The sequence below is a fragment of the Gordonia sp. NPDC003504 genome (assembly GCF_053587995.1).
The window spans coordinates 1-57,395 of sequence record NZ_JBSFPC010000008.1 but is presented as its reverse complement, the minus strand read 5'-3'; the positions used below and the strand labels follow the sequence as shown (position 1 = coordinate 57,395).

Genomic DNA, 57,395 nt, shown 5'->3' with positions numbered 1-57,395 from the left:
CGGATCGGTGCGCCGATCCGGTCATCACTCACTGCGGGGCCCATCGAGGGGCGGATGGACGCTCAGGCGCCCCGACGGCGCGCGGTGCGCTGCATGCTGCGCACCTTGGCGTTGCCCGGGATCGGACCCTTGGGCATACCCGGGCCCGGCTGGCGGCTGCCGAGCGCCGACAGGCGGCCCTCGAGGGTTTCCATCCGCTTGCGATCGATGTTGCCGGGCAGCTTGTTCAGGTGACGTTCGAGCTTGGACAGCGGCACCTGGCCGTCGTCGTTGCCGACCATGATCTCGTAGATCGGGGTATCACCGACGACGCGGGCCACCTTCTTCTTCTCTTGTCCGAGAAGGGTCTTCACGCGGGCGGAGGAGCCCTCGCCGACGAGGATCACACCCGGCTTGCCGATCACCCGGTGCACGGCGTCGAGATGTGAGGTGCCGGTGACGGCCTGCTGGACTCGCCACTGACCGCGCATATTGGACAGCGCCCATCCGGCCGCACCGGGCTGGCCCTCGGCCTTGGTGTACACGGTCTTCTGGACGCGTCGCCCGAAGAGCAGGAAGGCGGCGAGGATGCCGAGCACGACGCCGAGCGGGATCAACAACCACGGAGAGCCGATCAGCAGGCCGATGACCACGAAGATCGCCACGATCAGCACGAAGAGGCCGACCATGTACGGGATCAGCCGTTTGTCTTCCTTGCGCTGCATCTGGAAGGCCTGCCAGAGCTGCGTGATGCGCTCCTTGCTTGCCTGCCTACGGGCCTTCCTCGCGGCCTTCTTGTCCTCTTTGCTCGCCGCCTGCGCCTTTGCCATGCCCTCCAGGATACGTCCGAACCGGACGCGATCGACACGTGGTCACGACTCGGGGTGAACAGTCGTCAGCGGGCCAGTCGGGTCATCAGCGACGAGGCCTCCTGGCTGGCCGAACCCTCGGCGGCGAGGTGCGCGAGGGAATCGGAAAGTGTGCGGCCGTGGTGGGCCATCGCCTGCGCGTAGAGCCGTCCGGCGCGATAGGACGAGCGGACCAGCGGACCGGCCATCACCCCGGCGAACCCGATCTCCTCGGCGAACTCCGAGTGATCGACGAACTCCTCCGGCTTGACCCACCGCTCGACCGGATGATGCCGCGGCGAGGGACGCAGGTACTGGGTGATCGTCAGGATGTCGCAGCCTGCCTCGTGCAGGTCGACGATCGCCGACTGCACCTCCTCGGGGGTCTCGCCCATGCCGAGGATCAGGTTGGACTTGGTGACCAGACCGAAGTCACGCGCCTGGGTGAGGACGTCGAGTGACCGCTCGTAGCGGAACGCCGGCCGGATCCGCTTGAAGATTCGCGGCACGGTCTCCAGGTTGTGTGCGAGCACCTCGGGACGGGCGTCGAAGACTTCGTCGAGCAGATCGGGCTTCGCATGGAAATCGGGGATCAGGTTCTCCACGCCGGTACCCGGGTTCAGCCGATGGATCGCCCGGACCGTCTCGGCGTAGAGCCACGCACCCTCGTCCGGCAGGTCGTCGCGCGCGACACCGGTGATCGTCGAATACCGCAGACCCATCGCCTGCACGCTCTCGGCGATGCGGCGCGGTTCGTCACGATCGAGTTCGGCAGGTTTACCCGTGTCGATCTGGCAGAAGTCGCAACGTCGGGTGCACTGCTCGCCGCCGATGAGGAAGGTGGCCTCGCGGTCCTCCCAGCATTCGAAGATGTTGGGGCAGCCTGCTTCCTCGCAGACCGTGTGCAGCCCTTCGCGTTTCACCAGCCCCTTGAGCTCGGTGTACTCCGGGCCCATCGTGGCCCGCGTCTTGATCCAGCTCGGCTTGCGTTCGATCGGGGTCTGCGCGTTGCGGACCTCGAGGCGCAACAGTTTGCGGCCTTCGGGCGGTACGCCGGGGGAGGCGGACTGGGGGGTATCGGGTGCCACGGTCACTGCTCCGATCCTACGCGCGGCGTACGAGCGTCACCGTCTGCAGCCGACGATGTGGGCCGGTCGATCGCGTCGAGGACCGCGGTGATCACCTCGTCGGTGATCGCGGCGACGGTGACCGGGTGAGAAGACTCACGCGACAGCGAGGTGACCCCGGCGTCGGCGATGCCGCACGGGACGATCGCGTCGAAGGCGCTCAGATCGGGGTCGACGTTGAGTGCGAACCCGTGCAGCGCGACACCGCGCGCGACCCGGATGCCGATCTGACCGAGTTTGCGTTCGGGGCTTCGGCCCGGCGCCGGCGTGACGTCGGGACCGTCGATCACCCAAACCCCGGAACGTCCCTCGACCCGAGTGGTGGCGACGCCGCGACCGGCGCACACCGCCATCAACGCGGCCTCCAACCGGCGCACGTACTCGACGACGTCAAGGGGTTCGGCGAGCTTGACGATCGGGTAGCCGACGAGCTGTCCCGGACCGTGCCAGGTAATCCGGCCGCCGCGGTCGACGTCGATCACCTCGGCGCCGTTGGTCGGGCGATCGGAGTCCTCCGTGCGCTTACCCGCGGTGTAGATCGAGGGGTGCTCCAGGACCAGCAGCAGATCGTGATCGAGGGTGCCCTCGGCGCGCTCGGCGGCCAGCCGGTGCTGCAGGTCGTAGGCCTCGCGGTAGCCGAGCACACCCAGGTGGCGGACCTCGACCGGCGTCGACGCCGACCGCACCGATATCCGGCGGTCGCCGGGTGCGGGGGAGGTGGACTTCTCGTCGAGATCAGTGGCCATGTGCGTGGTCCGGTGTGGCGGTGTTAATCGGTGGGTGAGATCAGTGGCCATTGGCGTAGTCCAAGGCCGCGGCGATTGTCGGGTGGGTGAATTCGAAGTCGTGATCGGTCAGCACAGCGGGTGCAACGCGTTGGGAGGCCAGAACCATTTCCTCGATCATCTCACCGCCGACCGCCCGCGCCGCGAACGCCGGGACCGCGAACAGGGTGGGACGGTGCACGGACGAACCCAGTGCGTCGACGAAGGTGGCGAAATGCACGGCCGACGGCGCGCACAGGTTGACCGGGCCGCTGATCTGCGACTCGAGCACGAAAGTGATCGCACGCACCTCGTCGAGCAGTGAGATCCACGAAAAGTACTGTCGCCCATTGCCTATCGTGCCACCGAGCCCCAGCTTGAACAGCGGTCGCAACCGCGACAGGATGCCACCGTTGCGGGCGAGGACGGGCGCCGTGCGTAACAGCGCCAGACGGGTGTCGGTGCCGACGTTGTCGGTGGCGGCCTTCTCCCAGTCGGTGGTCAGCTCGGCGAGGAATCCGGAGCCGGCGTCGTCGGCCTCGGTGACCACCCGATCGCCGGTGTCACCGTAGAAACCGGTGGCGCTGGCGGAGATCAGGGTCGGCACGCCGGCGTCGCGGACGGCTTCGGCGATCACCTGGGTCGGGGTGATCCGGGAGTCGCGGAGCTCCTGTTTGAACCGTCCGCTCCACCGGCCGTTGCCGATCCCGACACCGCCGAGACTGATCACCGCGTCGACGCCGTCGAGGGCCTCGTCCGGCACCCCGAACGATTCCGGGTCCCAGCTGAACTCGCCGGGTTCGGACGCCTCGCGCCGGACCAGTCGCCGGACGGTGTGGCCGGCGGATTCCAGCGCCGGAGCCAGGGCCGAACCGATCAGGCCCGAGGCTCCGGCGAGGGCAATCCGCATCGTGGCCTTAGAGCCCGAGGTCGGCGGCGAACTCGCCGGCCTCGAGTCGCTTCTTGATGGTCGTCAGGAAGCGACCGGCGTCGGCACCGTCGATGAGGCGGTGATCGTAGGTCAGCGGCAGATACGACATCGACCGCACGGCGATCGACTCCGAGCCGTCGGTGGTGATGACGACCGGACGCTTGACGATCGCACCGGTGCCGAGCATCGCCGCCTGCGGCGGGACCAGGATCGGGGTGTCGAACAAGGCGCCCTGGCTACCGATGTTGGTGATGGTGAACGTGCCACCGGCCAACTCGTCGGGCTTGAGGCCATTGCTGCGGGCGCGTGAGGCGATGTCGGCGATAGCGCGGGCCAGCCCGGCGATCGAGAGATCGTCGGCGTTGTGGATCACCGGTGACAGGAGTCCCTGTGGAGTGTCCACGGCGATACCGAGATGCACCTTGTCGTAGTAGGTGATCTCCTTCTTGTCCTCGTCGATGGAGGCGTTGACGTTCGGATGCAGCTTGAGCGACTCGACGACGGCCTTCGCGATGAACGGCAGGAAGGTGAGGTTGACCCCCTCGGACGCCTTGAACGAATCCTTGGCGGCCTTGCGCAGCGTCACGATCTTGGTCATGTCGACCTCGAAGACCTGGGTGAGCTGCGCGCTCGTCTGCAGCGACTCGCGGGTCTTCTTCGCGGTGATCTGCCGAATCCGGTTGATCTTCTGGGTGGTGCCGCGCAGCGCCGCCAGGTCGGGGTTGACCTCCGGGGACGCCTTCGGCGCGGCGGCGGGAGCGGCTGCCGGTGCGGGGGCGGCCGGTGCCTGCGGCTCGGGTGCCGGCGCCTTCTTGGCCTCGGCCGCGGCGAGCACATCCTGCTTGCGTATGCGACCGCCGACGCCGGTGCCCTTGAGGCTCGACAGGTCGATGTCGTTCTCGGCGGCCAGCTTGCGCACCAGAGGCGTCACATACGGCGTCGACTGCAGATCGTTGGAATCATCTGCGGGAGGAGCGGATTCGACCTTGACCGGTTGGGCCTCCGTCTTGGCCGGGGTCGGCGCGGCCTCTTCCTTCACGGGTTCCGGCTCGGGCTCGGGCTCGGGTTCCGGCTCCGGCTCGGGAGCGGAGGTGGCCGCGGAGGCATCGCCGATCACCGCGAGCTTGCCGCCGACCTCGACGACGTCATCCTCCTGCGCGAAGATCTCCAGCAGCGTGCCGGCGACCGGTGACGGGATCTCGGTGTCGACCTTATCGGTCGAGACCTCCAGCAGCGGTTCGTCTTCGGCGACCTCGTCGCCGACGGCCTTGAGCCAGTTGGTCACGGTGCCCTCGGTGACCGACTCGCCCAGCGCGGGCATCACCACATCGGTTCCGGAGGCGCCGCTGCCGCCGTTGGCGGCGGGCTTCTCGGCGGGGGCGTCGGCCTCGGTCGACGGTGCTTCGGCAGCCTCGTCGGGTTCACCGGCGGCGGTGGGCTCGTCGCCCCCCGCCGAATCGTCGGAGCCCGAATCGTCGGAGCCCGAATCGTCCGAGCCCGAATCGCCGGAATCGCCCGCGGACTCGCCGGCCTCACCGATCAGCGCCAGTTCGCCGCCGATCTCGACGACGTCGTCCTCCTGGGCGATGATCTTGGTCAGCACGCCCGATGCCGGGGCGGGGATCTCCGTGTCGACCTTGTCGGTGGAGACCTCCAGCAAGGGCTCGTCGGCCTCGACCGTGTCGCCTTCCTCCTTCAGCCACCGGGTGACTGTCCCCTCGGTGACACTCTCACCAAGGGCGGGCATTTGGACGGAGAAGGCCATTGCTGTTGACTCCTGAACTCGACGCGGTGGGTCCGATGATCCGGTGGGCCGACGGTGTGTGCGCCATCGGTCCCGGGCGGCGTCTGGGTGGTCGGCCGCCCTCCGGTTAAACCCTACCCGGCGAGGGTCGGCCAGTCCTGACGTGTCCGAACATTCGGTGCCCGTGTGTTGACCGCCGCCACGGCCGGGATGTTGTTGCCGCGCCCCGCGGCGACCGGGCCTCAGCCGTTCTCGGCGATGTCCTCGAGGACCCGTGCGATCGTCCGAACCGGTACGCCCGTACCACCCTTGGGGGTGTATCCCCAGGGGCCGCCGGTGTTGAAAGCCGGTCCGGCGATGTCGATGTGGGCCCACTGGACTCCTTCGGGCACGAACTCCTTGAGGAAGAGTCCGGCCGCGAGCATGCCGCCCCAGCGGGCCGGGGTGACGTTGGCGATGTCGGCGACACGGGACTTGAGGTCGGCGCGCAGCTCCGCCGGCAGTGGCATCGGCCAGGCGTTCTCGCCGACCTCCTGGGACAGGGTCGCCACGCGATCGCGGAACTCGTCGGTACCCATCACACCGGGGGTGCGGGTGCCCAGGGCCACCATCTGCGCCCCGGTGAGGGTGGCGGTATCGATCAGGTAGTCGGGGTCATCCTCGCCGGCGCGCACCATCGCGTCGGCCAGCACCAGACGGCCCTCGGCGTCGGTGTTGAGGACTTCCACTGTCATCCCGCCGTACTGGGTGAGCACGTCACCGGGACGCTGCGCGGTTCCCGACGGCATGTTCTCGGCCATCGGCACCGTCGCGGTCACCGACACCGGCAACTCCAGGCGCGCGGCCAGGATCGTCGTGGCGATCACCGCGGCCGCGCCTCCCATGTCCGAGGTCATCTGATCCATGTTGGCGGCCGGTTTGATGGAGATGCCACCGGTGTCGAAGGTGATGCCCTTGCCGACGAGGGCGACCTTCTTGGCCGACTTCTTGCCGGTGTAGCTGAGCCGGACCAGTCGTGGCAGCCGCGACGAGCCCTTGCCGACACCCACGATGCCGCCGTAGCCGCCCTTCTCCAGGGAGTCGAAGTCGAGGATCTCCACCTTGAGGCCGGCCTTCGATCCGAGGGCGCGGGCACGTTCGGCGAACTCCTCCGGATATAGATGACTCGGCGGGGTGTTGACGAAGTCGCGGGCGATCGCGACCGAATCGGCCACCGCGAGCGCGTGCGCGAGATCGGACTTGGTTGTCTTGGACGCGGAATCGACGAGCAGGTCGATGGTGGCGGGCGGGAGTTTCTTCGGCGCCGACTTCTCCGAGCGGAATTCGTCGAAGCTGTACGCGCCGAGGAACAAGCCCTCGGCCGCGGCCTGCAGGTCGGCGGCGGCCAACGTGGTGGCGACCTGATCGAAGCCGTCGAGGGCGCGGGCCACCACGCCGGCGGCCTGACGCACCTTCTCGCGATCGTCGGCCGACGCCTCGTCGCCGAGGCCGACGGCCACGACGACGGAGACCCCGAGTGATTCCGGCGCGGCGATCCGGGTGACCTCACCGTGCGATCCGGTCGCGCCGAGCGCCGCGAGCCCGGCGCTGATCTGGGCGGCCTGCGCGTCGTCGAGGACGTCGGCGGCCAGCAGCAGCGTGGGGGACTCCTCGGTATCGCCGGCGGCCGACAACAGGCCCACGACGAGTGCCTCGTCCTTCTTGTCCAGCGACGTGGTCAGGGTGATCTGGGGGCCGCGCGTGCGGTCGACGTTCTCGTTCTTGCTCACCCGGTCCACATTGCCACAGCGACGTCGCCCGGGTGGCCCGTCATTCGCGCGTCGGAGGGTTACGGCCGGGGTCACTGCGTGCACGTCGCCGTCCTTCTATTCTCGGCACGGTGAGATCTGCGGTGAACTCGCCACGGTCGCGGACGCGATGGGCCCTCGGTATCGGCGTGCTGCTCGTCGTCGCCTGCGTGGCCGCGGTGATCGGGGTGCGGGCGGTGGGCGGTGACGGCGATCCGTTGTCGCGGGCGGTCGGTGCGCTGGTGCCGTCGGCCCGGCCCGCCTTCCCCGCCGTCGACACCGCCACGCTCGACCCTCAGCGGCGCGCGATCATCGAGGCCGTTCACCGCGAATACGACGCGAACGCGCCCGCGACCACCTTCTCCGAGGGCGTCAACGAACCGTGGTGCGCCGACTTCGTCAGCACCGTGATGCGCGAATCCGGTGTGCCGCTGCGCAATCCGAATTCGGGTTCCTGGCGCATCCCGGGTGTGGCGACGCTGACGGACTACCTGCGCGATTCCGGCCGCTGGCGCGGGGCACAGTACCGTCCGCAACCTGGCGACATCGTCGTCTACGACCACCCGAGCCCCTGGGGGCAGCACACCAACATCGTCGTCGCGGTCGACGGCGATCGGGTGAGCACCGTCGGCGGCAATCAGCCGCCGGACGGCATCACCCTGCACACCACCGATCTGGGTGCCGACGCGGGGGTGCAGGGTTTCGGTGTGCCGGCCGCCGGATAGCGGACCGGTGGCATACGGGCTGTGGCATACGGGCTGTGGCATACGGACGGTGGCATACGGACGGTGACACACGGACAGTGACACACGGACTGGGCGGCGGACCCGGCGGGACGCGGTAGGTTCTAGGCCATGACTGAGCTTCTGGCCGGACCGATCGCAGACCGTCATCAGGCCCTCGGCGCCTCCTTCGCCGAGTTCGGTGGGTGGGACATGCCGGTGTCGTACTCGGGCACCGTCGCCGAGCACACCGCGGTGCGCGAGGCGGTCGGCATCTTCGATGTCAGCCACCTCGGCAAGGCGCTCGTGGCCGGGCCCGGAGCCGCCGACTTCGTCAACGCCACGCTCACCAACGACCTCGGCAAGATCGGCGTCGGCAAGGCTCAATACACGTTGTGTTGCAACGATTCCGGTGGCGTCGTCGACGACCTGATCGCCTATCTCGTCGGGCCCGACGAGGTTTTCCTGGTGCCGAATGCCGCCAACACCGCGTCGGTGGTGGCGGCGCTGACGGCGGTCGCCCCCGATGGGGTGACGGTAACCGACCAGCACCGCGACTTCGCGGTGTTTGCGGTGCAGGGACCGAAGAGTCCCGAGGTGCTCGCCGCCGTCGGTCTGCCCACCGACATGGAGTACATGGCCTTCGCCGATGCCGACCTGTCCGTCGGCGACGCCGCCTACCCCGTGCGGGTGTGCCGGACCGGGTACACCGGCGAACGCGGCTACGAGATCCTGCCGCGGTGGGACGACGCCGGCGCGGTGTTCGACGCCCTGCTGACCCAGGTCAGTGCGGCCGGTGGCCTGCCCGCCGGCCTCGGCGCCCGGGACACGTTACGCACCGAGATGGGGTATGCGCTGCACGGTCACGAACTGTCCGTGGACATCACGCCCATCCAGGCCCGGTGTAGCTGGGCGGTGGGCTGGGGCAAACCCGAATTCTTTGGTCGCGCAGCACTATTGGCGGAGAAGGAAGCCGGACCGAAGCGCCGGCTCTACGGTCTGCGCGCCACCGGTCGCGGCGTGCCCCGGGCCGGATGTGCGGTGCTCGGCGGACCCGGCGGCGAGGTGATCGGAGAATGCACATCCGGCACCTTCTCCCCGACCCTGAAGCAGGGCATCGCGCTCGCGCTGATCGACACCGCGTCCGGTGTCGGCAAGGGTGCGCAGGTCGTCGTCGACGTGCGCGGGCGAGAGCTTCCCGTCGAGGTCCTCATCCCGCCGTTCGTGCCGTCGCACGTGTAGCGTCCGCTCACCGCACGCGACGGGCGGGGGAGAAACACGTTGCGCGGCGGCGGTACCATTGGCCAATGACCTTGCAGTTCACCCGTACCGAGCATCCCCATCCGGTGTCGGAGTCGCAGCGCGCGGACATTCTCGCCGCGCCCGGTTTCGGCAAGTACTTCACCGACAACATGGTGATGGTGGATTACGACGTAGACCGCGGGTGGCACAACGCGAAGGTGACGCCCTACGGTCCGATCGCGCTCGACCCGTCGGCGATGGTGCTGCACTACGGCCAGGAGGTCTTCGAAGGACTCAAGGCCTACCGGCAGCCCGACGGCTCGATCGCCGCGTTCCGCCCGGAGGCCAACGGCCTGCGTCTGCAGCGGTCGGGAGAACGGCTGGCGATGCCGCCGCTGTCGGTCGAGGACTTCCTCGGCTCACTGCGTGCACTTCTCGACGCCGACAATGAGTGGGTGCCCGCCGCCGGCGGCGAAGAGGCGCTCTACCTCCGCCCGTTCATGTTCGCCTCGCAGGCCGGACTCGGCGTCAACGCGCCGTCGTCGGAATACCGGTACTGCGTCATCGCCTCACCGGCAGGCGCCTACTTCTCCGGCGGCATCCGGCCCGTCAGCGTGTGGCTGTCCACCGAGTACGTCCGCGCGGTGCCCGGCGGCACCGGCTTCGCCAAGTGCGGCGGAAACTATGCCGCGAGCTTTCTCGCCCAGCAGCAGGCCACCGCCAAGGGATGCGATCAGGTCGTGTGGCTCGACGCCGTCGAGCGCCGCTTCATCGAGGAGATGGGCGGCATGAACCTGTTCTTCGTGTTCGGTTCCGGAGCCGATGCCCGCCTGGTCACCCCGGAGCTCACGGGATCGCTGCTGCCCGGTATCACCCGGGAATCGCTGCTGACCCTCGCCATCGATGCCGGATTCGCCGTCGAGGAACGCAAGATCTCAACCGAGGAACTGCGCAAGGGCGTGGCCTCCGGAGACATCACCGAGGTGTTCGCCTGCGGCACCGCCGCCGTGATCACCCCCGTCGGCCACGTCAAGAGCGAGACAGACGACTACGCCATCGGCGACGGTCAACCGGGTGAGGTGACCCTCGCACTGCGTGACACCCTTACAGGCATCCAGCGCGGAAAGTTCGCCGACACCCACGGCTGGATGACGGAGCTCTACCGGCGCTGAGCGCGGGGCCGCACCGGCGCTGAGCCGGACGTTTCTCCCGGACTTCTCGCTCGCGCGCATTGCGGACACGGATTGTCCGCAATACGCGCGATGCTGGTGGCAGTATCGCCCGATCAGAGGAGAACATCATGGGTTTTCTCGCCCCGCCCGTCACCGACGAGCACGACGCCATCACCCGGTTCCTGGTTCAGCAGATGGGTCAACTGCGGACCAGCGTTCACGGACTCACCGACGAGCAGTCGCGGCGGACGCCGGTGCCCAGCGCTCTGTCGATCCTCGGGTTGCTGACCCACATCGCCCAGGGCGTCGAACAATGGATCAACGCCGTCGAGATCGCACCGGAACAACGGACCCGGGACACGATCGTCTCGGTGTCCGAGCGGATGGGATTGGGCGACGGGTTTTTTGGCGGGGCCGAGCTTCCCGAAGTGAACCTGGACGAGGTCCTGACGATTTATGACCGGGTTCTCGACTCGGTGCCCGCGCGGGTCGCCGCGATCGACCTGGACACGCGGGTTCCGGTACCCGACGCGCCGTGGTTCCCCGACGATCTCGACACATGGAATGCCCGTTGGGTTTTCGACCACCTGATGACCGAGGTCGCGCGGCACGCCGGGCATGCCGACATCATCCGTGAGGCACTCGACGGTGCGAACTCGTACGAACTGAATGCCCGCGTCGACGCCTGAGGTCGCCGACGGCCAAGAGTGGGGTGTGGTCAGAGGAGCATGCCGAGGAGCGTGATCGCGGTGCCGATCTCGATGACCGCACCGAGCACGTCGCCGGTGATGCCACCCATCCGCCGCGCACAGTGGGCGGAGAACACCCAGGTCACGGCGAGTGCGACGAGCGTGGTGACGCCGAGTCGGGTGGCCGAAGCGGCGGAGAACCCGGCCGATTCCGTCGCCAGACCGCCGATCACCACAGCGGCGCCGAGAGCGATGATCGACCACATGGCGACGGAAAGTCGCCCGGTGCCCGCCACCATCGATCCGAAACCGTTCGCGTGGGCCGGCGGCAACGACCGACGGGTGGCGATCACCGCGGCGACCCGCCCCAGGGTGATCGCGAAAGCCAGCTCCCACCAACGTCTTTCGGTGGTGAGTGTGGCGTATCCGATGATCTCGGTGGCGATCACCACGATGAGCGTGACCACCCCGAACGGTCCCACCGAGCCCGAGCGCATGACCTCGGCGACCCGCTCCGGCGGTCCGTAACAGCCGAGGCCGTCGGCGGTGTCGGCCAGACCGTCGACGTGCATCCCGCGGGTCAGCAGGGCCAGGGCGGCCGCCACGAGGATTCCGATGAGTGCGGGGGGTGCGTCGGTGTGCGACAGCCCCCACGCGAGTGCGGTGACGAGTGCGCCGAGGGCCACGCCGACCACAGGCACGGCGGCCATCACCGCTCGCCCGGTCGCGCGGTCCGGGTCGGAGGGTGTCCAACGATGCGGCACCGGCAGCACGGTCAGCCACGAGAAGGCGACGACGACGCCGCGCGCGGTGAGCATCGTCGAATCGCTCAGCTGGTCGGTATCGGCTGCGGCGCAGGCGAATCCGGATTGTCGTCGCCGGCGTCGGTATCCCGATCCGCGGCGTCGGATACCCCGGCCTCGCCGAACGTCGACATCGACCGCATCACGTCGACCGCCGAGATCACCGTCGGCAGTGCGGTCAACGCACCGGTACCCTCGCCGAGTCGCATCGACAGCTCCAGCAGAGGCTCGAGGTCGAGGTACTCCAACGCGAACGCATGCGCAGGTTCGGCCGACCGGTGTCCGGCGAGCCACCACCGGGTGGCACCCGGCGCCATCTCGATCGCGATCAGCGCTGCGGCGGTGACCACCACGCCGTCGAGGATCACCGGGGTGCGCCGTTTGGCGGCCTGCGCGAGGAAACCGGCCATCGCGGCGATGTCGGCACCGCCGACCGCCGCGACCAGAGCCAGGGGATCGCTGCGGTGCCTGCGCCCGCGGCGCATCCCGTCGCGGATTGCGGCCGTCTTGCGCATCCAGCCCAGATCGTCGATGCCGGTGCCGCGGCCGACCACCTCGACCGGCTCGTGCCGGGTCAGTGTGCCGATGATGACCGCCGACGGCGTCGTGTTGCCGATACCCATGTCGCCTGCGATGAGCAGATCCACGCCGGAGTCGACGAGGTCGTCGGCGATGGCGCGTCCGGCGGCGATCGCGGTCCGCGCCTCGGTGACCGTCAGTGCATCGGTGGTGCGGAGATCGTTGCTCGAACGGCGCACCTTGTAGGTCGAGACCTCCGGTGCGGTATCGGCGTCCACCGCCATGTCGACCACCCGCACGTGGGCGCCGCATCGGCGGGCGAGGACATTGACTGCGGCGCCGCCGCCGGCGATGTTGGCGACCATCTGTGCGGTGACCTCGGGCGGGTAGGCCGACACGCCACCGGCCTGGGCGACGCCGTGGTCGCCGGCGAACACGACCACCGACGGTGCCTCGATCGCCCGCGGCGGGCACACCCCCTGGCACGCCGAGATCCACACCCCGAGTTCCTCCATGCGGCCCAGGGAGCCGACCGGTTTGGTGAGGTCCCGCTGACGGGCGCGGGCCGCCTCGGCGACATCCTCGTCGGGAGGGGCGATCGCGGAGAAGACCTCGGCGTCGGTCGGATCGAGCGCTGTCAGTGGACGCGCGGGCGCTGTCGACGAAGATTCGGGCGCTGTCGACGAGGTTTCGGGCGCTGTCGACGAGGTTTCGGGCGCTGTCGGTGGGGTGGCGGTCGCCGGTACCGGGGCGGGAGCGGACACCGTCGGCGGAACGACGAGCTCGACGACGCGGCCCGCGACCACCAGCACCACGCGGTCGCAGACCCGGGCCACCGCCTCGTTGAGAGCACCCAACTCATCCTGGAACAGGCGCCCGGCCGGCGTCGGGGCCACCGGAGACATGCCGACCTCGGAGCTGATGAGCACCAGATCGCCACGATGTGCGGCGATCCCGGCGCACAGGTAGGCGGTCTCGGCCGCCCGGTCCGGGGCAACCGGGGCCGACCAGGCCTGCGTCGCATCCAGCCGAGCGGCGAGCCAGTTGCCGAGGTCGTCGACGAGGGTGGCGCCGTCGGGATTCGCGTGCAGGTGCTCGGCGAGCGAAGTGGTCTCGACGGTGGTGTAGCGCGCGTCGCGGCGGGCTCGGTGCCGTTCGACCCGAGCCGTCCACTCGGCGTCCGAAGTCAGGGTCGGACCCGTGGCGATGTAGCTGACCCGGTCGGCTCCGCGGAGCAGTGACTCGCCGAAACCCGACTTGCCCGACCGCACGCCGCCCAGGACGAGGGTGCGTGTCCCCGATGTGGCCATCTGAAACCGTCAGACTTCGTCGCCGACGGACACCTGCGGCTTGGGTGCCCGCATCTGACGTAGCTGCATGGCGCGGGTGAACGCATACCAGCCGAGCTTGAGGCCGCCGTCGGTGCTGTCGGGGTAGCGTTCGCGCACCCGCTTGCTGACCAGCCGGCCCAGGATCACGCCGTCGATCGCCATCAGCACGACGAAGGCGAGCAGCAGGAAGGTGGAGTACACCGCGATCGACGGTACGAACATGACGACGATCAGCACGATCGCGAAGGGCATGAACAACCCGGCGAAATTGCGCCGGGAATCGACGATGTTGCGGGTGTAGCGGCGCACATCACCCTTGTCGCGCGGCATCAGATACCGCTCGTCGCCGGCCATCATCTTCTCGCGCTGCTCAAGGCGCTGCGCCCGACGGTCGGCGGCCACCGCCTTCTTCTCTTCCTTGCTCATCGAGCTCTTGAGCTCTTTCTTGCGGGCGCGGGCCTCGGCGCGGGTCGTCGGCGGGGGCGCCACCGGTCCGCGTCGACGTCCCTGAGCCTGCTTGCGTGAGGGCGTCGGCCGCCCCTTACCCGGTGTGTACGCGCTGCCCCGCTCTGACTTGGAGAGATCCACCGAACCCGTCGAATCATCGACATCCGACGCCTCGTCGGCACCGGACGCCGGCGCGGAATCGTCCTTCTTCCATGGCAGCTTCACACCTCGAGCGTAGGTGATCCGCGCTGCCGCGATGCGCAGACCTCCCTATACTTGCCGCGCATGGCGGCATGGGCATTCCACATCGGCGGGCGGGGGGCGCGATGCGCATCTTGATCGCACCGGACTCCTTCGGAAACACCCTCACCGCGGTTGCCGCGGCCGACGCCATCGCCCGGGGATGGTCGGCGTCGCGCCCCGACGACGACCTCGTCCACGCACCCCAATCCGACGGTGGCCCCGGCTTCGTCGCGGTGCTCGCCGATCGCTTCGGAACCGTGCACACCGAGACGGTTCCCGGCCCGCTGGGTGCCGCGGTGAGCGCACAGTGGCTGCTCGATGATCGTGACCCGCATCGGCCGGTCGCCTACATCGAATGCGCTCAGGCATGCGGCCTGCATCAACTCGGTGGTGCGCCGACCCCACGTACCGCGTTGGCCGCCGACACCGTCGGGGTCGGACAACTCGTCGATGCCGCATTGACCGCGGGTGCCACGTCGATCGTCGTCGGACTCGGCGGCAGCGCGAGCAGCGACGGTGGACGCGGACTCATCGACGCCCTCGGCGGTCCGGCGCAGGCGAAGGCCCGATGCGCCGGCGTCGACATCGTCGCGGCCTCCGACGTGGAGAATCCGTTGCTTGGTCCGAGCGGTGCGGTCGCGGTGTTCGGTCCCCAGAAGGGCGCCGACGCGGACGCCCTGTCGCGACTCGAGGAACGGATGACCCAGTGGAACCGGGTGCTTGCGACCATGGCGGGTCGCGACATCAGTGCGCAGGATGGTGCCGGCGCGGCCGGTGGATTGGGTGCCGCGCTCCTGGCGCTGGGCGGTCGGCGGATCTCGGGTGCATCGGTGGTCGCCGAGGCCACCGACCGTGACGGGGACATGGCCCGGGCCGATCTCCTGATCACCGGGGAAGGAAAGTTCGATTCGCAGACGCTGAAGGGCAAGGTCGTCTCGGCGCTGACCTCCTCGGCACAGGCCGCGGGGGTCCCGACCGTCGTCGTCGCGGGACAGGTGGCGCTGAGCGCCGAGGAGATCGCGGGTGCCGGGATCGCTGCCGCCTACGCCATCGTCGATCATGCCGGTTCGGTGCAGCTCGCGATGGACGATGCCGACCATCAACTCGAGTCGATGGTCTCCACGATCGCCGCGGCATGGGATTGAGGTCAGCGTCCGCGGCGTTGCCGGTGAACCACTCGCCTCCGGCGGGAATACCGGGCGACGAGGTACCGTTGATGGCGTAAGCGTGTAAACGTGCGTCCCGCGTACGTGCGCGGGGGTGTTCGGACGGACCAGCCCCGAAGGTACCGGCGACCGTGGTGGCCGGCCTCGAGAAATACATGAGAGCAAGTACTTCAGACGGGTACTGACAAGCACTGAGGAGCATCGATGACCGTGCAGAACGAATCCGGCGCCGTGACCGACACCGGGGTCATCCTGACCGACGCCGCCGCCTCGAAGGCCAAGGCACTGCTCGATCAGGAGGGTCGCGACGATCTGTCGCTGCGGATCGCCGTCCAGCCCGGCGGTTGCGCCGGCCTGCGGTACCAACTGTTCTTCGACGACCGCAGCCTCGACGGTGACCTCACCGCCGACTTCGCCGGCGTCACCCTCGCCGTCGACCGGATGAGCGCCCCGTATGTCCAGGGAGCGACCATCGACTTCGTCGACACCATCGAGAAGCAGGGTTTCACCATCGATAACCCGAACGCGACCGGCAGCTGCGCCTGCGGCGACTCCTTCAACTGAGCGCCGCCGACTCGAGCGATCACGACCGCATCCCCACCCGAATGGATCGGGTGGGGATGCGGTCGTTTGCGTCGACGGTCCGGTCGGTAGCGTGAAGGGTCGTTGAACGTGGACCGAATGAAGGGCTGATCTGACCCGTGAGCATCTTTGTGTGTGGCTCGATCGCGACCGACCATCTGATGAAGTTCCCCGGCAAGTTCTCCGAGCAACTGCTCGGTGATCACCTCGATCACATTTCGTTGAGCTTCCTCGCCGAGGATCTCGTCGTTCGTCGAGGCGGGGTCGCGGGCAACATCTGCTATGCGATGGGAGAACTCGGTGGCGCACCGGTCCTCATCGGTGCGGTCGGCGCCGACTTCGCCGACTACCGCGAATGGCTCGAGAACCGCGGGGTCGACTGCCAGGCCGTGCGCGTGTCCGATCGGCATCAGACGGCCCGATTCACCTGCACCACCGATGAGGCCATGGCGCAGCTCGCCTTCTTCTATGCGGGGGCGATGAGTGAGGCCCGTGAGATCGCGCTGGCCGACGTGATCGCGCGGACCGCGACACCCGACCTCGTCCTGATCGGTGCCGACGACCCGGAGGCGATGGTCGCCCATACCGCCGAATGCCGCGATCTGGGCATCCCGTTCGCCGCCGATCCGTCGCAGCAGCTTGCCCGTCTCGACGGCGAGGCCGCCCGCACCCTCATCGACGGCGCGACGTACCTGTTCACCAACGAGTACGAGTGGGGTCTGCTGCGCGAGAAGACCGGACTCACCGAGGATCGGGTCGCGGAGATGGTCGGCACCCGCATCACCACCCTCGGGGCTGGCGGCGTCGAGATCATCGAGCGCGACGGCAGTCGCATTCACGTCCCCGTGGTCCCGGAGACCGCCAAGGTCGATCCGACCGGCGTCGGCGACGGCTTCCGCGCAGGCTTTCTCACTGCGGTGAGCAAGGGACTCGGCTTCGAACGAGCCGCGCAACTCGGTTCGATGGTCGCGGTCCTCGTCCTGGAGACGGTGTCCACGCAGGACTGGAACTGGGATCACGACGCGGCCATCGCCCGCATCGAAGGCGCCTACGGAGCCGAGGCGGCCAAAGAAATCGCTGCTGTTTTTTAGGGCCCGCGCCGCCAACATGCCAGGCGCGGACTCGCGAGGTGGGCCGATTGTGGTTGTCGCTCAAAGGTTTTCGTCGTGGTGAGTCCTCGCAAACCCGGTCACCACGCCCGCGGCGGGTGCCGAACCAGCCGGCGCCCACCCAGCACTTCGGACGACCACGCCCGGCGGGCGCGCCACGTCTGCACGACGAAGAGCGAGGAGCGAAGCGACGATGCGATGAGGAGGAAGTCGTGGTGCTTTGGCCCGCCGGGCACGCGCCGGCGGAGCCGGCGCCAAATTACAATCTCACCGGGTACGTCCGATCGGTGATGTCGGGGACGAGGGTCTTTTCGACGAAGATCGCGTGCCACACCATGAACATCAGCAGGGTCCAGAGGCGTCGGCTGTTGTCGACGACGCCGTCTCGGTGCTCGTCGAGCATCGCCAGGATGGCGGGCTTGTTGAGCAGGTGCTCGGTCTGTGAGGTGGTGATGGTGTCGCGGGCCCAGTCGTACATCTGGCCACCGGCCAGCCAGTGGCGGATGGGCACGGGGAAGCCGAGTTTCTTGCGGTGCAGCACATGCGGCGGGACGATCTGTTCGAGCGCCTTGCGCAGTGCGTATTTGGTGGTGCCGTGGGAGATCTTCTCGTCGAAGGGTAGTGCTTCGGCGATCTTGAACACCTCGGGGTCGAGGAAGGGCACGCGCAGTTCGAGTGAGTTGGCCATGGTCATCTTGTCGGCCTTGACCAGGATGTCGCCGCGCAGCCAGGTGAACAGGTCGATGTGCTGCATCCGCGCGACGGGGTCCCATCCCTGGCTGCGGGCGTAGATCGGTGCCGTGACGTCGGTGTGGGTCCATTCGGGACGGTAATCCTTGAGGACGGCACGCAGGCGCGCGTCGTCGAAGCTGCGGGCGTTGCCGTAGTAGCGGTCCTCGAGGGGCAGTGAACCGCGGTGCAGCAGACTCTTGCCGCGGGTGCCCTCGGGGATCCGGTCGGAGACCTTTCCGGCGAGTCGGCGCAGCGAGCCCGGCAGTTTGTCGAATGTCGCCAGCGACAGTGGTTCCTTGTAGATGGTGTAGCCGCCGAAGAGTTCGTCGGCGCCTTCGCCGGAGAGCACCACCTTGACGTGTTTGCGCGCCTCGGCGGCGACGAAGTACAGCGGTACCAGGGCGGGGTCGGCGACAGGATCGTCGAGGTACCAGACGATCTTGGGGAGGGCGGCGATGAATTCGTTCTCGTCGACGACCTTGACGATGTGGCGTGCGCCGATCGCCTCGGCCGATTCGACGGCGACGTCGACCTCGGAGTAGCCGTCGCGCTCGAATCCGGTGGTGAAGGTGATCAGGTCGGGATTGTGGCGGATCGCTAGGGCCGCGATGGCGGTGGAGTCGATGCCGCCGGACAGGAACGAGCCGACGGTGACGTCGGCGCGCATGTGCTTGGCCACCGAGTCGGCGAGGACGTCGGCGATCTCGTCGTAGCGCTTCTGGCGGTCGGCGTCGGTGAACGGGCGCACGGTGAACTGCGGTGCGAAGTAGCGGGTGACCGAGGGTGGCTGCCCTGGCCGGAGGGTCGCATGACAGCCGGACTCGAGCCGGCGGATGCCGGCGTGCAGGGTTTCCGGTTCGGGAACGTATTGCAGCACGGTGTAGTGCTCGAGCGCGCGGGGGTCGAGATCGTGGGGGAGGGCGAGCCGGTCGAGGAGTTCGAGGACGCTCTTCTTCTCGCTGCCGAAGGCGGTGCCGCCGGGCCCCGTCGCGAGGAACATCGGTTTGATGCCGAACGGGTCGCGCGCGAGAAACAGGGTGCGGGTCTCGGTGTCCCAGATCGCGAATGCGAACATGCCGCGCAGCCGTCGGACGGCGTCGGGTCCCCAGTAGTGGAATGCGGCGACGATGGCCTCGCCGTCACCTTCGGTGTGGAAGACGGCCTGCTCGTCGGCGGCCAGTTCGGCGCGGATCTCGAGGTAGTTGTAGATCTCGCCGTTGAACACGAGGGCGTAGCGCTCGGGATTCTCCGGCGGCCCCCACCGCAGCGGTTGATGGGAGTGCTCGATGTCGATGATCGACAGTCGATTGAACCCGAGGACAAGATCGTCGTCGTGCCAGGTGCCCGGCTCGTCGGGTCCCCGGTGGCGCATGCAGTGCGAGGCCGTTGCGATGAGGTCGACGGCGGTGGCCGCCGAACCGTCGGAGGTCAGCAGACCAAGCAAGCCACACACCAGATACGTCACCCTTTGTCACTCGATGGAACGGTTCCGGGCGCACGGCGTCCCGGCCGCGTCCGAGTATGCCGTATCGGTGCCGGAGGGGCCGGATCGCATGGCCCGGCCGGTGCGCAGAATCCCACGCGAACAGGCCTTCTGGGGTCGGGGTTGCGGAATTCGACGCGCTGATCCACCCCAACCGAAAAAGTTCCCGGGAGTTGGTCTACGCTGCGTAGTACATGGGCGCGGCCACGGTGGGAATCGTGGTGTCCGTGGGCGTTCGGCCGATCGGGCCGGGAGTCGGCGGATGTGGCGCGTCTAGGCAGGTCATGTGGCATGCGACTCGTCCGACGTCCCGTCGCGACGAGCGAGCAGGAAGGCGTGAAATTGGCACACGGTGGACGGCCCCCGGCCCGACGTGTTTCGTCCGCGTCGCGGACGGTGAAGCGGCTCGGGATCGTCGCGATCCTCGCCGTCGGCGCGCTGTTGATGACGGGATGCAGCGGCGAGGAGATCGTGCGGTTCGGCTGGCCGGTCGGTGTGACCCCCGAGGCCGAGGTGATGCGCAAGCTGTGGACGTGGTCGGTCATCGCCGCGTTGCTGATGGGCATCCTGGTGTGGGCCTTGATCTTCTGGACCATCACCTTCCATCGCCACAAGGAAGGTAAGGACGAGTTCCCCCGGCAGACGGCTTACAACGTGCCGCTGGAACTGACCTATACCGCCATCCCCTTCATCATCATCGCGGTCCTGTTCTACTTCACCGTGATCGTGCAGAACCAGGTGGAGAAGAAGACCGACGATCCGAAGGTTGTCGTCGATGTGACCGCCTTCCAGTGGAATTGGAAGTTCGGTTACCGCGAGGCCGAGTTGGGTGGCCAGCGCACCGAGTTCCCCAGCGCGCTGGGCAGTCCGTTCGATCTGCAGCTGCAGGAGAACACCCATCACGGCGAGCCGCTTCCGGGGCCGGCCGGCGGGCGTGACGACGACATCCGTAACTACCTGCGGTTCGACAAGATCGAGACGCTGGGTACGTCGACCACGATCCCGGTTCTGGTGCTGCCGACCGATCAGCGTATCCAGTTCGAACTGGCTGCCGCGGACGTCGTCCACTCGTTCTGGGTCCCCGAGTTCCTGTTCAAGCGCGACGTGCTGCCCTTCCCCGAGCAGAACCACACCGACAACGTCTTCCAGATCGAGAAGATCGAACGTGAGGGGGCCTTCGTCGGGCGTTGTGCGGAAATGTGCGGCACCTATCACTCGATGATGAACTTCGAGGTCCGCGCGGTCTCGCCGGCCGACTTCGAGCGGTATCTGCGCTATCGCGACACGAATCCGGAGGCCACCAACGGTGAAGCGCTGCAGGCGATCTGCCAGCAGCCCGAGTCCGTGGTGACCGTCCCGTTCGACACCCGCCGCAAGAGCAATGGCACCGCCACCGCCACCGGCGACCCGAACAACACCCGTATCCCCGGCTGCACCCCTCAAGGAGCGTGACGTCCAATGAAGGTTGAAGCGAGGCTCTTCGAGCTCCTCACCGCGTTCTTCTTCCTCGCCGGTGTCATCTACACGCTGTGCACGGTGTTCACCTCGCGTGGCGTCGAGTGGGTCGGTGTGGTCGGCATGTTCTTCAGTGCCGGATTGACCCTCATCGCCGGCACGTACTTCCGGTTCGTCGCCCGTCGCGTCGAGATCCGTCCGGAAGACTACGAGGATGCCGAGATCGAGGACGGCGCAGGTGAACTCGGATTCTTCAGCCCGCACTCGTGGTGGCCGATCCTCATCGCCGGTTCGGCCGCGATGTTCGCGATCGCCTTCGCCACCGGCAACATCTGGCTGGCCATCTTCGCGGCCGCCTGCATCATCGGCAGCGCGTGTGGCCTGGTGTTCGAGTACCACGTCGGCCCGGAAAAGCACTGACCGACAGTCACTGACAGCTGGTCCATCACACAGCCGCATCCTCCTCGTGAGGGTGCGGCTGTTGTGTCATGTGGGACAGCACCTTCCACGCTGACAGCGCTTGGTAGGACGTTGACAGCGCCCTCCCGAACGTTGACAGCGCTCGGTAGGACGTTGACAGCGCCCTCCCGATCGTTGTCAGCGCTCTGGTCAGCGTCAGGTAAGCGCTGTCAACGAACTCGAGAGCGCTGTCAGTGTCGGACAGGGCGCTGTCAGTGTCGGGGAGGGCGCTGTCAGTGTCGGACAGAGCGCTGTCAGTGTCGGACAGGGGGCGCTGTCAGCGTGGGGTGATGCTCGACCCGTAGATCTGCAGTGCGCGGTAGAAGACGGTGATCGTGGCCTCGTCGTACGACTCGCCGATCTCGCCGTCGTGCGCGATCACCACGGGCTCATCGGCGGTGAAGGTGAACTCGGGTACCTGCATCTCACGGTAGGCCTGTGATCGCTGCAGACGTCCGGTCAGCAGACCGTAGACGACGCGCAGGAAGGCGAAGCGGGGCCCGGCGACGAGGAACCGGATATCGAGGAGACCGTCGTCGAGGCGTTCACGGCGGGCCGGTGCGAATCCCGACGACCCGTACATCGAGCTGCCCAGCAGGAAAAGGGTGACGTCGAGGTCCTCGTTGTTGACGCGGATACGTTGTGGGCGCGAATGCCGGAGCACGTGCACGGCGGCGACGACCGATCCCATCGCCTTGCCGGTGCGGCTCTCGACGCGCTGGCGGGTGCGGACGAAGTGCGGATAGGCCCCGATCGACGCGGTGTTGAGAATGACCCGGTCGTCGTTGAGGCGGGCGGCGTCCACGCGGGTGATGCGTCCGTCGCGCATCGCGGCGAGGGTGTCGTCGGCGGTGGGAGTGCCGATGTCGCGGGCGAAGTGGTTGAAGGTTCCCGCGGCGAACACCGCAAGCGGGATGTCGGCTGTCAGCGCCGCGGACGCGGCGGTGGCGACGGTACCGTCGCCACCCACGACAGCCAGGACCTGCGCGGACTCCGCCGCGCGATGGGCGGCCGCGGCGTAATCGTCGACTGTGGAGAGATCGACGATGGTGGCCCCCGGGAGTTCGTCGAGGATGCGGCGGCAGATCTGTTCGCCGGAACCCTGCCCGGAAGATGGGTTCACCAGCACGGTGACGCCGGTGCCGTCGCCGATCGAAGGTCCGTCGACGGTGGTCGGCGCCGGAATCGAGATGCGCCGGCGCACGATCGGTGGGGCGACCTGCGCTCCGGCGGTCGCCACCGCCGCGCCGATGCCGAGTCCGATCGCGACATCACCGGGGTAGTGCGCGCCGGTGGCCACCCGCGACAGTCCGACGAGCCCGGCCAACGCAGACAGGGCCAGACCCGCAACGGGGCTCTCGATGGCGACCCCGGTGGCGAAGGCCGCGGCACTCGCCGAGTGTCCCGAGGGCAGCGAATTCGACCGGGGTATCGACCGTCCTCGTCGTGGGACCGGAACCAGCGACGACGAGGGACGTGGGCGTCGCCGAAGACGTTTGGCGAATTGGTTGGTCAACACGCTGGTCACCGCCAGCGAACCCACTCCGCGGACCGCGCCGCGTTGCAGGTTCGGTCGGCCGCTGAGACCCATGGCCACCGCGATCGCGAACCAGAGCTTGCTGTGGTCGGCGGCGTGGGTCAGCGGTGGCATCGTCGCATCGAGCAGCGGACTCGGCGATCCGGCGATCGAGTCGTAGATCGCGGAGTCGAGTGAACCCATGCCGCGGGTGACCTTGCGGATCTGGCGGCTCACCGCGCGGCTCTGCCGGCGACCGAGTGGAATGCGGGGCATGGGTTCACCGTATCGGCAGGTGTGCCGTCGTGGAGGTAGTGGGTGGGGGAGGGGAGGGGCGTGGCGAACGCCGACGAGAAGTCCCCGCTCAGACGCCCGGATGTACCTGTAGCAGGTGGGCGTCCCAGCGGGGACCTCGGTATTCGATTGTGCGGGCGCGATTCTCGCCCTGGACTAGTCCTCGAGCGGATTGCCGCCCTTGGCCTGGAGTTCGCGCAGGGCCTTGGTCTCGGCGATTTCCTGCTCGTGCTCGTGGGCGATGTTGCGGCTCTGCTGCTCCGGCGGATCGGCCGTCAGGATCGAACCCGTGCCCGGTGCACCGGCGGAACCGAGCTTGTTCATCCGCTTCGGGACCGCGGCGCCCTCGTACGGCAACGGGATCGGGTGACCATGGCTGTCGACCGGGCCGAGCGGCTGATGCAGTTCGATGTACTCGCCCTGCGGCAGGCGCTTGATGATGCCGGTCTCGATGCCGTGGGCCAGCACCGCACGGTCGCTGCGTTGCAACGCCAGTGCCCACCGGTAGGCGATGAAGTAGGCGAGTGGCGGAATGACGATCATGCCGATACGCCCGAACCAGGTGACCGCGTTGACGGAGACATGGAACTTCAACGCGATGATGTCGTTCATACACATCAGCGTGAGCAGGATGTAGAAGGAGAACGCCATCGCTCCGATACCGGTGCGGACCGGGGTGTCACGCGGACGCTGCAACAGATTGTGGTGCGCATCGTCGCCGGTCAGGCGCTTCTCGATCCACGGGTAGGCGAACATCCCGACGAACATGAGCGTGATGACCACGACCGTCCAGAACACCGACGGAATTGTGTAGTGGCCCAGATAGAGTTCCCACGCGGGTATCAGACGTACCAGACCGTCGGTCCACATCATGTAGATGTCGGGCTGTGAACCTGCCGAGACCTGCGCCGGGTTGTACGGGCCGAGAACCCACACCGGGTTGATCTGGAAGATACCGGCCATGATCGCCAGGATGCCGGTGACCATCGCGAACATCGCGCCACCCTTGGCGGCGAACACCGGCATGATGCGCACGCCGACGACGTTCTTCTCGGTGCGGCCGGGGCCGGGGAACTGGGTGTGCTTCTGGTACCAGACCAGGGCCAGGTGAGCACCGATCAGCGCCAGGATGATGCCCGGGAACAGCAGGATATGCAGCACGTACAGGCGCGGGATGATGATCTCGCCGGGGAACTGGCCACCGAACAACGCCCAGTGAATCCAGGTGCCCACCAACGGAAGACCGAGCACGATGCCACTCATGGCGGCGCGGACGCCGGTGCCGGAGAGCAGGTCGTCGGGCAGTGAGTAGCCGAAGAATCCCTCGAACATCGCCAGGATCAGCAGCAGGCAGCCGATGATCCAGTTGGCCTCACGGGGCCGGCGGAACGCACCGGTGAAGAAGATGCGCGCCATGTGGATGATGATCGACGCGGCGAACAGCAGGGCCGCCCAGTGATGGATCTGCCGGACGAACAAGCCGCCACGCACCTCGAACGAGATGTTCAGCGTCGTCTCGTAGGCGCGCGTCATCATCACGCCCTTGAGGGGTTCGTAGTCGCCCTGGTAGATGACCTCACTCATCGACGGGTCGAAGAACAGGGTCAGGTACACACCCGACAGCAGCAGGATGATGAAGCTGTAGAGCGCGACCTCACCGAGCAGGAACGACCAGTGCGTCGGGAAGACCTTGTTGATCTGGCGACGCATGCCCGCGGCGAGGTGATACCGCGAGTCGACCTCTTCGGCCTGCGTTGCCATGCGGTCGGCGATGGTCATGAGTCACGCTCCCAGAATGCCGGTCCGACGGGTTCGATGTAGTTGCCGCGGTTGATGGCGGCGTTGGCGACCATATAGCCCTGATCATTCACCGTGATCGGCAGCTGCGCCAGCGCCCGGGCCGCGGGACCGAAGACCGGCTTGGCGGAGTCGAGAGCATTGAACTGCGACTGGTGGCACGGGCAGAGGATGCGGTTGGTGCGCTGCTCGTAGAGCGACGTCGGGCATCCGAGGTGGCTGCAGACCTTCGTGTAGGCGAAGTAATCGCCGTAGTTGAAGCTCTCCTGCCCCTTGCGCTTGATCACGCTGACGGCGTCGGCGGGACGCAGACGGATCAACATCACCGGGTTGCTGACGTAACGCAGACCCCAGATCAGCTTGTGGCGGGACTCTTCGGTCTCACCGAGACCGTCGGACACGCGCCACGGGAAGACGGTCTCCATCGCGCCCGAGTCCAGATCCTCGGGACGCACCAGGGCCACCCGCAGCGGATCACCGACGTCGCGGCGCAGGAACACCGTCTCGTTCGGGTCGGTCTTGGAGTTGTAGATCGGCGACCAACCGGAGTTCCACAGCGGTGCGTCGTCACGCTTGGCCCACGGATTCTTGATGAACCCGCCGAGCGCGGCGACGGTGCCGGTGAGTGCCAGAGCACCGAAGGCGAAGATGCCGCTGCCGATGATCATCTTGCGACGACCCAGTGTGGAGGTGGTCCCGGTGTCCTTGAGCTCGGCGACGATGGTCGCCTTGTCGACGTCACTGGAACCCGGACCGTCGTGACGGTCCTGCACCGAGATCTCCGACGGCAGGAACTTCTTGGTGATCAGCACCAGGGCGACGCCGATTGCGAGGATCGACAGGCCGAAGGTGATGCCCAGCAACGGCGTGTTGAGGGTGTACCACCAGTAATTCGGCTCGTTGGGCATGACGAACTGCCAGTGGTTGAAGCAGAAGATCACGAAGCAGGCCACGGCCGAGATCCCGGCGATGGTCAGCCAGATGGCGACCTGCCGCTCGGCGCGCTTCTCGACGCCGGTGCCCGGCTCGGGATAGCGCTCGCCGCGGTGGATGATCTCCACCCCGTCAAGGTTGGTGCCGAGCTTGACGAGATCGTCATTGCTCATCTGATCGAGTTCGTCCTTGGTGGGGACGTCCTTGCCGCTGGCGCTCATGCTCGAGATCCCATCCACATCGCGGCGGCAACAATTGCCACGACACCGACAAACCACATCACCATGCCCTCGCTGACCGGGCCGAATCCGCCGATGCCGAAGCCACCCTGCGGCTTGGACTCGGTGACGTACTTGATGAAGCCGATGATGTTCTCCTTCTCCTCCGTCGAGAGTTGGCGGTTGGAGAACTTCGGCATGTTCTGCGGGCCGGTCAGCATGGCCGTGTAGATCTGCTGTTCCTTCACGCCGTCGAGCGGGGGAGCGAACTTACCGCCGGACAACGCACCACCACGACCGGTGAAGTTGTGGCAGGAGGCGCAGTTGAGGCGGAACAATTCGCCACCCTGGCCGAGGTTGTCACCGCGCAGCGATTCCTGTGCGATGACGCGCACGCCGTTCTCGGTTTTGATCGAACCGTCCGGGTTGTGCTCGTACATCACGGTCGGGCCACCGCCCTGCGACTGCACGAATGCACCGAGCTGGTCGATCTGCGCCGTGGTGAACTTCGGCGGCTTGCGCAGCGCCTGGGCCTCACCGCGAGCGGCGGGCATACGACCGGAGGACACCTGGAAGTACACGGCGGCGTCACCGACACCGAGCAGCGACGGACCGCGGTCGGGCACACCCTGGAGGTTGGCGCCGTGGCAGGTCACACACGAGGTCTCGTACAGCTGCTTGCCGGCCGAGATCAGCGCGGCGTTGTCGACGTCGGCGGTGGCGACCTGCGGCTTCGGTGTCAGCAGCGACGCAATCATGCCGGCCATGAACAGGCCGGCGAGCAGCAGGAGCGTGCCGCTGGCACGCCGACGCAGCTTGCGTCGCGATTTCGCCTTGCGTGCCGCGGTCGGCGACGGAGTCGACGACGCGACCGTGTCGACGGCGTCTGCTGCGTCGCTATCCGACGATCGCGGTGGAGATGAACTCATCTTGGTCTCTCTACTAGCGGACGGACTCTGGGCTGTGCGGGGTCATCCCGCGTGAAGATCGGAGTCTTCTCGACGACCGTCGACTCGGCGGATCATCGGATGAAGTAGATCGTGACGAACAGGGCGATCCACACGATGTCGACGAAGTGCCAGTAATACGACACGACGATCGCCGCGGTTGCCTGCGCGGGGGTGAATTTCGACAGCTTGGTGCGGATCAGCAGGAAGATGAAGGCCACCAGACCGCCGATCACGTGGAGTCCGTGGAAGCCGGTCGCCATATAGAAGACGGAGCCGTACGCGCTCGAGGAGAGCGTCGTTCCCTCGTGCACCAGGTGGTAGTACTCGTAGCCCTGGCCGCAGACGAAGAAGGCGCCCATCAGGAAGGTGAGGACATACCAGCGCCGCAGGCCGAAGACGTCGCCACGCTCGGCGGCGAACACGCCCATCTGGCAGGTCACCGACGACAGGATCAGGACGGTGGTGACCGGGATCGCGAGCGCGAGATTCAGCTCGGTCGGTTCCGGCGGCCAGCCCTGCTCCGGATTGGCATTGGCTCGCGCGACGAAATACATCGCGAAGAGGCCAGCGAAGAACATCAGCTCACTGGACAGCCACACGATCGTGCCGACACTCACCATGTTGGGGCGGTTGAGTGAGTGCACGCGCGCGGTGATGGCCGTTCCCGAGGTACCTACAGCGCTAGTCACAGAGTGAAGTATGACGGTTCGTAGTACGCGGTGACCACTTGGGTCCGAGATTGGTCGGAACTTTTTCTCTTCTCGCTGGTCGGGGCATGTCATCGCCGACCCCTCGGCGTGTCCGTGGGGGCGCCCGGACGTGGTTTGCTCGAGGGATGACCCACTCATTCGACGACGACGCCGCGAGCGGCCCGCGAGACGTCAACGGGCGTCCGATCGAGCCGACCCGATTGCAGCGCATGGCAACACGATTCGGTCGCCGCGGCCCGGCGCCGGGCCTGCGGATCGACGCCGCCGATCTGGTGGTGGTGGCCGCCTCGGTGGACGACGCCGCGTCGAGCTCGGCGGTGCTCGAGGCGTCGGCGTGGCGACCGGATGAGCAGGCGGTGGTGCGACACCTCGTCGTGCTGCCCCATGACCGCGTGCCGCAGGCCGTGGCGCTGGCCGCGCAAGACGGCTACGCCCGAACCCGGCCGGACGCAGCCGATCTGGCGATGGTCACCGCCGACGTCGTCGTGCACCCCGGGGCGGAGATCGTGGTCCTGGCGCGTGCGCAGTTGCTCGACGCGCTGCACCTGTCCCAGGAGCGATCCCGGATGGCGAGTCTCGGTGCACGACACGGCGGCACGGTGGTCGGTTGGCAGGTGCTGCAGCGGCAGTAGGCGATTCGGTCGGTGGGTGTGGCCGGTCGGTCGGTTCGGTCCGGTGGGGATTACCGTCTCCGCTGCCCGCGACGCATTTGGCTCACCGAGCGAGATGCGCTCACCTGCCGCGACCCGCTGAGGGTGTCCGAGCACATGCCATAGAGTGCTTGACGTGAAAAGCGCGCAAACCCACACGTGGCCGCAGATTCTCGGCCGGGTCACCGACGGCATCGATCTGAGCGCCGACGAGGCGGCGTGGGCGATGAACGAGATCATGACCGACGGCGCGACCGGAGCACAGATCGCGGCGTTCGGTGTAGGCGTCAAGATGAAGGGCGCCGCACCCGCGGAGTTGCGGGGGCTGGCCGCGGCGATGCTCGAGCACGCCGTGCCCGTGCACGTGACGCGACCGGCCATCGACGTGGTCGGTACGGGCGGCGATCGCTCCCACACCGTGAACATCTCGACGATGACCGCCATCGTCATCGCCGCCGCCGGGGTCGCGGTGGTCAAACACGGCAACCGCGCGGCATCGTCGAAGAGTGGTGGGGCCGACGTCCTCGAGGCGCTCGGGGTGACCATCGGACTCGGCGCGGATCAGGTGGCCCGGTGTGTCGACGAGATCGGCATCGGATTCTGCTTTGCGCCGGTGTTCCATCCGGCCTTCCGATTCACCGGTCCGCCGCGGCGCGAGATCGGCATCCCCACGGTCTTCAATGTGCTCGGGCCGCTCACCAACCCGGCGCGGCCGAGCCGCGGACTCATCGGATGTGCGTTCGCCGATCTCGCCGGGGTCCTCGCCCAGGCGTTCGCCGAACGCGATGCGACGGTGCTCGTGGTGCGTGGCGACGACGGGCTCGACGAACTGACCACGACCACCACATCCACGGTGTGGCAGGTCGTCGGTGGGCGCGTGATCCAACTGACCCTCGATCCGCGGGAGTTGGGCATCGACTTCGTCGAACTGTCGGCGTTGCAGGGCGGCGACGCCACCGTCAACGCCGGGATCGCCCGCGAGTTGTTCGCCGGTGAGCGCGGACCGGTCCGAGACGCCGTCCTGCTGAACGCGGCGGGTGCGATCGTGTCGGCGGAGATGACCGAACCCTTCGACGATGCCGGGCTGCGGGGCGCGATGGCGCAGGCGATCGCGCGGTCGGCCGAGACGATCGATTCGGGTGCGGCAGCCGCGCTGCTGGATCGCTGGGCCACACTGTCCGTCGAACTCGCGCAGAAGTAGTAGGGCGAGCCCGGGGTCGGTGGGCTCACGCGCACCCGGAGACGATCACTCCTCGCCGATGGAGAACCCGCCCTCGACCTCGGAACTGGAGTAACTGCGGAACGCGATGTGGGTGGCGGTGTGGGTGACCCCCGGCAGCCGATTGATCCGTCCCGTCACCACATCGGCGATCTCGGCGTGGTCGCGCACCTTGATCTTGGCGATCAGATCCACATCGCCCGCGCACGAATACACTTCGGCGACTCCGGCGATGTCCGCGACGGCCTGCGCCGTCTCCGGGATCTGATGAACATCGGCGTGGATCAAGACGATGGCGGTGATCATGGGGATCAGCCTAGTGTTCCAGCCGGTCGCTGTTTCCGCCCATCAGCATTTCTGGGAACCCGTCAGTGCTCCGGGGGGCATCGGTGTTCGGGAGCGCCGCCGCCGGTGGTGCCGGGATGGCTCCGGTCGTCGGTGACGCCGCCCGGCGTACCGGCGACCCCGGCACCGGGGTCCGGGCGGCCACGGGACGCGACCGCCGACGGCCACCGGATTCCGCGGCATGCCGGGCACACGCCGCCCACCTCGTGCGGCCCTCCGCGGAACCGGCGGGTAGCCACAGCGGCTCACTGGTGGTGACGATGCGGGCCCCCGGTTCGCTGATCCACCGGTAGAGCAGGGCGGCCTCCTCGGGCGAGGCCCCCATCAAGGGACCGTCGGCGGGAATGACCGTCTCCGCCGATGCGGTGAGCATGTCGATCACCGGCATCGGGGCCACCCCGCGTCGGGCGATGCCGGCCGACGCGAGTCGACCGTGCCGGATCACCGCCAGCTCCCACCCGCGGGCGTCGTCGGGTCGGGCGACGACGATCTCGGCGACGCGGCACAGCGACGCCAGGCGCTGGGTGCGCGCCAACACCTCGATGGTCGCGGCGACCCGATCACGGTGCCGCGCGGCGGTTTCGAACATCTGGGCCTCGGTGAGCCGGTCGAGTTCGGCCACCATCGAATCCAGCAGGGCCACGGTGTGGCCGGTCATCAGGTCGTGTGCGGCCTGCACCCGGGGCAGGTAGTCCGGCAGGGTCAGGGGGCCCTCGGATGCCGCCGCACACCCGCCGATGAGGTCGCCACCGTCGGCGGCGGTTCGGCACCAGTGGTGGCCGGCGGACGCGGGCAGCCGCGTCCGACAGGTGCGCAGGCCCGATGCCCGGGACATCAGCTCGGCGAGCTCGGATGCGCGGGTGCGGTTGGGGATCGGACCGACCGCATTCTCGGTGGCGGTGCGGCTGATCTGTAACCGCGGAAAGCGCTCCGCTGTCAGCGTGATCCACCAGCCGCGGTGCGGCTGCGTCGACCGCCGGTTGTAGGCCGGCGTGTGGGCGGCGATGAGTCGCAACTCGCGCACTCCCGCCTCCAGCGCGTGGGCGCACTCGACGTGATCGACCCGGGTGGCCAACGAGACCATCTCGCCGATCCGGGCCCGCGGGTCCGAACCGGTGAAGTACGACATCACCCGCCGGCGCAGATCGGTCGCGGTCCCGACATAGAGGACCTCATCAGAGGGTCCGCGAAACAGGTACACGCCGGGCCGGGCGGGGAGGGCGTCGGCCAGATGCCGTTTGGCCCGCAGCCGAGGGTTTCCGCGCGGCAGGTAGGCCGTCAGGTCGCCGTAGGTGCGGACGCCCTGATTCCCGATTCGCTCGAGGAGGTGATGGAGCACCTCCACGGTGGCGCGCGCGTCGTCGAGGGCCCGGTGTGTGGGCCGGACCGATACGTCGAACAACTCCGCCAGCGCACCCAGCCGCACTGTCGGTGCCTCGTCGCGGGTGAGGACGCGACGTGCCAGTCGGACGGTGCACAGGCTGGTGACAAACGGCCACTCCCGCCCGAGGCGGGTGGCGTTGTGCCGGAGGAAGCCGGTGTCGAAGCGCGCGTTGTGCGCGACCAGGAGGCACCCGCGGGCGAACTCGATGAAGGACGACAGCACCTCGGGGATACGCGGGGCGTCGTAGACCATCGCCTCGGTGATCCCGGTCAGCGCGACGATCTTGGGTGGGATCGACCGCTCGGGATCGACCAGGGTGGCGAACTCCCCGATCACCTCGCCGCCGCGGACCTTGACCGCCCCGATCTCGGTGATCGCGTCGCGGGCGGGATCACCGCCGGTCGTCTCGAGGTCCACGACCACGAACGTCGTGTCGAACAGGGACTCCTCGCCGAAGGTCGGGTCGGCGGCCACATCATCGCCGCCGCGGCCGGCCGCGGTCATCAGGTCGGCGAAGGACAGCTGAACGGGATCTCCCACCACGGCGCGAACACTAGTTCGCACCACCGACAAGGGCGGTCTCCCGCGGGCCGACGTCGTCGTCGACCTCGGCGTCGGCGAAAACTGTCGGTGGTCATCTCTAGCGTGTGTTCCCGATGGCGGATCGCACGGCGCATCGGCGTCACGCGAGACGTGGCTCCCGAGACATGACCCCCGAGGCATGACTCGGGGTGTCCGCGTGGGGAATCCGGCGTCGACACGGCCAGAGACCGCAAATGAGATGGAGATCACAGATGTACATCGACTGCAGTAGTTGTCCAGGTCGCCGCACCGCGTGTGACGGCTGCATGATGAACGTCCTCATCACCCCTGCGACCAGCGAGGACGGGTCGGTTCTGGTGGCGATGAACGGGGGCGGCGGGCACGCGATCGCCGACGCCGAGATCGGTTCGGCCATCGATGCGTTCACGGCTGCTTCGATGGCGAGCACTGAGGCTGCACGATCGGCAAGGGCGGGCATCGGCCCAGCGTGCGGGCCTGATTCGCGGCCGGGATTGACGATTCTGCGCGCGGGGTGATTTTCCGGGCGGCTAGGGCCCTTTGTCCCCTAGTGGACAGACACGCATCCGATTTCGTAACCTTTCCGAGACCTTCGCGGAGCGTCCTACTTCAACAGAAGTGGTCTGCGGAGATCACCGCTCAATCGCCCGATGGGCGAACCGGGGAACCACACGTTTTCGGAGCAATCCGAATTGGGGTGAATCGCGCCCTGGGCACGCCTGTGCCCGGGTGTGTAGGGCCATTCTCTCGGCCCGAACCCGACAGCTAACTCGGTAGGCGGTCAGGGGAGAACAAAAGGAGAACCTCTTTCGTGGCCAAACATCGTTTGGAACAGCCGAATCGCGGAGGCGTCGCCAAGAAGGCGATGATCGCGGGCTCGTTGACCGTCGGCTCGCTTGCTGTCGCCGCCGGTCCGGCCCTGGCCGCACCGGCTCCGGCGCCCAGCGCCACCATCGAGATCCCGAACCTGGGGAAGTTCACGCTGCCCGGCGTCGACCAGAACCAGGTTCCCAGCCAGTTCCGGCCCGGCGGCGGCGGAATCATCACCCCGCAGCTGACCGCGGGACAGAAGGCTGTCCAGGCCGCGGAAACCAAGATCGGCGCCCCGTACAGCTACGGCGCAGCCGGACCCAACGCTTTCGACTGCTCGGGTCTCGTCTACTGGTCCTACCAGCAGGCCGGGAAGACCCTTCCGCGTGACAGCTACGGTCAGCTCGGCGGTGGCCGTGCGGTGAACTACGCCGACGCCCAGCCCGGCGACGTCCTCATCTTCAACGGTGGCGGTCACGCGGGTCTCTACATCGGCAACGGCCAGTTCATCCACGCCTCGACCTACGGGGTGCCGGTGCAGAAGGCATCGGTCAAGGAGTGGTCGCTGGTGGGAGTTCGGCGGTACTGAGTCCACGTACCGGTGGGACGTGTGAACATGTATCGGGCGGATCGCGCATAGCGCGGTTCGCCCGAGCCTGTCGTCGGCGGGGGATGACGTCCACCTATCGGGATGTGGCCGAGCGACGGGGTAGCAAGGGAGTGTGGTGACAACCGTGAGAGCGGGATCGACGAGCGGCGTGAGGGGATCGACCCGATGGGTCCTCACGACCGCCCTCGCGGCGGTCATGATCGCCATTGCGCAGCTCGGTGGGTTGGTCGGTGTGCCGGAGGCCGCCGCGCAACCGCAGACCGCCGATCAGTTGCTGACCCGGTACCGTGCGCTGAGCCAGGAGGCCGAGAAGTCGGCCGAGGCCATGCACAACGCCCAGATCGAGTACGACAAGCAGCGACGCATCGTCGTACAGTCCCGCCAGGCGGCCGCCGCAGCCCAGACGACCTTGGATCGGTCCGAGGCGACGTTGTCGTCGGTGCAGCAGCGCTTCGACTCGCTGATCCGGGTCAGCTATATGGGTGGCCGCTCCAATCGGCTCTACGCGGTGCTGACCAGCGATTCGCCGCAGTCCCTGCTCGATCAGATGTCGGGGCTGGAAATGGTCTCCAGGCAGACCGCGGCCCAACTCGCGACACTGAAGAAGACCCGGGCGCAGACGGTGTCGGCCCGCGACGAGGCCAACGCCACCGCGGCAACGGCCACCCAGGCCGTCACCGAGGCCGAGCGGGTCCGTGGTGACCTGCAGAAGCGTCAGGCCGAACTGCAGTTGCAGGCGGCGCAGATCCGGGTCATTTATCAGTCGATGACCGGCAAGCAACTCGCCGCGTTGGCCGGCCCCCGATTCGACTTCGACCCGGCCGCGATCCCGCGGGGCACCTCCCCGGCGCTGGTGGCCGTACAGGCCGCGCTGACGCGCATCGGCGATCCGTATGTGTGGGGTGCCACCGGTCCCAACTCGTTCGACTGTTCGGGACTGATGGTCTGGGCGTACAAGCAGGCCGGCAAGACGCTGCCGCGTTCCAGTGAGGCGCAGATGGCCTCGGGGACGGCCGTGGCGCGGCAGGACCTGCAGCCCGGCGACCTCATCATCTATTACTCCGACGCCCACCACGTCGGGATGTACGTGGGCGACGGCTACGTGATTCACGCCTCGACTTTCGGGGTTCCGGTGAAGGTCGTGCCGATCGACGACGCCGGGCCGTTCAACGCCGGTCGTCGGTACTGAGTAGTTCCGACGTGACCCGTCGCCGCGCCGATCGCCGTCGCGGAACGATCCGCCATCCCGCGTTGCTGTGCGTGATCGTCATCATCGTTGTCGCACTGGGGTTGTCGGCGTGCGGGGGTGAATCGTCGACGACGTCGCCGTCGAGTCCGGGGGCATCGCCGACGACATCGCAGACCACGACGAACATCTATCTGGAACAGCGGACCGCCGGCGTGCGGGACCTGCTCACCTCACTGTCACGGGTCCTGACCGACGGCACCCCCGCCGATCTCGATGCGCTCGTCGATTCCTCGGCGACGCCCGCGTTCCGCGCCGGCCTGCACACCGTGCAGGCCAACCTGTCGGCGGCGGTGTTCCGCGCCGGTCCGGCTCGCCCACCCCGCGGAACCCGTTTGGTGCTCAGGGACTTTCGCTACCAGCCGGCACCCACCGAGGAAGCCGAGACGCAGGTGGACGCCGATGTCCGGCAACGGCTTGACGAACAGGGGAGTGCCGACGACTGGGTGGCCCCGGTGGAGATCCACAGTGCGCTCGGCGGTGCGGCGAATCCCGGGATCGACGAGGACCCGGTGGTCGTCACCACCCAGCTCGTCGTCGCGCGCTATGGCGATGACTGGAAGGTGGTCGGCGACGCCACGCTGGTCGGCGAGCCCGCGCCACCGACCCAGCTGTGGAACGTGCCGGGGCTGGCGGCATCCGATGTTCCCACACTCGGTGGCACCTCGGTGATCGGCTCCTACCCGGACACCGGCCCCCTCGTCGAGCGTGTCGGCCGATTGCTGCCGGGCGCGGTGCGCGCGGTGACCGCCTGGTGGGGACCGCGCTGGCCACGCCGCGCGGTGGTCGTCACCACCGCCACCGACGACGAGTTCCAGGCGTTGGCCGGGACCGCCTCGGACACCGGTGCCGCAGCGGCCACCATCTATGCACATCTCGATCTGTCCGCGGCCAGTGCCACCGGACAGCGGATCGTCCTCACCCCCGAGGTTGCCGACCTCCCCGATCCCGCGCTGGAGGTGGTCCTGCGCCACGAACTCACCCACGTCGCGACACGGGCGCAGACGGCCCCCACCGCCCCGATGTGGATCACCGAAGGCGTCCCGGAGTACGTGGGGCGCAAGGGAACCTACACGCGCCTCGAAGATGCCGCCCCTGACCTCGCGGCCGCGGTACGGTCCGGCCGGACACCGGCCGGTCTGCCCGCCGATGAGCAGTTCGCGGTGGGCAGCGACGCCTCACGCCTGGCGTATCAAACCGCGTGGTCGATGGCGGCGTTCGTCGCCGGACGCTTCGGCGAGGAGAAACTCAAGTCGCTCTACGTCGGTGTCGCCGCGAGCGGGGAACAGGCCCGCCAGGATGCGGCGATCGCGGCGACACTGGGGATTCCGCGCGACACACTGGTCGGACAGTGGCGTGCGTGGCTGACCCGTGAACTCCGGTGACCATCGTGATCTGATCACCGTATGGTGAGGTGGTGACGCACCGAACCCTGTTGGTGACCAATGACTTCCCGCCCCGTCAGGGGGGTATCCAGTCGTATCTGCAGAATCTCGTGGATCGGCTCGATCCGGAGAATGTGGTGGTGTATGCACCGCGGTGGCGGGGGAACAGCCACGTCGACTTCGACGCGTCGGTGCCGTATCGGGTCTATCGGCATCCCACCACCCTGATGTTGCCGACGCCGTTCGTGGCCCGACGGGCGGCGAAGATCATTCGGGAGGAAGGCATCTCGACGGTGTGGTTCGGGGCCGCCGCGCCGCTCGCGATGCTCGCCGGACATCTTCGCAAGGCCGGGGCGAGCCGGGCGATCGCCTGCACCCACGGTCACGAGGTCGGCTGGTCGATGCTGCCCGGGGCACGAAGTGTGTTGCGGTACATCGGGACTCACACCGACACCGTCACCTTCGTCAGTCGCTACACGCGTGGACGTTTCGCGTCGGCGTTCGGTCCGCAGGCCTGCCTGGAGTACCTCCCACCCGGTGTGGACATCGAGCGGTTCGCGCCGGATGCGGCGGCGCGGCAACGGATTCGGAGAGATCTGGGTCTCGGTGACCGTCGCACCGTGCTCTGCCTGTCGCGTCTGGTACCCCGCAAGGGGCAGGACGTGCTGATCCGGGCGTTACCGCTGATCCGGTCGGAGATCGACGACGCGGTCCTCGTCATCGTCGGCGGCGGACCCTACGCCGACCGATTGCACGAGATCGCCCGGGAGGAGGGGGTGGCCGAGCATGTGATCTTCACCGGGTCGGTTCCCGCCGCCGATCTCGCCGCCTACCACACGATTGCCGACGTCTTCGCGATGCCGTCGCGGACGCGCGCCGGCGGACTCGACGTGGAGGGGTTGGGCATCGTCTACCTCGAGGCGTCGGCCACCGGGGTGCCCGTGGTCGCGGGGCTCTCCGGCGGCGCACCGGAAACCGTTCGGGAAGGCGTCACCGGCACCGTCGTCGACGGCACCGACGTGGCCGGTGTGGCGCTCGCGCTCATCGGTATCCTCTCCGATCCGGTCGCCGCTGCCGAGATGGGCAGGCAGGGAAGGATTTTCGTCGAGGAGAACTGGCAGTGGTCACAGATGGCGGCGCGGTTGCGTCAACTCCTGTGACCTCGCCGGTGCACCACCGCCGTGCTACCGCTTGGTGTACAACGACTCGATGTCGTCAGAGAACCTGTCGACGACGACGCTGCGCTTGACCTTCAGCGTCGGCGTCATCTCGCCGGTCTCCTCGCTGAAATCCGCGGGAAGAATCCGGAACTTCTTGATGGCCTCGGCGTGACTGACGGTCTTGTTGGCATCATCGATGGCGGACTGGATGGCGGCCCGCAGATCGGGGTCGTCGGACAGATCGGCCACACTCGCGTCGGCGGGCTTGTTGTTGCGTTCCTTCCATCCGGGGAAGGTCTCCGGGTCGATGGTGATCAACGCGGCGATGAAGGGCTTGGCGTCCCCGACGACGACGGCCTGGGAGATCAATGCGTGCGCGCGCATCACGTCCTCGAGGCCCGCCGGTGACACGTTCTTGCCGCCCGCGGTGACGATGAGTTCCTTCTTTCGGCCGGTGATCCGGAGGAATCCCTGATCGTCGAGTGAGCCGAGATCGCCGGTGTGGAACCAGCCGTTCTCGACCGCGGCTGCGGTGGCCTCCGGGTTGCGCCAGTACTCGGCGAACACGACGGCGCCGCGGAGCATGATCTCGCCGTCGTCGGCGATCCGGACGGAGTTGCCCGCCAACGGTTTTCCGACGGTGCCCACCTTGACCGCCCCGGGCGTGTTGACGGTGACGGCGGCGGTGGTCTCGGTCAGGCCGTAGCCCTCGTACACCGGGATGCCCACGCCACTGAAGAAGTAGCCCAGTCGCGCGCCGAGCGGTCCGCCGCCGGAGATGGCGAGCTCGCACTGGCCGCCGAGAGCGGCGCGCAACTTGGCGTAGACGAGTTTGTCGAAGACGGCATGCTTGGCGCGCAACAGGATTCCGACGTTTCCGCGTTCGGAGGCGGCGGCGAAGGCGACGGCGGTGTCGGCAGCGAGATCGAAGATCTTGCCCTTGCCGCCGTCGTGGGCGCCCTGACGGGCGGAGTTGTAGACCTTCTCGAAGACGCGGGGTACCGACAGGATCAGCGAGGGACGGAAGGCCGCGAACTCCGGGACCAGCGCAGAGACATCGTGGGTGAAACCGACCTCGACGCCGGCCTCGAGTGCGACCAGGGTGATGGCGTGCGCGAGGACGTGCGCGAGGGGCAGGAACATCAGCAGGCGCTTGCCGTCGCCGAGCAGCGTCGACAGGTCCCCTTCGAGGACCCCGCGGACCTCGGAGAGCATGTTCGCGTGGGTGAGTTCGCATCCCTTGGGCCGGCCGGTGGTGCCGGAGGTGTAGATCAACGTCGCCGGGGTGGCGGCACCGACCGAAGCCCGTCGTTTGACGATCTCCTCGTCGTCGATGTCGGCGCCGGCGGCTCGGAGGTACTCGATGGCACCGGTGCCGTCGGCGACGTCGATCTGGAGTGCCCGGACCTCCTGTGGGAGCCCGGTGACCTGATCGAACTGCACGCGATGCTCGGCGTCCTCGAGGATGATGGTGGTCGCCCCGGAATCCTGCAGGATCCACTCGATCTGACCGGCCGACGAGGAGTCGTAGATCGGTACGGTGATGGCGCCGGCCGACCAGATGGCGAAGTCGAGGAGGATCCAGTCCAGGCGGGTCCGGCACAGCAGCGCGACCCGATCACCGGGATTGACGCCGACGGCGGCGAGACCCTTGGCCAGTTCGGTGATGCGCCGGGCCACGTCATCGGCTCGCACGGGCTCCCACTGCCCGCCGCGCTTCTCGCGGAACACGGTCTTGGCCGGATTGCGCTCGACGATACCGAAAATGATCGAGGTGGCGTTCTCGTCAGTCCCGACGGTGAATGAGGCGGGAGCGCTGTACTCGCTCATGTGTGGACCCTTTCCGCATCGAAATCATGGGTTACTCCATGGTAACCAACGTCCTCACCGCGCTCGCCGGGCATACCCCGGGGACCGGTGCCCTACCGATGCCGAGGCCGAGTATGTGAAGCTAAGACCGTGACGAGCATTCAGGTGGCGGACGACACCTTTGTCGCCGCGGCGCCGGAGCTGGGGGCCGGGGTGGTCGGGGATCGGGGCAGATGGCGGCGCTGGTGGCCGGATCTGCGTCTGGAAGTCGTCGAGGACCGTGGGACCGCCGGTGTGCGGTGGCGGGTGTCCGGGCCGTTGTCGGGGACGATGGAGATCTGGTGTGAGCCGGTGCTCGACGGATTCGTGCTGCATTACTTTCTGCACGCCGAACCGACCGCCGCGCTGCCCACCGACGACCAGGCACGGATGCGCGCGGTGGCCGAGCTCAATCGTCGACGCCGGGTCGCGGGCAAGGTGATGGCGTTCGAGGTCAAGGCCGACCTCGAGGGGCTCCGCGGCGCGGGTGAACCGGCCGTCGACGCCGTGCAGGCGGGTCACTGATGGCCGACCACACCGAGCGGTCGGTGATCGTCAACGCCGATGCCGCCGACGTCATGGCGGTGATCGCGGATTTCGAGAACTATCCGCGATGGGTGAGTGCGGCCCGTGAGGTCGAGGTGACCGAACGTGATGCCGCCGGCCGTCCCCGGCAGGTGCGGTTCGTCCTCGATGCCGGTGTCCTGCAGGACACCTACGAATTGCGCTACGAGTGGGACGACGACAACTCCGGGGTGTCATGGAGACTGGTGTCCAGCGACCTTCAACGTGATCAGCGGGGCCGCTACGAGGTCACCCAGCAGGTGCCGGGGTCGACGAAGGTGACCTACACCCTGATGGTCGACCTGGTGGTGCCGATGATCGGCCAACTCAAACGGCGCGCGGAGAAGGCCATCACCGACACCGCGCTCAACGACCTGAAGAAGAGGGTCGAAGGCTGATCGATCTCACCCCCATCCACCTGGTGCTGGGTCCGGGCGGCTCCGGGATCTCGGTTGTCGCGGCAGCCGGAGCCATGCGTCGTGACCGCGGCACCCGACGCCGGTCTCCGACGCCGCTGACCCCACCGGACCGGCACACTCTGCTGATCACGGTCGATCGATTGTCGGCGACGCCGGATCTTCTCGGCGTCTTCCGGGTGTCCGGTGAACCGGTCGCGGTCGCATCCGGACTTCACCTGCTGACGCTGGACCGGCTGGATCTGCTGGAACACTCATGGAGGGCCTTCGGGTCGTTGCTGGGTATGAGCGTGCGCGAATCCAAAGTGGCACTGCCCATCGTGAGCACCATCGCCGGTATCGACGCGGCCGAGCTCGCATCGCTGCCCGGCGTCGAGGAGTTCTTGTTGCTCAAGCGGATTCGCGATGAAGCGACGAGCGGCGAGTGGCAGCGCGTGGTGGTGGACCTGTCGGGTACGGGTGATCCGTTCGCGGTGCTGCGCGCGCCCGCGGTGCTCGGTCAGGCGCTCGAACGCCTCTGGCCCCGGCACCGGCGGCTGGCCGCGGCCGCGGAGAAGCCGCTGTGGGCGCAACTGACCGCGGCGATCGACGCGATCGCCCGCGACTGTGACGACATCACCGAGCTGCTGGTCGACGCCGACGTGGTGGCCGCCCATCTTGTCGTCTCGGCCGATCGTCGCGGCGGACGGGTGCTGTCCCGGCATCTCGCCGTCGCCGACGTGATGGGGTTGCCGGTGCGTTCGGTCGTCGTCAACGAGGGCGTGTGCGCCGGGCCGGCGGCGGTGGTGACACTCCAGGATCCGCAGCTGTCGCTGGTCACGGTGGCCGCGGCGGACGCGCCGGTGGACCGGCCGGCGCGACTGCGCAGACTTGCTGTGGCACTGGCGAAACCGTCAGGCCAGGCGCGCGGCAGCGCGGACCCGACGGTCGTCACGGTGTCGGGTACCGGGGTGGATTCGGTGTTCGAGATGGCCTGGGCGCAACGGCTGCCGGACCCGCAACGCTTCGACCTCGGGCGCAGCGGCGACGACCTGTTGGTCACCGTCGACGGGTTCCGGTACGGCGTTCGTCTGCCGTCGGTCCTGCGGCGCTGCGTCGTCCGAACCGCCCGGTGGGACGGGACGCACGTGCGGGTGCAGTTCACTCCCGACCCCGCCGTCTGGCCCCGCGATCGCGGGGCCTGAGCGGTCCCTTCACTTGGGCGCCCCGCTGATGCAATGGGGTGGGTTCACCGGGTACCGTGCCATTGCACGATCCGCCATTACACGATCCGCCACCACCGGACACGATCCGCCACTGCACGATCATTGACGGCCGAGGCTCCCACCGGATCGCCTCGCCGAGATGGAGCACACATGGGAACCGACGACAGCGGGCACGCCGGCAACGGTGCGCCCGGGTCCCAGTCCGGTTCGCATCAGTCCGGTTCGCATCAGTCCGGTTCGCATCAGTCGGGTTCGCGCCGCGACGAGACGGTGGGGGATCCGCTGCGTGATCTGCTGTTGGCGCTGGCCGCCCAGATCGACACCGTGGCGTCGTGGTTCGGCTCGGGCAACGCCGCCGCGGGGTCGGCGGGTGCGGGTTCGACGAGTTCGGTGCCCGGCATGGATTCGTTTGTGCGCGAAGGCTTCGGTGCCGACGCCATCGGCGAGATCGGTTCGCTGATCCGGGAGATCAGTGATCTGTTGGCCCGGCTGATCGCGGCCCTCATCACGGTGCTCGAGGCCGTCGTGGAGGCGCTGCGCAGCGTTCCGCCCGAGAACGCGCCGCCGCCGCGTCACTACCAGCCGATCACGGTGCAACTCGATGTTCCGCCGTCGCGCCCGGCTCCGGGTGCGCGTCCCGGTCCGGGTGCATCCGACAGGTCTCGCGTCGATCCGTGGCCGCGCCCGGCTCCGGGGACGCCGGAAAGTGAGATGTGATGAGTGAGCTGACGATCGGAATCGACATCGGCGGCACCAGTGTTCGCGCCGCGGTCGTCGACGACGCCGGGGTCATGCTCGACACGCTGCGCGCGGCGACACCGCCGACGGCCCTCGCTCTCGAGCACTGCCTGGACCGGCTGGTCGGTGAACTCACCTCGCGGTGGTCGGCCGGGGCCGTGGGGATGGCGATCGCCGGATTCCTCACGCCCGACCGGCAGATCGTGCGTTTCGCCCCGCACCTGCCGTGGCGGGAGACGGCGGTGGCGCAGGAGATGACCGCCCGCATCGGGATTCCGGTGTTCACCGAACACGATGCGAACTCCGCCGCGGTCGCCGAACAGCGTTTCGGCGCCGCCGCACGCGGCCACAATGCCCTGGTGCTCGCGATCGGCACCGGCATCGGTGCCGGTCTGCTCATCGACGGGCGGATCTACCGCGGCAGTTTCGGTGTCGCTCCCGAACTCGGTCATCTCACGGTCGTCCCGGACGGCAGGCAATGCTCGTGCGGCAAGCGGGGTTGCTGGGAAAGGTATTGCAGCGGAACCGGTCTGGTGGACACCGTGGTGGAGCTGCTGGCCGACGGTGATTGGGGGCGCAGTCAGCTGGCCGCCGATGTGGCCGCCGATCCGGGCTCCTTGACCGGCCGCCGGGTGGCCGGTGCGGCCGCCGACGGCGATGCCGTGGCGGTGGCCGCGTTCGCCGCGTTCGCGGCCTCGCTCGGTCAGGGCCTGGCGATGATCGCCGACGTCTTCGACCCCGATCTGATCGTGATCGCCGGTGGTGTGGGGTCGGCGTCGGGGTTGTACCTGGATGAGGCCCGCGAACACTACGCGCGTCTGGTCACCGGGGCCGGGCACCGTCAACTCGCCCGTATCCGGGGCACGCAATTGGGGGAGAATGCCGGTGTCCTCGGCGCGGCCGCGGTGGCCCGTCAAGGTCTTGCGGCACTTCGTGGACAGACGGCCGATGCCGCACCGGCGGCAGCGGTGAGTGAGTAATGTTCCAACCGGGCCGAGGCGCGCTCACGGCGTGATGGAAGGTACTGAAAAGACCGATGTGGTACTACGCGTTCAAGTATGTGTTCCTGGGGCCGATTCTGCGGGTGCTGGGGCGTCCGACGGTGGAGGGGCTGGAGAATATACCGGCCCGCGGACCCGCCATCCTGGCGAGCAATCACCTTGCGGTGATGGATAGTTTCTTCCTTCCGCTGATGTGCCCGCGCCGGATCTACTTCCTCGCCAAGGCGGAGTACTTCACCGGTCGCGGCCTCAAGGGCGCGTTCCAGCGGTGGTTCTACACCGCCGTCGGCCAGATCCCCATCGACCGGTCCGGGGCCGAGGCCGCGGCCGGCGCGCTGACCGCGGCGAGCCGGCAGTTGGAGAAGGGTGAACTGATGGGGATGTATCCGGAGGGCACCCGGTCACCGGACGGTCGTCTTTACAAAGGCAAGACGGGGCTGGCGCGTATCGCGCTGGAGACCGGTGTGCCGGTGATCCCGATCGCGATGATCGGCACCGACAAGTTCAATCCGCCGGGGACGGTGCTGCCGCGACCGACCCGGGTCATCGTGAAGGTCGGCAAACCGCTGAACTTCGACCGCTACGAGGGCATGCAGGGCAATCGGTTCATTGAGCGTGCGGTCACCGACGAGATCATGTACGAGCTCATGCGATTGACCGGTCAGCAGTACGTCGACGTGTACGCGGCGTCGCTGAAGGAACGCAAGCAGTCCGAACACCCGAAGGAGACCCCGGCGGCCTGATCACCCCCCCGTCAGGGTTGGGAAGGCCGCTCGCCGGCGCTTGATGGGTCGGTGTGCGCCTCAGCGAGTGTGGCTGTCGGCCAGGGTGCGATCGGCCCCGGCACGTCCGGCGGTGTCGTCGGAGGCGGGGGTGTACGGCAGGCGCCAGATCAGCACGAGCGCGGCGATGCCCCAGATCGAGTACGAGCTGCCGACGATGTGGCCCCATACCGACCACGTCGAGGAGTCCTGCGCCAGGAACTGGAACGGGCCCAGCGAGAACAGGATCAGCCCGGTCATTGCCAACGTCAGGTAGCCGATCCGGCCGGCCCGTGAGGTCGTGCGCGCCGCGACGGTCACCGCGGTGAGGATCAGTGGGATCGCCCACACCCAGTGATGCGCCCACGATGTGGGCGAGACGAGCAGGCCCCAGACCGCGATCACGCAGGTGGCCAGCACCGCATTGATGCGGGCGGTGGTGTCGGCCTGGGCGCGGAAGGACTCCACCGGGTGGCAGGCGCGCACGGCGCACACCGCCAATGCGGTGATGACCAGCGCGCTGATCACCCACGCGATCTGACCGTCGAGTCCGGGCAGGATGCGAATCCACGCGGCGTTGAGGTTTTGATTGATCCGGCCGGCCGGATCACCGATGCGGGTGGTGTGGAACAGGGTGTGCGTCCAGTACCCGTAGGAGTCGTGCGGCAACCACACCCACGCGAAGGCGCCGGCGAGCACGAAGGTGGCCGCGGCGGTCGCCACCGCACGCCACCGGCGGGCGACGATGAACACCCCGATGAACACCAGGGGCGTCAGTTTGATGGCCGACGCCAATCCGATGAGAATTCCCTGCCCGCGGGTCCACGGGCGGCGTAGTCGGGTGATCACGAAGATGTCGACGATGATCATCGCCATCAGGATCACGTTGACCTGGCCGAAACCGAGGGTCATCCACACCGGATTGAGCCACAACGTCCCGGTGGCGATGAGCAGGGCCAACCACCAGCGGTTCCCGCGGTTACCGATCGACAGCAGCGTCGCCACGATGTGCAGGATCACCACCACCAGGGCGGTGGTCACCACCGACATGATCACCCCGGCCACCGGCAGCGGCATGGCACCCAGCGGCACGAAGCCGAGGGCCGCGAACGGCGGATAGGTGAACGGCAACCAGATGCCATCGCTGGTGAAGGGCATCGATCCGTCGGCGTACAGGCTCTGACCGTCCTGCCAGATCTGCGCGCCGATCCGGTAGACGTCGAGGTCGATGCGGGTGCGGGTGCCGAAGTTGGAGGTGAACGGCACCCCGAACATCTGCATCCCCGCCGACACCGCGAATGCCACGCCGATGAGCACGCGCACCGCACGCGAGGGCGACCAGCGGCCCAGTCGCTCGTCGAGTGCGGTCAGCGGAGCGTTCATGGCCTTCGTTTCTTCCGGTGATGTCCACTCGGATGGCGGGTGCGCATACTTACCAGTATGCGGTTCTTCTACGATTCGGAGTTTATCGAGGACGGCACCACGATCGAGCTCATCTCGATGGGTGTCGTCGCGGAGGACGGACGGGAATTCTACGCGGTGTCCACCGAGTTCGATCCGGCGCGTGCCGGTGGGTGGGTGCGGGCCAACGTCCTGCCCAAACTCCCGTCCCCGTCGGCGTCGGTGTGGCGGTCACGTCGGCAGATCCGCGACGAACTCTTCGCCTTCCTCACCGAGACCGGCGACGACATCGAGTTGTGGGCCTGGGTCGGCGCCTATGACCATGTCGCGCTCTGCCAGTTGTGGGGTCCGATGACGGCGCTGCCACGCCAGATCCCCCGCTACACCCGCGAGTTGCGGCAGCACTGGGACGCGGCCGGACGGCCGGCGCTGCCGTCGGCACCCGCCGATGCCCACGATGCGCTGGCCGATGCCCGGCACAACTTTCGCAAGTGGCAGGCGATCGAACGGTCCCGGACCTCCATGCGCTGAACCGGCGTCGGCGTCGCGGGGTCGTGGTGTCGTGGTGTCGTCGCCGATATGGCGGTCCCGGGATGATGGTCTCCGGCCGGTCGCTACCCTGGACGGGTGGTGAACTGGACCGTAGACGTTCCGATCGACGAATTGCCCGAACTCCCGCCGTTGCCGGGTGACCTGCAGGCGCGCTTTGCCGATGCCCTCGGCCGGCCCGCCCTGCAGCAGCCGAGCTGGCCCGCCGACGAGGCCCGCCGGATGCGCACGGTGCTGGAAAGCGTTCCGCCGATCTGCATGCCCGCCGAGGTGCGCACTCTCGGCGAGCAGCTCGCCGAGGTCGCGCAGGGCCGCGCCTTCCTGCTGCAGGGCGGTGACTGTGCCGAGACGTTCGCCGACAACACCGAGCCGCACATCAAGGGCAACATCCGCACGCTGCTGCAGATGGCGGTGGTGCTCACCTACGGCGCCAGCATGCCGGTGGTCAAACTCGCCCGAATCGCCGGGCAGTACGCCAAGCCGCGCTCGTCGGACACCGACGCCCTCGGCCTGCCGTCCTATCGCGGTGACATGGTCAACGGGTTCCCGGCGGAAGCGGGTGTGCGCATCCACGATCCCTCGCGCCTGGTCCGCGCCTACGCCAACGCCTCCGCGGCGATGAATCTCGTTCGGGCACTGACTCATTCGGAGGCGGACCTGCGCCGGGTGCACGACTGGAACCGCGAGTTCGTGCGCACCTCACCTGCCGGTGCGCGGTATGAGGCACTCGCCGCCGAGATCGATCGCGGGCTGCGATTCATGGACGCCTGTGGCGTCGACGACGCGTCGCTGGGTGCCGCCGACATCTTCGCCTCGCACGAGGCGCTGGTCATGGACTACGAGCGCGCGTTGCTGCGCCTGGCCGACGCACCCGAGGATCCGAGTGCCGGCCCGGACGGGAAGGTGCTCTACGACTTGTCCGCGCATTTCCTCTGGATCGGGGAACGCACCCGGCAACTCGACGGCGCCCACATCGCCTTCGCCGAGCTGATCCGCAATCCGATCGGCGTCAAGATCGGGCCGTCGACCACCCCCGAGCAGGCAGTCGAATACGTCGAGCGCCTCGATCCCTACAACGAGCCCGGTCGGCTGACGCTGGTGGCGCGGATGGGCAACGGCAAGGTGCGTGATGTACTGCCCGCCATCGTGACCGCCGTCGAGGCCAGCGGCCACAAGGTGATCTGGCAGAGCGATCCGATGCACGGCAACACCCACGAGTCGTCGACCGGTTACAAGACCCGGCACTTCGACCGGGTCGTCGACGAGGTGCAGGGCTTCTTCGAGGTCCATCACGCTCTCGGTACCCACCCGGGCGGCATCCACATCGAGTTGACCGGCGAGGATGTGACCGAGTGCCTCGGCGGGGCCCAGGACATCTCCGATCTCGACCTCGCCGGCCGGTACGAGACGGCCTGCGATCCGCGCCTGAACACCCAGCAGTCGCTGGAGTTGGCCTTCCTGGTCGCGGAGATGCTGCGCGGCTGACGACGCCCGGGCATGCACAGGGCGTTCCGTCGACGGTTCAGGTGACCGGCAGCATCGAGCCCGCCCACCATCCGACGCCGCCGGCGACGGCCGCGAGCATCAGCACCACGATGATCCAGATCAGCGCGCGGAGACGACCCGACGCGGGATCGGCCATCTCCTCGGCGAGGGGATGGGGAGGTGTCTCGACGCGTGCCGTGGCCGCACGTGACGGGCGCCGGGATGCCTCGCGTGCCTCGTCGTCGCCGGCCTCGGAGTCGGGGGCGGTCGGCTGTGGACGGGAGGCCACGCGGGTGTGATGGGCGGCGCCCGCTCGTGCGCGCAGACGTGCGACCGTGTCGCGTTCGGCCGACCGGCGTGGGGCGGGCACGGTGAACGGCGGCAGGTCGAGGTCGTCGGCGACGTCGAGGAGTGCCTCCCGCATCGCGAAGCCGTCGGCGTAGCGGTCGGCGGGCCGTCGTTCGGTGGCCCGCAGCACGACCTCGTCGAGTTCGTTGGGTACGCCGGCGATCACATCACCAGGTGCCGGCACATCGTAGGTGAGTCGCTGGTACGCCAGTGCCAGAGGGGTGTCACCGCGGAAAGGTGTTCGGCCGGTAAGTAGTTCGAACATCATCACGCCCATCGAGTACACGTCGCTGCGGGCGTCGGCGTGCCCCGCCTCCACCTGCTCGGGGGAGAGGTAGGCGGCGGTGCCCAGAATGACGCTCGCCGAGGTGACCCCGGATTCGGCGACGGCGCGCACCAGGCCGAAGTCGGCGACCTTGACCTCCCCGGCATCGGAGATCAGGACGTTCTCCGGTTTGACGTCGCGGTGCACCAGTCCGGCGCGGTGGGCGGTGCCCAGGCCGCCCAGTACCGGGTCGGCGACCGCCACGACGGCATGCGGTGGCATCGGTCCACGTTCGCGCAGCAACTCGCGCAGGCTCCCGCCCTCGACGAGTTCCATCACCAGGAACGCCACCCCGTCGTCGATGCCCTGGTCGTAGACCGCCACCAGTCCGGGATGCTTCAGCCCGGCCACCGCGCGCGCCTCGAACTCGAAGCGGCGCAAGAACTGTGGATCGGCGGCATACCGGGTGTCCATCACCTTGACCGCGACGTCGCGGCCGAGTCGCAGATCCACCCCGAGATACACCGCCGACATCCCGCCACGGGCAATCGGCGCATCGATGCGGTAGCGGTCCTCGAGGACCGATCCGATCACCTCGTCGACGCCAGCCTTCACGTCAATGCAATCTACCCGTGTCCCACCGTGCGAGTCGTGCACAACCGTGCGCCACGGCGCGCGGTGAGACGGTAGGCTCTGGGCGGTGAGTTCACTTCCGCTCTCGCCGGACATTATTCCGGCTGACGTCGAGACCTACTCCGTCGATCAGGTGGCAGCCCGACTCCGGGTGTCATCGTCCAAGGTGCGCACCCTCATCCGGGACCATCGCCTGCTCGCCATCTCGCGAGACCGACAGCCGGCCATCCCGCGCCTGTTCTTCGATGACCTCGGGATCGCCAAGCATTTCACCGGTCTCGTCGACGTACTCCTCGACGGCGGGTTCACCCGCGACGACGCGATGGCGTGGTTGTTCACGGTGCAGGACGATCTCGACATGTATCCGGCCGCGGCCCTGCACACGCACTCGGCGCGGGAGGTCATCCGCCGCGCGCAGGCCGAGGCGTTCTGAGGACACGCGCCAAAGGCCCGGTCACTCACCCCAGGCGCGACGGGCGAGCGCCCGCAGCCGCAACGGATCCGGGCGGATCAGCGAGATCGCCGCGAGCGCGGACAGCGCGACGGCCAGCACCACCTCGGGGAGCTTGTAAAACACGATCGAGTCGTCGGGCTGGAACACGATCAGCATGAAGGTGGAGACGGCGACGACGAGGGCGCGGGTCCACTCGGGGAGCGTGAACGCGGCGGCGATCACCAGAACCCACGTGTAGTACCACGGCAGGGTAGACGGTTCGAGCACGAGCACCGCCAGCATCGCCCACGCCAGTGCGGTCATGGCGGAGCGTTCGTCGCGCCGACCGCGCCACCACAGGGCGACCAGGATGACCGCCAGGCAGACGGCCCCGATCGCCCGTGTCACCGTCAGCACCGGCCACAGGCTCAACGAGGTGAAGGGTGCGGCCACCAGCGTGACCAGGTGGGCGGCTGCGGTGGGCAGGGTGAACCAGTTGATGATCCGATCGGCCCACCCCAGTCCGGTCAGCCAGCCCAGACCGAGTCCCAGTGCCGCCGTCCACGCGGCGAACACGGCCACCGGGACCGCCACCACCGCGGCGAGCGTCGACGTCACGTCCCGGGCGGTGAGTGTGCGCTGCGCGCGTATGTGCGCCAGCCAGATCCACAGTATGAACGGAATCGCCACGCCCGCGGTGATCTTGACCGAGACCGCGAGCCCCAGCACGGCGAGCCCCGCGACGTGGCGGCCGTCGACGACGAGGGCGACACCCGCGGCGAGCAGGCCCATCATCAGCAGCTCCACGTGAGGTCCGCCGACGAGGTGGATCAGCACCATCGGGTTGAGCAGGGCCAGCCACAGCCCGGCCTGCGCCCCGGCACCGAAGTGGTCGGCCAGACGCCCGACGGCCCACAACGACAGTGCGAGCCCGGGCAGCAACACCACGCGCATCGCGATGACGCCGAGATACACGTGCTCACCGGTGATCTCGTCGACACCACGGGCAATGGCCATGAACATCGGGCCGTACGGAGCGGTGGTCGACGCCCAGACCTGCGCCATGCTGTCGACGAGCGGGCCCGGGTGATGTGCCGGGCCGTCGGCGTACGGGTCGAACCCGGCACCGAACACCGACGCCTGGCCGAGATAGGCGTAGACATCCCGGCTGAACAGCGGGACGGACACCAGAAGTGGTGCAGCCCAGCCGATCACGGCCCAGCGGATGGTCGTCGCCGACGGACGATCGGCGGGCGCGATCCGCGGGCCGACGCGGCGGCCGATCCGTACCCACGAGAAGATCATCAGCGCCACACCCAGCCAGAAGATGGTGCCGCCCAACGTCTTACCGTGTCCGTAGGTCACCGCGTCGAGACCAAGACCGGCGAGTCCCGGATGATTGCGCGGGATATCGGCGACCGCGAACCCGCCGAGACAGACGAGGATCGACCCGACGAGGCCGCGCCAGATGTCGGTGCGGGTGCCGTCGCGGTGGGCGGTGAGCTCACTGCCGCCGGCGGGGATCACGCTGTGGCGCATCGACGATCAGGCCTCACGGTGCGCTATCGACTCGGCCAGGCCGCGGAGTTGGGTCCGGACGCCGGCTGCGATGTCGGCCGCGTCCAGGCGTGCGGTCGCCGACCCGAGCAGTCCGTCGACGCGGTCCTCGACCTCCGCACGGGCGCCGACGTCGACGAGGATCGAACGGGCACCGGCGAGTTCGTCGGAGTCGAGCGTCCGGCCGAGGTATCCGCGCAGGCGGTCGGCCAGTGCCGGGTCGCGGTCGGTGGCCCGACGTAACCCGGAGGCGAGCAGCACCGTGCGCTTGCCCTCGACGAGGTCGTCGCCGGATGGTTTGCCGGTGCGGTCGGGATCGCCGAATACCCCGAGGACGTCGTCACGCAACTGGAAGGCGATGCCGAGGTCGTGGCCGACGGCGGCCAGGTCGTCGAGCAGTTGTGGTGGCGCCCCGGCCATCCGGGCGCCGAGTTCGAGAGGCCGGGCCACGGTGTAGGCGGCGGTCTTGTATCGCATCACCCGATACGCCGCCTCGACGCTGTCGTCGCCGGCGGCCTCGTTGACGATGTCGAGATACTGGCCACCGAGGACCTCGGTGCGCATCGCCGCCCACGTCGAACCGACGGCGGCGGGCAGGGGAGTCGGTGCGTCGTCGGTGGGATCCGCGCCGGCGGGGGAGTGTCCGGCAACCATGTCGTCGGCCCACGCCAGGGCGAAGTCACCGGCCAGGATCGCCGCCGCCACACCGTGATCGGCGGCATCGCCGGACCACTCTGATTCCCGGTGGTGCTGTTCGAAGCGTCGGTGCACGGTCGGGCGGCCGCGACGCGTGTCGGAGTGGTCGATGATGTCGTCGTGGATCAGGGCGCATGCCTGCACGAGTTCCAGTGCGGCACAGACACGTAACGCATCCGTCGCGGTCTGCTCCGGCTGCGGTGGCCGACGATCGGGGTGGCCGATCCCGCAGAGCCAGCCCGCATAGCCGAAGGTGGGTCGGACCCGTTTGCCGCCGTACCGCACGAAGTCGGCGACGATCTCGGCGGCGTGGCCGACAACCGGCGAGATCTCGGTGGCCACCGGCACTGCGCGGGCGAAGAACTCCTCGAGCACGACGCCGGAGGCGGCGGGCACCTCCGACAACGAGGTCGGTGGGACTACGGTCGGCGTCACCCACTCAGGCTAGGGCATGGCGCGCGACGCTCCGGGGCTGCCGTCGCGCCCCACGGAATCTGCGTCCGAGTCCGTGACGGAGTGAGGAAAGGGCGCCCTAACTTCAGCGGCGTGCGCCGCGCGGAGGAGATCGCCCGGCGTACGTACAATGGCGCGGTGACCACCTCCTCCCCGGCGACGTCCGTCGTCGAGCGCCTCGCCACGCCGCCGGCCAACGGCGTGGTGCATTTCTCGGTCGAGTTCTTCCCCCCACGCGACGCCGACGCCGAGGCCCGTCTGTGGCGGGCGGTGCGGGTCTTCGAGCGCCTCGATCCGGCCTTCGTGTCGCTGACCTACGGTGCCGGTGGCTCAACACGGGACCGCACCGTGCGCATCGCCGGTGAACTCGCCGCCCAGACCACGCTGCTGCCCGTCGCCCACCTGACCGCGGTCAACCACAGCATCGCCGAACTGCGCGGACTCGTCGGCGCCTACGCCGATCAGGGCATCACCAACCTGCTCGCCCTGCGTGGCGACCCGCCCGGTGATCCCCTCGGCGAGTGGGTCCGGCACCCGCAGGGTCTGTCGTATGCGCAGGAACTCGTCGAACTGATCGAGAGTCTCGGCGACTTCCACGTGGGTGTCGCCTCCTTCCCCGAAGGCCACCATCGGGCCCGTGACCTCGCCCAGGACACCGAGGTGCTGGTCAACAAGCTGCGAGCGGGTGCGGAGTACTCGGTGTCGCAGATGTTCTTCGATGTCGAGGACTTCCTGCGGTTGCGTGACCGGGTGGCCGCCGCCGATCCGGAACAGGCGCACAAGCCACTGATCCCTGGCCTCATGCCCATCACCTCGCTGGCCAGCGCGCGGCGGATGACCCAGCTGTCGGGGTCGGTGATCCCGCCGGCCGTAGAGCAGCGTTTCGCCGCGGCCGCCGGCGACGGTCCCGAGGAGGACCGCGCCGCGGTGCGTCAGGTGGGTATCGATTTCGCCACCGAGACCGCGCAGCGGCTGATCGCCGAGGGCGTCGTGTGCCTGCACTTCTGCAGTCTCAACTTCGCCAAGGCCACCTGTGAGGTTCTCGAACGGCTCGGCGTCGACACCCGCGAGGCGTTGCCGAGCGCCGTCGGCTGATCGCGATCACCTGTTCGGCGGGTCGGCTGCCTTGACCATCGACACCGGCAGCAGCGACTACGTGTTCTCCGAGCGGGGTACCTCGTGGCGGCCCGCCGTCGGCGTCGATCCGACCGCGGCCGCATCCCGCGCGGGTTCGTCGCCGCGGGGACCCGACGGCCCGGGGGAAGCGGGATCGGCGCTCGTGTTCTTGTTTGTCGATCGCTTGCCGGCCTTCGAGGTCTTCGCCGTCTCGGCGGGCCGGCCAGGGCGCGGGCTGCGATCACGGGAGACGTAGGCCAGCCGGGCGACCACCAGGACCACCGCGAGGCAGATCAGCACCATCAGGATCGTCCACCCGCCGAACGCCGCGGTGGCCGGATCGGCATAGGTCGCCTCGGCGGTGAAGTCGGAGGGTTTTCCCGGTTCGGGTGTCCACGAAACCGAGGTGTCGCTGCTCTGGTCGCCGTTGGTCGCGGTCACCGGTCCCGCGAAGGACATGGTGAGTTTCACGTAGTCGCGGTTGGCCACCAGGCCGGTGAGGTCGGCGGTGCCGCGGAACCGCACCACGTCGCCGCTACGTTTGGCACTGAGCTCCATCGTCATCGGCGTGTCGCCGAAGCTGTCGGCCACGATGTCGCCGAGTTGGCTGAGTTGTCCGGCGGTGAGATTGCTGAACGTGGCCCGGCTACCGACCCGGGTCGCGGTGTCGTCCCCCTCCGTGGTGCCACCGCCCGGTTGCGCCGAGGCGCTGGTCGACGGTGTTTCGCGGTAGTCGGTGATCGCGATGTCGCGGCGCATCGATTCGGGGATGTCGAACTGCGGTGCGCCGCGCGGATTGTCCGGGCTCGTCGCGACGATCACGCTGCCCGCGAAGCGATCGCCGACCGTCGTCGAGCGTTCCAGACATCCCGACATCAGTGGTGCGGCCAGCATGAGCAGCACCGCGAGCAGGAAGGCGGGGCCGGGATGGTTGCGGGGACGCGGCATCGGTCGTGGAGTCGGCGGGCGCACGGTGCTCATCGTGCCAGAGACCCGTCGCCGTGGGGTGGGCGACACGTCGTGGCGTCCCGGCAGCCGACGCGGCGCGTCAGCGACGGCGACGACGGGTCTGGGAGATCGCGGCGAGTCCGGCGATGCGGCCGCTGGCACCGGTGACGCCGCCGCCGGGATGGGTCGATGCGCCGGCGAGCAACACTCCGTCGGCGCCGGGCACCGTGTGGCCGGAGAGGTCCGGATGCGGCCGGAACATGAACATCTGGTCGATCGACATCTCGACGTGCATGATGTTGCCGCCGACGAGACCCAACTCGGACTCGAGGAACTCCGGGGTCTGTCCGAAGCGGTGCTCGACGCTGTCGGTGATGCCGGGGGCGTGACGTTCGAGTTCGGCGATGATCGCGTCGGTGGCGATGTGTTCGGCGGCCGACCACGAGGTTCCGTCGGCGAGCCGGCGCGGATGCCACTGCGCCCACAGGGTGATCAGATGCCGGTCGGCCGGGGCGAGGGAGGGATCGATCGCCGAGTAGCTCATCGCCACACAGGCCGGTCGCGCCGGGAGTTCTCCGATGGCGGCCGCGGCCTCGGCGCGTCGCAGGTGCGCGCGGTCCGACACCAGCAGTCCGAGCCCGGAGTGCACGCCATGGGCGGGCAGGTCGCCGGGCAGTTCCCGGTAGGTGGGCAGATCGCGAGTGCCCAGCCGCACCGCCATGCCGATCCCGGTGCCGACGACGATCTGCGAACGCCATCGGGCGAGGAGATCGGCGTCGAATCCGCCGGCCAGCAGCAACTCGAGGGTGGTCATGATGTGGCAGGCACTGATGACGGCTCGGCCGCAATGACCCTCACCGTCGGCGGTCCTTACCCGCCAGTGGTCGCCGCATCGGCCGATCTCGATGGCGGTGGATGCCGTGCGCACCTCACCGCCGTCGGAATCGATGCGGCGTAACAACGCCTCGGTGAGCGCGCCGCTGCCGCCGACCGCACGTCCGGGCGGTATCCGGTGCATGAGCGCGGCGAAACCGATCATCGGAGCGGTCGCCGGAGCGTTCATCGGCGGACCGGACTGCGCTCCGAACCAGGCCAGGGCCGCCTTGAGCTGTTCGGAGCGGAACCAGCGATCCAGCAGGGCATCACCGGAGGACATCAGCTCCTGGGTGAGCGAGAGCAGCCGGCCCGAACGCGCGCCGATCGGCCCGCGACGCGCGGTGGTGGCGGTGGATCCGAGGGTGCCGAACGCCTGCGCGAACCGGCCGGGGGTGGCCGGTTGGTAGAACGACCGCATGAGTGCCTCGGCGCGCGGGGTCCAGGTGGCCACGAAGTCGCGATAGGCCGCGGCGTCCTCGGGGCCGCATGCGCGTTCGATGGAAGCGCACGTCGCGTCGAGGTCGGTGCGGAACACGATCGGGCCGGCGGTGTCGGTGGCCGGGCAGAACGCCCACGGATCGCAGTCGAGGTAGGTCAGTCCCGTCTCGCTCAGGGACAGCTCGTCGGGCACCGGGGAATGCCGGATCATCAGGTGCGCCGACGAGCCGCGGTCGACCCGATATCCGGGGAAGCGTTCGACGGTCGACACGGCTCCGCCGGGCACGGTGTCGCGTTCCAGAACGCGCACCGACCGTCCGGCCCGGCCCAGGTAGGCGGCGGCGACCAGGCCGTTGTGACCACCGCCCACCACGACGGCGTCGGTGGTGTGATGACCGGAGATCATCGGGAGATTGTCGGTGGCAGGTGATGCGACCGGTCACGGGCAGGCATGGCGACCTGCCGATGTCGTTGGGGGATCGACCAGGGGCAGTCCGCGGCCGAGAAACGCGAAGGGACGCGGATCGCCGGTGAAGGTGAAGTTGCGCAGCACGTCGCAGAATCCCATCCGGCGATAGAGCGACCACGCGCGGTTGCCTTCGTCGGGTATCTCGGGCGTCGAGAGCAGCACGTGCCGTTCGGGGCGGTCGGCCAGGAGCTGACACAGCAACCACTGCCCGATCCCGTGTCCCTGGGCGGTCGGGTGGACATGCAGTTCGGTCAGTTCGAAGTAGCTGTCGGTGAGTTCGTCGATGATGTGCGGATCGCGTCCGGACACCCGCAGACCGGCCCGTAACTGCTGATTCCACCATTGGTCCCGGGCGCCGCGGTATCCGTAGGCGACGCCGACGAGGACCTCGTCGGCGTCCGGTGAGATCGGCGATCCGATGCGGCGCCGGGCGACGTCCATCGACCTGACCATCGAGGGGGACGGTCGCTGCAGTGCGCCGAACGCGGTCCAACCGGTACGTGCGATGTGTTCGCGCCAGAGTCCGGCCCGATGTAGCTCGGTGCCGCGCGGATAGTTCATCGCCGTGACGTAGATGTCGAGCGCGGGCTCGAGCCAGACAGCGGAATCCTGTCCGTGCAGCCTGACGAGCCGGATCGTCACGAGAAGCCTCTCTGGTCGGATTGTCGGTGGCATCGGGCATCTTGATCTCTGGAGCGGATCTAGCTATATTGAATATGTCGAACGGGTGTTCGATGAATGTGCCTCCGCAAGCTGTTCGCCGATGCCCCGACGACAACACGATCCGGTGGTGGACGAGGGAAGCGTCTGCCACCGGGCCGTGTTGAACGGTACGCGAACACACGCTGCCGACCGCGCAGGTGCGGTCGAGCACAGAGCGGTGGGGCACAACGGCAGGAAGGGGATCACGATGGCACGTCGCGCACAGTCCGCAACGGCGGTGAACCCGATCGTGGTGGGTCGGGCACGTGACCTGCTGTCGCGCGCCGATCTGCTCCTCGACAACGCCATCGCGGTCACCGATGACGCCGAACGCTTCCGCCAGCTCTACCTCGCCGCCCTGCGTGCCGCCGGAGCGGCGATCGCGATCGGGGAGTCCTCACGCCGATCCACCCGCGGACTCCCGACGAACGCCTGGAGCAGGCTCGCGATCGTGATGCCGGAACTGGATTTCTACGCCGACTTTTTCGCCGCCCGATCCTCTCTTCGGATGAATATCGAAGCCGGGATCGAGCGCACGGTGAATGCGGACGTCGGCGCCGAAACCCATCGACGGGTGCTGGAGTTTCTCGACGCCGTCGAGACGCTGGTCATGGCCTATGAACGAGGTGGTCGACCCTCTGCCGAGCCGTCCCTGGCCCATCCGGCCTGAGCGGATCGGTCGATCGATGGGGTCGGAAGACATGAATTCGATCCAACGGGGGCGGTTATGGTGGTCGCCGCCCGAATCACCTCGTATCATGAAAGAAACGCCGCGAGACACGTCATCGTCGAAGATCGCGGCAACGCACTCGTCGGTAACAGGTAAGGAGGGTCGGTGCCACTCTCAGAGCACGAGCAGCGGATGCTCGAAGAGATCGAAAGCGCTCTGTACGCGGAGGACCCGAAGTTCGCGTCCAGCGTCACACGTCGCCGTCTCGGACGGTCGTCAGGTCGTCGTCGCATTCAAGCGGCGGTCGTTTTCGTCCTCGGACTGGTTCTGCTGGTGCTGGGACCGATCACCGGTCTCACGGTTGGTGGGTTCCCGATCCTGTCCCTCGTCGGATTCCTGGTGATGTTCGGCGCCGCACTCCTGGCGTTGTGGGGTGGCGGCAAGCCGGGCACATCGTCCGGCGGATCGAACGACTCGGCCGGCGGCCGCGGTGGCAAACAATCCGCGCCCAAGCGCAAGTTCACCGAGCGCATGGAGGACCGGTTCAACCGCCGCTTCGAGCACGGCGAGTGACGCCCTGACCTGATTCCGGACCCCTGCGGTCCACAGCCCGCCGATATGGTCGACGTGCGCATGGGTGAGCAACGCACCACGAATGTCCTCCGGGTGGGCACCGATCCGGGAAATCGACTCGACCACCA

52 protein-coding genes, 1 pseudogene and 1 riboswitch are annotated in these 57,395 nt (G+C 68.1%); of the genes and pseudogenes, 27 read left to right on the top strand and 26 right to left on the bottom strand.

Features of this window, described 5'->3' with window-relative positions:
* Positions 1-62 precede the first annotated feature (62 nt).
* From ACWDPV_RS15630 to ACWDPV_RS15605, 6 genes are all read right to left on the bottom strand, one after another.
* The gene (locus tag ACWDPV_RS15630; RefSeq protein WP_449743737.1) at positions 63-809 is read right to left on the bottom strand and encodes a DUF4191 domain-containing protein; all 747 of its coding nucleotides are present in this window, start codon (positions 807-809) and stop codon (positions 63-65) included.
* Positions 810-874: 65 nt separating this feature from the next.
* A complete protein-coding gene (gene lipA / locus ACWDPV_RS15625) occupies positions 875-1,921 on the bottom strand; it encodes a lipoyl synthase (protein WP_449743736.1) in 1,047 nt (348 codons plus the stop codon).
* On the bottom strand, positions 1,918-2,700 hold the full coding sequence (gene lipB, locus ACWDPV_RS15620; RefSeq protein WP_449743735.1) for a lipoyl(octanoyl) transferase LipB: 783 nt from the start codon (positions 2,698-2,700) through the stop codon (positions 1,918-1,920). The genes lipA and lipB overlap by 4 nt, the downstream gene beginning before the upstream one ends.
* Positions 2,701-2,740: 40 nt before the next feature.
* Complete coding sequence (locus tag ACWDPV_RS15615) at positions 2,741-3,628, bottom strand: TIGR01777 family oxidoreductase (RefSeq protein ID WP_449743734.1); 888 nt, start codon at positions 3,626-3,628, stop codon at positions 2,741-2,743.
* 7 nt (positions 3,629-3,635) lie between these two features.
* Positions 3,636-5,414, bottom strand: a complete 1,779-nt coding sequence (gene sucB, locus ACWDPV_RS15610) for a 2-oxoglutarate dehydrogenase, E2 component, dihydrolipoamide succinyltransferase (protein ID WP_449743733.1) — start codon at positions 5,412-5,414, stop codon at positions 3,636-3,638.
* Between the two features lie 221 nt (positions 5,415-5,635).
* Positions 5,636-7,162, bottom strand: coding sequence for a leucyl aminopeptidase (locus ACWDPV_RS15605; RefSeq protein WP_449743732.1), 1,527 nt, complete (start codon positions 7,160-7,162; stop codon positions 5,636-5,638).
* Positions 7,163-7,332: 170 nt separating this feature from the next.
* Here ACWDPV_RS15605 and ACWDPV_RS15600 point away from each other — a divergent pair, with 170 nt between their 5' ends.
* The 4 genes from ACWDPV_RS15600 (at position 7,333) to ACWDPV_RS15585 (ending at position 11,005) form a co-directional block, all read left to right on the top strand.
* Positions 7,333-7,905 (top strand): CHAP domain-containing protein, encoded by a 573-nt coding sequence (locus ACWDPV_RS15600; RefSeq protein WP_449743881.1) that lies wholly within the window; start codon positions 7,333-7,335, stop codon positions 7,903-7,905.
* A 129-nt stretch (positions 7,906-8,034) separates the two neighbouring features.
* Complete coding sequence (gene gcvT, locus ACWDPV_RS15595) at positions 8,035-9,144, top strand: glycine cleavage system aminomethyltransferase GcvT (RefSeq protein WP_449743731.1); 1,110 nt, start codon at positions 8,035-8,037, stop codon at positions 9,142-9,144.
* 65 nt (positions 9,145-9,209) lie between these two features.
* Positions 9,210-10,316 carry a branched-chain amino acid aminotransferase gene (locus ACWDPV_RS15590; RefSeq protein ID WP_449743730.1) on the top strand — a complete coding sequence of 369 codons (1,107 nt, stop codon included), beginning with the start codon at positions 9,210-9,212 and terminating at the stop codon, positions 10,314-10,316.
* A gap of 128 nt (positions 10,317-10,444) precedes the next feature.
* Positions 10,445-11,005 carry a mycothiol transferase gene (locus ACWDPV_RS15585; RefSeq protein WP_449743729.1) on the top strand — a complete coding sequence of 187 codons (561 nt, stop codon included), beginning with the start codon at positions 10,445-10,447 and terminating at the stop codon, positions 11,003-11,005.
* A 29-nt stretch (positions 11,006-11,034) separates the two neighbouring features.
* Here the strand turns inward: ACWDPV_RS15585 and ACWDPV_RS15580 are convergent, their stop codons facing one another.
* From ACWDPV_RS15580 to ACWDPV_RS15570, 3 genes are read right to left on the bottom strand one after another with little or no spacing between them, the layout of a single operon-like run.
* Positions 11,035-11,823 (bottom strand): adenosylcobinamide-GDP ribazoletransferase, encoded by a 789-nt coding sequence (locus ACWDPV_RS15580; RefSeq protein ID WP_449743728.1) that lies wholly within the window; start codon positions 11,821-11,823, stop codon positions 11,035-11,037.
* 11 nt (positions 11,824-11,834) lie between these two features.
* The gene (gene cobT, locus ACWDPV_RS15575; protein WP_449743727.1) at positions 11,835-13,637 is read right to left on the bottom strand and encodes a nicotinate-nucleotide--dimethylbenzimidazole phosphoribosyltransferase; all 1,803 of its coding nucleotides are present in this window, start codon (positions 13,635-13,637) and stop codon (positions 11,835-11,837) included.
* Positions 13,638-13,646: 9 nt separating this feature from the next.
* Positions 13,647-14,330, bottom strand: a complete 684-nt coding sequence (locus ACWDPV_RS15570; protein ID WP_449743726.1) for a DUF3043 domain-containing protein — start codon at positions 14,328-14,330, stop codon at positions 13,647-13,649.
* 101 nt (positions 14,331-14,431) lie between these two features.
* Between ACWDPV_RS15570 and ACWDPV_RS15565 the strand changes: the two genes are divergently transcribed.
* The 3 genes from ACWDPV_RS15565 (at position 14,432) to ACWDPV_RS15555 (ending at position 17,187) form a co-directional block, all read left to right on the top strand.
* A complete protein-coding gene (locus ACWDPV_RS15565; protein ID WP_449743725.1) occupies positions 14,432-15,493 on the top strand; it encodes a glycerate kinase family protein in 1,062 nt (353 codons plus the stop codon).
* 225 nt (positions 15,494-15,718) lie between these two features.
* Positions 15,719-16,078, top strand: coding sequence for a HesB/IscA family protein (locus ACWDPV_RS15560; protein ID WP_348804129.1), 360 nt, complete (start codon positions 15,719-15,721; stop codon positions 16,076-16,078).
* A 137-nt stretch (positions 16,079-16,215) separates the two neighbouring features.
* Positions 16,216-17,187, top strand: a complete 972-nt coding sequence (locus ACWDPV_RS15555; RefSeq protein ID WP_449743724.1) for a carbohydrate kinase family protein — start codon at positions 16,216-16,218, stop codon at positions 17,185-17,187.
* Positions 17,188-17,464: 277 nt separating this feature from the next.
* On the opposite strand, the gene asnB is transcribed toward ACWDPV_RS15555, so the two are convergent.
* A complete protein-coding gene (asnB, locus tag ACWDPV_RS15550; protein ID WP_449743723.1) occupies positions 17,465-19,390 on the bottom strand; it encodes an asparagine synthase (glutamine-hydrolyzing) in 1,926 nt (641 codons plus the stop codon).
* A gap of 366 nt (positions 19,391-19,756) precedes the next feature.
* Here asnB and ctaC point away from each other — a divergent pair, with 366 nt between their 5' ends.
* Positions 19,757-20,872: an aa3-type cytochrome oxidase subunit II gene (gene ctaC / locus ACWDPV_RS15545; RefSeq protein WP_449743722.1), complete on the top strand. Its 1,116-nt coding sequence runs from the start codon at positions 19,757-19,759 to the stop codon at positions 20,870-20,872.
* A gap of 6 nt (positions 20,873-20,878) precedes the next feature.
* On the top strand, positions 20,879-21,295 hold the full coding sequence (locus ACWDPV_RS15540) for a cytochrome c oxidase subunit 4 (protein ID WP_449743721.1): 417 nt from the start codon (positions 20,879-20,881) through the stop codon (positions 21,293-21,295).
* Between the two features lie 316 nt (positions 21,296-21,611).
* Here ACWDPV_RS15540 and ACWDPV_RS15535 read toward each other — a convergent pair whose 3' ends face one another.
* The 5 genes from ACWDPV_RS15535 to ctaE all read right to left on the bottom strand — a co-directional run bounded on the left by ACWDPV_RS15535 (position 21,612) and on the right by ctaE (position 27,731).
* Positions 21,612-23,126, bottom strand: coding sequence for a diacylglycerol kinase family protein (locus ACWDPV_RS15535; RefSeq protein WP_449743720.1), 1,515 nt, complete (start codon positions 23,124-23,126; stop codon positions 21,612-21,614).
* A gap of 174 nt (positions 23,127-23,300) precedes the next feature.
* Entirely contained in the window at positions 23,301-24,923 is a 1,623-nt protein-coding gene (gene qcrB, locus ACWDPV_RS15530; RefSeq protein WP_348804124.1) for a cytochrome bc1 complex cytochrome b subunit, read from the bottom strand.
* Complete coding sequence (gene qcrA, locus ACWDPV_RS15525; RefSeq protein WP_348804123.1) at positions 24,920-26,095, bottom strand: cytochrome bc1 complex Rieske iron-sulfur subunit; 1,176 nt, start codon at positions 26,093-26,095, stop codon at positions 24,920-24,922. Before qcrA ends, qcrB begins: the two co-directional genes overlap by 4 nt.
* Complete coding sequence (gene qcrC / locus ACWDPV_RS15520; protein ID WP_449743719.1) at positions 26,092-27,021, bottom strand: cytochrome bc1 complex diheme cytochrome c subunit; 930 nt, start codon at positions 27,019-27,021, stop codon at positions 26,092-26,094. The genes qcrA and qcrC overlap by 4 nt, the downstream gene beginning before the upstream one ends.
* 92 nt (positions 27,022-27,113) lie before the next feature.
* Complete coding sequence (gene ctaE, locus ACWDPV_RS15515) at positions 27,114-27,731, bottom strand: aa3-type cytochrome oxidase subunit III (RefSeq protein WP_348804121.1); 618 nt, start codon at positions 27,729-27,731, stop codon at positions 27,114-27,116.
* A gap of 146 nt (positions 27,732-27,877) precedes the next feature.
* Here ctaE and ACWDPV_RS15510 point away from each other — a divergent pair, with 146 nt between their 5' ends.
* On the top strand, positions 27,878-28,384 hold the full coding sequence (locus ACWDPV_RS15510; RefSeq protein ID WP_449743718.1) for a hypothetical protein: 507 nt from the start codon (positions 27,878-27,880) through the stop codon (positions 28,382-28,384).
* A gap of 154 nt (positions 28,385-28,538) precedes the next feature.
* On the top strand, positions 28,539-29,603 hold the full coding sequence (gene trpD / locus ACWDPV_RS15505; protein WP_449743717.1) for an anthranilate phosphoribosyltransferase: 1,065 nt from the start codon (positions 28,539-28,541) through the stop codon (positions 29,601-29,603).
* A 45-nt stretch (positions 29,604-29,648) separates the two neighbouring features.
* On the opposite strand, the gene ACWDPV_RS15500 is transcribed toward trpD, so the two are convergent.
* Both ACWDPV_RS15500 and ACWDPV_RS15495 read right to left on the bottom strand, forming a co-directional pair.
* A complete protein-coding gene (locus tag ACWDPV_RS15500; protein WP_348804118.1) occupies positions 29,649-29,927 on the bottom strand; it encodes an Lrp/AsnC family transcriptional regulator in 279 nt (92 codons plus the stop codon).
* Positions 29,928-29,937: 10 nt separating this feature from the next.
* Entirely contained in the window at positions 29,938-31,893 is a 1,956-nt protein-coding gene (locus tag ACWDPV_RS15495; protein WP_449743716.1) for a DEDD exonuclease domain-containing protein, read from the bottom strand.
* Positions 31,894-32,537: 644 nt separating this feature from the next.
* Positions 32,538-32,706: riboswitch (cyclic di-AMP (ydaO/yuaA leader) on the top strand.
* A gap of 16 nt (positions 32,707-32,722) precedes the next feature.
* Between ACWDPV_RS15495 and ACWDPV_RS15490 the strand changes: the two genes are divergently transcribed.
* From ACWDPV_RS15490 to ACWDPV_RS15475, 4 genes are all read left to right on the top strand, one after another.
* Positions 32,723-33,310 carry a C40 family peptidase gene (locus ACWDPV_RS15490; protein ID WP_348804115.1) on the top strand — a complete coding sequence of 196 codons (588 nt, stop codon included), beginning with the start codon at positions 32,723-32,725 and terminating at the stop codon, positions 33,308-33,310.
* 133 nt (positions 33,311-33,443) lie between these two features.
* Positions 33,444-34,520: an NlpC/P60 family protein gene (locus ACWDPV_RS15485; RefSeq protein WP_449743715.1), complete on the top strand. Its 1,077-nt coding sequence runs from the start codon at positions 33,444-33,446 to the stop codon at positions 34,518-34,520.
* Between the two features lie 11 nt (positions 34,521-34,531).
* Complete coding sequence (locus tag ACWDPV_RS15480) at positions 34,532-35,962, top strand: hypothetical protein (protein WP_449743714.1); 1,431 nt, start codon at positions 34,532-34,534, stop codon at positions 35,960-35,962.
* 32 nt (positions 35,963-35,994) lie between these two features.
* Positions 35,995-37,122: a glycosyltransferase family 4 protein gene (locus tag ACWDPV_RS15475; RefSeq protein WP_449743713.1), complete on the top strand. Its 1,128-nt coding sequence runs from the start codon at positions 35,995-35,997 to the stop codon at positions 37,120-37,122.
* A gap of 24 nt (positions 37,123-37,146) precedes the next feature.
* Here ACWDPV_RS15475 and ACWDPV_RS15470 read toward each other — a convergent pair whose 3' ends face one another.
* Positions 37,147-38,952: an AMP-dependent synthetase/ligase gene (locus tag ACWDPV_RS15470; RefSeq protein ID WP_449743712.1), complete on the bottom strand. Its 1,806-nt coding sequence runs from the start codon at positions 38,950-38,952 to the stop codon at positions 37,147-37,149.
* Positions 38,953-39,081: 129 nt separating this feature from the next.
* On the opposite strand from ACWDPV_RS15470, the gene ACWDPV_RS15465 reads away from it, so the two are divergent.
* The 6 genes from ACWDPV_RS15465 (at position 39,082) to ACWDPV_RS15440 (ending at position 43,637) form a co-directional block, all read left to right on the top strand.
* Positions 39,082-39,495: a hypothetical protein gene (locus ACWDPV_RS15465; RefSeq protein ID WP_449743711.1), complete on the top strand. Its 414-nt coding sequence runs from the start codon at positions 39,082-39,084 to the stop codon at positions 39,493-39,495.
* Positions 39,495-39,932, top strand: a complete 438-nt coding sequence (locus ACWDPV_RS15460) for an SRPBCC family protein (protein WP_449743710.1) — start codon at positions 39,495-39,497, stop codon at positions 39,930-39,932. The genes ACWDPV_RS15465 and ACWDPV_RS15460 overlap by 1 nt, the downstream gene beginning before the upstream one ends.
* Before the next feature lie 20 nt (positions 39,933-39,952).
* Positions 39,953-41,134, top strand: coding sequence for an ArsA-related P-loop ATPase (locus ACWDPV_RS15455; RefSeq protein WP_449743880.1), 1,182 nt, complete (start codon positions 39,953-39,955; stop codon positions 41,132-41,134).
* 171 nt (positions 41,135-41,305) lie between these two features.
* Positions 41,306-41,872, top strand: a complete 567-nt coding sequence (locus ACWDPV_RS15450; protein ID WP_449743709.1) for a hypothetical protein — start codon at positions 41,306-41,308, stop codon at positions 41,870-41,872.
* Positions 41,872-42,873 carry an ROK family protein gene (locus ACWDPV_RS15445; RefSeq protein ID WP_449743708.1) on the top strand — a complete coding sequence of 334 codons (1,002 nt, stop codon included), beginning with the start codon at positions 41,872-41,874 and terminating at the stop codon, positions 42,871-42,873. Before ACWDPV_RS15450 ends, ACWDPV_RS15445 begins: the two co-directional genes overlap by 1 nt.
* Before the next feature lie 56 nt (positions 42,874-42,929).
* Positions 42,930-43,637 carry a lysophospholipid acyltransferase family protein gene (locus ACWDPV_RS15440; RefSeq protein ID WP_449743707.1) on the top strand — a complete coding sequence of 236 codons (708 nt, stop codon included), beginning with the start codon at positions 42,930-42,932 and terminating at the stop codon, positions 43,635-43,637.
* Positions 43,638-43,697: 60 nt separating this feature from the next.
* Here ACWDPV_RS15440 and ACWDPV_RS15435 read toward each other — a convergent pair whose 3' ends face one another.
* The gene (locus ACWDPV_RS15435; protein WP_449743706.1) at positions 43,698-45,038 is read right to left on the bottom strand and encodes a glycosyltransferase 87 family protein; all 1,341 of its coding nucleotides are present in this window, start codon (positions 45,036-45,038) and stop codon (positions 43,698-43,700) included.
* A 57-nt stretch (positions 45,039-45,095) separates the two neighbouring features.
* Between ACWDPV_RS15435 and ACWDPV_RS15430 the strand changes: the two genes are divergently transcribed.
* On the top strand, positions 45,096-45,587 hold the full coding sequence (locus tag ACWDPV_RS15430) for a polyadenylate-specific 3'-exoribonuclease AS (RefSeq protein WP_348804105.1): 492 nt from the start codon (positions 45,096-45,098) through the stop codon (positions 45,585-45,587).
* Between the two features lie 96 nt (positions 45,588-45,683).
* Complete coding sequence (locus ACWDPV_RS15425; protein ID WP_449743705.1) at positions 45,684-47,090, top strand: class II 3-deoxy-7-phosphoheptulonate synthase; 1,407 nt, start codon at positions 45,684-45,686, stop codon at positions 47,088-47,090.
* A 37-nt stretch (positions 47,091-47,127) separates the two neighbouring features.
* Here the strand turns inward: ACWDPV_RS15425 and ACWDPV_RS15420 are convergent, their stop codons facing one another.
* Positions 47,128-48,318, bottom strand: a complete 1,191-nt coding sequence (locus ACWDPV_RS15420) for a protein kinase domain-containing protein (protein WP_449743704.1) — start codon at positions 48,316-48,318, stop codon at positions 47,128-47,130.
* Between the two features lie 85 nt (positions 48,319-48,403).
* On the opposite strand from ACWDPV_RS15420, the gene ACWDPV_RS15415 reads away from it, so the two are divergent.
* Positions 48,404-48,769, top strand: a complete 366-nt coding sequence (locus tag ACWDPV_RS15415; RefSeq protein ID WP_449743703.1) for an Rv2175c family DNA-binding protein — start codon at positions 48,404-48,406, stop codon at positions 48,767-48,769.
* Between the two features lie 21 nt (positions 48,770-48,790).
* Here the strand turns inward: ACWDPV_RS15415 and mptB are convergent, their stop codons facing one another.
* Together mptB and ACWDPV_RS15405 are read right to left on the bottom strand one after the other, a co-directional pair.
* Positions 48,791-50,308: a polyprenol phosphomannose-dependent alpha 1,6 mannosyltransferase MptB gene (mptB, locus tag ACWDPV_RS15410; RefSeq protein ID WP_449743702.1), complete on the bottom strand. Its 1,518-nt coding sequence runs from the start codon at positions 50,306-50,308 to the stop codon at positions 48,791-48,793.
* A 6-nt stretch (positions 50,309-50,314) separates the two neighbouring features.
* Positions 50,315-51,457: a polyprenyl synthetase family protein gene (locus ACWDPV_RS15405; protein ID WP_449743701.1), complete on the bottom strand. Its 1,143-nt coding sequence runs from the start codon at positions 51,455-51,457 to the stop codon at positions 50,315-50,317.
* Between the two features lie 156 nt (positions 51,458-51,613).
* On the opposite strand from ACWDPV_RS15405, the gene ACWDPV_RS15400 reads away from it, so the two are divergent.
* Positions 51,614-52,570: a methylenetetrahydrofolate reductase gene (locus ACWDPV_RS15400; RefSeq protein ID WP_348804099.1), complete on the top strand. Its 957-nt coding sequence runs from the start codon at positions 51,614-51,616 to the stop codon at positions 52,568-52,570.
* 57 nt (positions 52,571-52,627) lie between these two features.
* On the opposite strand, the gene ACWDPV_RS15395 is transcribed toward ACWDPV_RS15400, so the two are convergent.
* The 3 genes from ACWDPV_RS15395 to ACWDPV_RS15385 all read right to left on the bottom strand — a co-directional run bounded on the left by ACWDPV_RS15395 (position 52,628) and on the right by ACWDPV_RS15385 (position 55,964).
* The gene (locus ACWDPV_RS15395) at positions 52,628-53,572 is read right to left on the bottom strand and encodes an LppM family (lipo)protein (RefSeq protein ID WP_449743700.1); all 945 of its coding nucleotides are present in this window, start codon (positions 53,570-53,572) and stop codon (positions 52,628-52,630) included.
* A gap of 67 nt (positions 53,573-53,639) precedes the next feature.
* Positions 53,640-55,259 (bottom strand): phytoene desaturase family protein, encoded by a 1,620-nt coding sequence (locus ACWDPV_RS15390; protein WP_449743699.1) that lies wholly within the window; start codon positions 55,257-55,259, stop codon positions 53,640-53,642.
* A 33-nt stretch (positions 55,260-55,292) separates the two neighbouring features.
* The gene (locus ACWDPV_RS15385) at positions 55,293-55,964 is read right to left on the bottom strand and encodes a GNAT family N-acetyltransferase (RefSeq protein ID WP_449743698.1); all 672 of its coding nucleotides are present in this window, start codon (positions 55,962-55,964) and stop codon (positions 55,293-55,295) included.
* A gap of 268 nt (positions 55,965-56,232) precedes the next feature.
* Between ACWDPV_RS15385 and ACWDPV_RS15380 the strand changes: the two genes are divergently transcribed.
* Complete coding sequence (locus ACWDPV_RS15380) at positions 56,233-56,694, top strand: SAV_6107 family HEPN domain-containing protein (RefSeq protein WP_449743697.1); 462 nt, start codon at positions 56,233-56,235, stop codon at positions 56,692-56,694.
* Positions 56,695-56,859: 165 nt separating this feature from the next.
* On the top strand, positions 56,860-57,267 hold the full coding sequence (locus ACWDPV_RS15375; protein ID WP_449743696.1) for a DUF3040 domain-containing protein: 408 nt from the start codon (positions 56,860-56,862) through the stop codon (positions 57,265-57,267).
* 33 nt (positions 57,268-57,300) lie between these two features.
* Here the strand turns inward: ACWDPV_RS15375 and ACWDPV_RS15370 are convergent.
* Positions 57,301-57,395 (bottom strand): annotated as a pseudogene (locus ACWDPV_RS15370) (MBL fold metallo-hydrolase); the annotation flags it as partial.

Excerpts from the sequence above, each read along its gene's own strand:
- ACWDPV_RS15435 (WP_449743706.1), bottom strand. The coding sequence starts at position 45,038 with ATGAACGCTCCGCTGACCGCACTCGACGAGCGACTGGGCCGCTGGTCG.
- ACWDPV_RS15395 (WP_449743700.1), bottom strand. The coding sequence starts at position 53,572 with ATGAGCACCGTGCGCCCGCCGACTCCACGACCGATGCCGCGTCCCCGC.
- ACWDPV_RS15470 (WP_449743712.1), bottom strand. The coding sequence starts at position 38,952 with ATGAGCGAGTACAGCGCTCCCGCCTCATTCACCGTCGGGACTGACGAG.
- ACWDPV_RS15630 (WP_449743737.1), bottom strand. The coding sequence starts at position 809 with ATGGCAAAGGCGCAGGCGGCGAGCAAAGAGGACAAGAAGGCCGCGAGG.
- qcrC (WP_449743719.1), bottom strand. The coding sequence starts at position 27,021 with ATGAGTTCATCTCCACCGCGATCGTCGGATAGCGACGCAGCAGACGCC.
- ACWDPV_RS15590 (WP_449743730.1), top strand. The coding sequence starts at position 9,210 with ATGACCTTGCAGTTCACCCGTACCGAGCATCCCCATCCGGTGTCGGAG.
- qcrB (WP_348804124.1), bottom strand. The coding sequence starts at position 24,923 with ATGACCATCGCCGACCGCATGGCAACGCAGGCCGAAGAGGTCGACTCG.
- ACWDPV_RS15540 (WP_449743721.1), top strand. The coding sequence starts at position 20,879 with ATGAAGGTTGAAGCGAGGCTCTTCGAGCTCCTCACCGCGTTCTTCTTC.
- ACWDPV_RS15445 (WP_449743708.1), top strand. The coding sequence starts at position 41,872 with ATGAGTGAGCTGACGATCGGAATCGACATCGGCGGCACCAGTGTTCGC.
- ACWDPV_RS15535 (WP_449743720.1), bottom strand. The coding sequence starts at position 23,126 with ATGCCCCGCATTCCACTCGGTCGCCGGCAGAGCCGCGCGGTGAGCCGC.
- ACWDPV_RS15460 (WP_449743710.1), top strand. The coding sequence starts at position 39,495 with ATGGCCGACCACACCGAGCGGTCGGTGATCGTCAACGCCGATGCCGCC.
- ACWDPV_RS15390 (WP_449743699.1), bottom strand. The coding sequence starts at position 55,259 with ATGATCTCCGGTCATCACACCACCGACGCCGTCGTGGTGGGCGGTGGT.
- ACWDPV_RS15580 (WP_449743728.1), bottom strand. The coding sequence starts at position 11,823 with ATGCTCACCGCGCGCGGCGTCGTCGTCGCCTTCTCGTGGCTGACCGTG.
- ACWDPV_RS15450 (WP_449743709.1), top strand. The coding sequence starts at position 41,306 with ATGGGAACCGACGACAGCGGGCACGCCGGCAACGGTGCGCCCGGGTCC.
- lipB (WP_449743735.1), bottom strand. The coding sequence starts at position 2,700 with ATGGCCACTGATCTCGACGAGAAGTCCACCTCCCCCGCACCCGGCGAC.
- ACWDPV_RS15560 (WP_348804129.1), top strand. The coding sequence starts at position 15,719 with ATGACCGTGCAGAACGAATCCGGCGCCGTGACCGACACCGGGGTCATC.
- gcvT (WP_449743731.1), top strand. The coding sequence starts at position 8,035 with ATGACTGAGCTTCTGGCCGGACCGATCGCAGACCGTCATCAGGCCCTC.
- ACWDPV_RS15615 (WP_449743734.1), bottom strand. The coding sequence starts at position 3,628 with ATGCGGATTGCCCTCGCCGGAGCCTCGGGCCTGATCGGTTCGGCCCTG.
- mptB (WP_449743702.1), bottom strand. The coding sequence starts at position 50,308 with ATGCGCCACAGCGTGATCCCCGCCGGCGGCAGTGAGCTCACCGCCCAC.
- ACWDPV_RS15565 (WP_449743725.1), top strand. The coding sequence starts at position 14,432 with ATGCGCATCTTGATCGCACCGGACTCCTTCGGAAACACCCTCACCGCG.
- ACWDPV_RS15430 (WP_348804105.1), top strand. The coding sequence starts at position 45,096 with ATGCGGTTCTTCTACGATTCGGAGTTTATCGAGGACGGCACCACGATC.
- qcrA (WP_348804123.1), bottom strand. The coding sequence starts at position 26,095 with ATGAGCGCCAGCGGCAAGGACGTCCCCACCAAGGACGAACTCGATCAG.
- ACWDPV_RS15585 (WP_449743729.1), top strand. The coding sequence starts at position 10,445 with ATGGGTTTTCTCGCCCCGCCCGTCACCGACGAGCACGACGCCATCACC.
- ACWDPV_RS15380 (WP_449743697.1), top strand. The coding sequence starts at position 56,233 with ATGGCACGTCGCGCACAGTCCGCAACGGCGGTGAACCCGATCGTGGTG.
- ACWDPV_RS15500 (WP_348804118.1), bottom strand. The coding sequence starts at position 29,927 with ATGATCACCGCCATCGTCTTGATCCACGCCGATGTTCATCAGATCCCG.
- ACWDPV_RS15440 (WP_449743707.1), top strand. The coding sequence starts at position 42,930 with ATGTGGTACTACGCGTTCAAGTATGTGTTCCTGGGGCCGATTCTGCGG.
- ACWDPV_RS15510 (WP_449743718.1), top strand. The coding sequence starts at position 27,878 with ATGACCCACTCATTCGACGACGACGCCGCGAGCGGCCCGCGAGACGTC.
- cobT (WP_449743727.1), bottom strand. The coding sequence starts at position 13,637 with ATGGCCACATCGGGGACACGCACCCTCGTCCTGGGCGGCGTGCGGTCG.
- sucB (WP_449743733.1), bottom strand. The coding sequence starts at position 5,414 with ATGGCCTTCTCCGTCCAAATGCCCGCCCTTGGTGAGAGTGTCACCGAG.